Origin of the sequence: Paenibacillus massiliensis 2301065 = DSM 16942 (genome assembly GCF_000377505.1) — a bacterium.
Taxonomy (GTDB): Bacteria; Bacillota; Bacilli; order Paenibacillales; family Paenibacillaceae; genus Paenibacillus; species Paenibacillus massiliensis.
In genome coordinates, this window is sequence record NZ_KB898192.1 from 173,014 (window position 1) to 230,684 (window position 57,671).

Sequence of the window (57,671 nt, forward strand, 5' to 3'; positions counted from 1 at the left end):
GCCGATAGGCCACAATCGCTAGTGTCTCCAGCGCAGCCTGTGATAGTGACACACGAGCGGGAGAATACGCTAGCTTCTCAAAGAATGGCGCGTGCTCAGGCAAAGTCGCCAACTGATATCTTCCAGCAAGTGTAATCAATTGAATCCCCCTGCCGGACTGCTGCATATCGTTCCTCATATCCTCCAGACAATCCTTGACCAGCTCTGGACGCTGCTCCACAATCTCGGCGATCTGCTTCACGGCAAGCCCTTCTTCCCCTGCCAGAAAAAGCAGTCCCTCAATAATCGATTTCAGCTTCGGGTATTCCATCGCCCAGTAATTCCCCTCTCCACTCCATAACAATATCCTCAAACACATTTTCTTGGAAACACACAATTTGCTTCATTTTCATCAGCTCCAGAATCGCCAGAAAGGTCACGACGATCTCATGGCGCTGCATATCCTCATGCATCAGCTTGGAGAAGAGCACCTTTCCTCCCCGTCCAGCTCCTTGCAGCACTCCCATCACCTGCCGAATACGGTCCTTCACAGAAATCTCGTCGCGATGAATACGTGTGACGACAGAACGCCGTTCAGACTTACGTAGAGCCCGTTGAAAAGCTGCGATCAGGTCTGAGACATGCAGACCTTGCACAGGGTTAGCCGGAACAGAAGGCATGTATGAGCTGAGATCCTCCGGCTCCTTACTGAACATGAGGCTACGCTCCCATTCGCGTTCATTCAGATGCTGTGCGATTCCTTTATACTTGCGATACTCGATCAGTCTCCGTATCAGCTCCGCACGCGGATCTTCATCGTCCTCTTCATACATGAAGTAATCCTCTTCGAAATCTAGAACCGGAGGCTTCGGAAGAAGCAGCTTGCTCTTGATGGACAAGAGCGTGGCCGCCATTACCAGAAATTCGCTCGTGATTTCGAGCTCCAGCTCCTGCATGCTGTTCAGATAAGCCATATACTGGTCGGTTATTTCACTGATGGGTATGTCCTGTATATCAATCTCGGCTTTATCAATTAAATGCAGCAGCAGATCGAGCGGACCCTCGAACGTCTCTAGTTTATATGTTACCACTGTCAAAAGTGCTTCCTCCCGCCAAATTACTACTTCCGGCCTGTCCTAATTTACTGTAATGTCGCTTTTGGATTCGCAACAAGCCCATAAGGACGCTTGCCGTGAGTTGCCCCGATTGCTGACAAGTCCCCTGATTGCAGGAGCTTATTCAGTAGACAGCACAATGTCCGGCAAGCTATCCCATGCAGCCTTAGCAAGCCAGTAAGCTTCTATTGAAGCTGCTTGCTCAAATTTGCCATTTCAATGGCTGCGACAGCCGAATCCCAGCCTTTATTACCAGCCTTGGTTCCTGCACGTTCAACAGCCTGCTCTATATTCTCTGTAGTGACCAAACCGAAGATAACAGGCACACCTGTCTTCAGGTTGATGGCAGATACGCCCTTAGCCACTTCATTACATACATAATCATAATGTGTTGTAGAACCGCGAATGACCGTTCCCAAGGTGATGACTGCATCATACTTTCCACTCTCAGCCATCTTCTGCGCAATCAATGGAATCTCGAATGCACCTGGCACCCACGCAACGTCAACCTCTTCATCCATCACACCGTGACGGTTAAGCGCATCAAGTGCCCCACTCAGGAGCTTACTCGTAATGAATTCGTTGAACCTTCCTACTACAATACCATATTTTAAGCCTTTAGATACAAGATGACCTTCAAAATAATGTGCCACGCTTCATCAGCCTCTCTTTTTCATATTAATTTTAGATCTGCTCGTTCTGCTCTAATGCGTCAAAAGTCAACAGGTGCCCAAGCTTGGCCTGCTTGGTATGAAGATAGCCCGTATTGTTCTCATTCTCCGGAATTTGGATTGGAACACGCTCTACGACTTGCAAGCCATAGCCTTCCAGTCCTTTTATCTTGCGGGGATTGTTCGTCATGAGACGAATCTGCCGCACCCCCAAATCCCGAAGCATCTGTGCACCGATGCCATAATCGCGCAGATCAGCCGAGAAGCCCAGCTTCAGATTGGCGTCAACTGTATCCAGTCCTTCTTCCTGAAGTTTATAGGCTTTTAGCTTATTAATCAAGCCAATACCACGGCCCTCCTGACGCATATACAGCAGCACACCTGCACCCTCCGCTTGAATCTGTTGTAGAGCGGCAGCGAACTGCGGCCCGCAATCACATCTTAAGGAATGGAAGACATCTCCTGTCAGGCATTCAGAGTGCACTCGCACCAGCACAGGCTTGCTTGGATCAATTGTCCCTTTAACCAGTGCCAGATGCTCCTTGGAATCAAGCTCATTCGTATAGGCTACCGCATGAAATTCACCGAACTCGGTTGGCATCTTCACAGATACCTCCCGCTGAACCAACTGCTCTCTGCTGATTCTGTAGCTGATAAGGTCCTTGATGGTAATTAGCTTCAATCCATGCTTCGTAGCCAGCTCAGCCAGATCCGGTAGTCTTGCCATCGTGCCATCTTCCTTGATGACCTCGCAAATGACCCCTGCCTCTGCTCCGCCGCTAAGCCGCGCCAGATCAACAGCAGCCTCCGTATGTCCGGCTCGTCTTAATACGCCGCCATCCTTGGCAATCAACGGGAACATGTGCCCAGGCTTCCGGAAATCCTCCGCCCCTGTAGTATCATCAACCAACGCTCTTACCGTCATCGCCCGCTCGACAGCGGAGATGCCAGTCGTAGTAAGCTTGTGATCCACCGAAACGGTAAAGGCCGTCCCATGAAAATCCGTATTCTGAGCTACCATCGGCTTCAACTGAAGTTGATTCGCACGCTGCTGTGAAATAGCTACGCAGACGAGACCGCGACCTTCTGTAATCATGAAATTAATGGCTTCGGGCGTTACCTTATCAGCCAGAACTATGAAATCCCCCTCATTTTCACGATCCTCGTCATCCACGACAATGACAATTTTGCCTTGGCGCAGATCAGCGATCGCATCCTCAATGCGATCCAATTGAATGGTGTCATCCACAATAATCCCTCCTTCAGATTACTCTATCTGTTGTCAGTCTCCTGACTTTCCTGCTCTGGCCGACCCTTTTTAACAAAAGCCATGCTTGGACAGGTACTCCATGTCGATGCGGCTGCTTTCCTTCTTCGGTCCGCTCTCATATCTGGCATGTAGCAGATGCTCTACATATTTCCCCAGAATGTCGCACTCCAGATTCACAACGTCACCATTGTGCTTGCCCTGGAGCGCTGTAGCTGCCAGTGTATGCGGGATGATCGACACAGCGAATAGATCCTGCTGCGTGTAGGCCACCGTCAAGCTAATCCCGTCAATGGTCACAGAGCCCTTGGGAATCAAGTATTTGAATAATGCTGTATCCTCAGGCATGAGCTCGAAGACCACCGCATTCTGATCCTTATACACCCGGATAATCTTCCCTGTTGCATCTACATGCCCTTGCACAATATGTCCGCCAAAGCGTCCATTGGCCAGCATGGCCCGCTCCAGGTTCACACGGCTGCCAGACTCCAACAAGCGCAGACCTGTATGGCGGAACGTCTGCGGCATGACATCCGCCCCGAAGCTGCTGCCTGCAATCTGTGTGACGGTCAGACATACACCATTCACCGCCACACTGTCACCCAGCTTAAGATCATCCATAATGACAGCAGCCTGGATGTGCAGCACCATGGCTTCTCCGTTACGGGTGATCCGAGTCACCGTGCCGACCTCCTCCACCAAGCCAGTAAACATGCCTCTCCCTCCTTTCCAGCCACCGTACCGAGTGCACGGGACTTTGTACAAATGAACCGTAAAACACAACCGTAAAACACAACCGTAAAACACAGAAAACCCCTAACGGATGCTCCGCCAGGGGTTTGAGAGATATCAGATCATTTTCAATCATTCACATTATCCATAGGTCAACAGACCATCCCAGCAGGAATAGCGTTGCCTAAATAAGCCTTGCTCATTCGAAAATGAGTAGACTACATTGTGAAATGAAGCACATCGTAGCTTCTATAGGTATGTAAGTAACATGCCTGCGTACACGCACTGTCTCATACAGCAGATGTACAAAGAGCTATTCTGTGTCCGATCTCCTTCTCCCATCCAGACTATACTGTCGGTCCCGGAATTGCACCAGGTCCACCTTCTGCTGTCTTACAGACAGCATCCGGGTCACGGACTAAGGCTACTCACGCTTCGTAAGCATAAGAGCCATCACCGCCGGTAGGGAATTTCACCCAACCCCGAAGGAAACTTACATGTAGTTGTACAAGCGACTTACGGCAATTCTGTTGAACTGCCATCTCAGAACAAAATGAATTGTTCAAGAAATTATATCTAAACTAACACTAGACTGAAAAAAATGCAAGCCAGTCTTATAAATGTGTTCCTACACCACCGCGTGCTTGTTAGCTTTTTACACATTCCACTGCAAAAAGGCTACTCGTTGATCACAAGTAACCTTTCGCCATGCAGGCAGTCCTTTAACGCTGCATTTCCGTATATTTGTACATTAGCTCTTTGAACCAATGCTTATCATTCATCTGCAAAGCCAGGTCAATCAGAATTTCAAGATCCTGTATGTCCAGCTCAGCAGTATCATCAAAGGTAATGACAGCTGTTGCCGAAGGAGCCTGCTCCATCCCCTCACGCAAATCATAATCAAGCCGCAAATCTACGGTCCCATCCATGTACTCACATTTCAGAAAATAGATAATTTCACACATCAAAATAGGCCGAACCTCATGTTCCAGTACACAGTCCATTACCTTGGCCGAATAATGCTGGTTCGTCAGACTGAATTTCTGTGCAGCTGTCGGACGTTCTCGTCCAAAATCGTTTGTAAATTTCAACTCTATAGGAAATAGCCGCATGACCTTCGCCAGTTGCTTTCTTGTAATATCAATAATCTCAGCCTTGTTTAGCGTCAGCATTAATGCACCTCTCGTAATTCCAGTTTGTCCCATTTCAAGTGAATCATCGCTATACTTAAAGTAGCCCTTACCGCTATATCGGAATTTACATCACCATTGTTTAATTGTGCACGTGAAAAATATGTTCATTTTACCGCATAAAAAAGACCTTACTCCTGTCATTATCAGGACCAAGGTCTTCTGGTTTGAGATGGACTCACATAAGTCAAATCTCTTATTGTCATTTAGTAACGAACCTCATATTCACAGTGCTCATCGCCGTTAACATTGCATTTAATTTCGCGAACATGAACTCTCCGTTTCAGAATTTGAGTCAAGGCACCCTCCATGATCGCCCCTTCCAGGTCACACACCATGCTCTCTTCCATCTCGGGCAAGCCTGAGCAAAAGCAATCCTTCACTGCGACTACCATACGATGTTCTTCCTTTACGACAATCTGAGGGTCTCCGATCTTCAGCTCGCGAAATAAATCCAGCAATTCTGTCACCGATTGGACAGGGAGGCTTTCGCCTATTTTTCGACCCACTGTCACCGTTGTACCCTTGCCCTTCATAGGAAGTCCTTGATACATGCCAATCAGGCGGATCGCCCGATACAGCTCAATTGGAAGTGAATCGCCCATTCGGGTTCGCGAGATTTTCTTCAGGTCGGCAAATGTATATTCTTGTACTGTATTGGCTTTACTCATAACGCTCCCACCACCTAGTTTGAATTATGTACACCGCAAGTAATGCACACATGTACAGCTGATTTTTCATTTCTCAGAAACACTAAATTTTAAATATATGCACATTATAGGCCTGGGTGATAGAGTCACTTGTGATTGAAATCACGAGAATTTGGATAATACAAGGCAACAAAAAAAGTACAGATCAGAACCATTCTGACCTGTACTCTCCTATATGCCTAACGCACATGTATTCAAATTAAACCTCTACAACCTCAACTGTCTCCATGCGATCACGGCCTTGGAAAGCATCAACCAATTCCATACCTTTTGTCACTTTACCAAATACGGTATGTTGACCATCCAGGTGAGGCTGTGGCTGGTAACAGATGTAGAACTGGCTGCCACCTGTGTTGCGTCCAGCATGAGCCATTGCCAGTGTGCCGCGCTCATGTTTGTTCGGGTTGATTTCACAGTTAATGGTGTAACCAGGGCCGCCTGTTCCTGAACCGTTCGGGCAACCGCCTTGTGCTACAAAGCCAGGAATGACACGGTGGAATACCAATCCGTTGTAGAACCCGGAATTTGCCAGCTTCTCAAAGTTAGCTACCGTATTCGGTGCTTCATTGTCAAAAAGATCGATCAGCACTTCGCCGCCGTTCTCCAGCTTGATTTTTGCTTGTTTTGCCATCTATGTTCGTTCTCCTTTCGCTCTTCAGCGTCAATAAAGTCCAAGTACTAGTGTACTATGAAACCGCACAGTTAGCAAAATTTTCACATCTTTTTTACGATCTATGCATCATCGAGTATGTCGAATCCGTCACATCCAGTCTGTCGAGGTGATCATCTTTGCTCACAGTTAGTCTCTAGCATTGGGATAGCGCCTTCTTCGGCACCAGATCATTACGCACAATATCCTCAAAGGTCTCACGGCGTACGACCAGCTCTGCGTGACCATCCTTCACGAACACAACGGCCGGACGGCGCAGTCGGTTGTAATTGCTCGCCATCGAATAGTTATAGGCTCCTGTAGCCGCTACAGCCAGCAGGTCTCCAGATTGTACCTGTGGCAACTCCATATCCCAGATTAACATGTCACCACTCTCGCAGCATTTCCCGGCAATGGACACCGTCTCTTCATCCGAATCATTGGCCCGGTTGGCCAGCATAGCCTCATACTTAGCCTGATAAAGCGCAGGTCTTGGATTATCGGTCATCCCGCCGTCTACTGACACGTATTTTCTGATGTCCGGAATATCCTTGACACTCCCTATCGTGTACAGGGTGGTACCCGCATCCCCTACAATACTGCGACCTGGCTCAATCCAGATCTCAGGCAACTTCTTGCCAATCCCGGTAAAATGAGTGTGGACCGCTTGGCTAATGGCCTCCACATATTTGGCAACAGCGAGCGGCGTATCCTCTTCTGTATAACGAATACCGAAGCCTCCGCCCAGGTTAATGACCCTGAACTCCGCATGCAGCTGTTCGTACACCTCACGAGTAAAATGAGCCACCCGCTCTGCCGCAACCATAAATCCGTCTACCTCGAAAATTTGCGAGCCGATGTGTGAATGTACACCTAGCAGGCGCAGCTGGCTTTTTTGCAAGGCAAGCTTAACCGCCTCGTAAGCCGCCCCGTTACCGATGTCGAATCCGAACTTGGAATCCGTCTGTCCCGTAGAGATGTATTCATGGGTATGAGCCTCGACTCCCGGAGTTACACGGAGCAAAATATTCGCCTGTACGTTCTTCTCGCTTGCAATCGCCTGCAGCAGATGCAGCTCAGTCTCATTGTCTACGACAAAGCAGCCGATTCCGGCTTCCAGCGCCATCTCAATCTCTTCGGGAGTCTTGTTGTTGCCATGAAAGTGAATCCGCTCTACAGGGAAGCCCGCCTGCAATGCAGTGAACAATTCCCCGTCGGATACGACATCCAGCGACATGCCTTCCTCGGCAACCAGTGCACACATGGCCACCGTACAGAATGCCTTGCTCGCATAGGCTACCTGAAAGGACAGCCCTGTAGTGCGGAATGCACTCACGAACTCCCGGCAACGCTGACGAATCAATTGCTCGTCCATAATATATAATGGGGTGCCGAATTGTTCCTTCAACTGAACCGTATCGCAGCCCCCGATCTCCAAATGTCCCTGTGCATTAATTTGACTTGTACCATGTAAAAACATACCCTGGAGCCTCACTTTCTGGGAATCCTGTCTCATTCCATCGAAACATTTACACCAGTATAGCAAAAATCCGATGAATGGGTATGGATTTTTATGCAAATCGTTTGTACTTGCCGTCCTATTCTCTTCGACGCTCACGAGGCGGCATCCGCGAGCTATCCCGTGTCTTGTTGAAGGAAGGACGATCTCTGGAGGTCAGCATCGGCCTACGAAGTATAATTTCCGCCATAGCCTTCGCATTGAACGGAATGAACGGCCACATATAGGATGAATTATACGAACGGTGTGTGATCAGTAGGATCAGAATCAAGGTAACACCTACTACGAAGCCTTTAACCTTGAATACCGCCACCAGCACCAGCAATACGAGGCGAATCAGCCTGTTGGCTAGACCCAACTCATAGCTTGGCGTAGCGAACATCCCGATCGCAGCCACGGCCATATACAGTACCACTTCATTCACGAAGATGCCCGTCTTGACCGCAATGTCTCCGACCAGAATGGCAGCAATCAGACCCATCGCAGACGCCAGCGGTGTCGGGGTATGTACAGCAGCAAGACGCAGCAGGTCCACCCCGAACTCAATCATTAGAAACTGAGCAATCAGCGGAATGTGAGTATTGTTCTCGTTGGGTCCCAAAAATTCAAGACCTGGCATGCGGACCTCAGGGTATATAACCATCAGCATCCACAATGGCAGCAGGAACAAGGAGGCAAATATCCCCGCGAATCGCACCCAACGCAAATAGCTTCCCATGAATGGTGTCTGGCGGTTCTCCTCCGCATGCTGACATAGATCAAAAAATGTAGTGGGCATGATCATGGCACTCGGAGAAGTATCAACCAGAATGACTACACGCCCCTCCATAATATGCGAAGCTACCGCATCTGGTCTCTCCGAGTAACGCACTAGCGGATACGGATGCCAGCCTTTATTAATAATCAGCTCCTCCAGCTGCTTGTCTGCAAGTGGGATACCATCATTATCAATCTTTTTGATCTTCTCGCGGATCGAATCGACCATCACTTTATCAACAATATCGTCGATATACGCAATACACACGTCCGTCCGCGTCCTTCTCCCCACCTGCATCACCTCGAACTTCAGACCTGGATCACGCAAACGTCTACGGATCAAGGCTACATTCGTCAGCATCGTCTCCGTGAAGCCGTCTCTCGCACCGCGGACGACACGCTCCAATGACGGCTCCTCTGGCCCTCTGGCTGGATAGCTGCGTGTATCAAGCACGATGGCAGCCATTCCGCCTTCCACGAAGATCGCGCTCATCCCCGTCATGACACTGTTAATGACTGACGACAACTTGTGCTCCTTGGTGACCTGGATGTGAGGAATATAATATTCGAAATAGGAATGGAGCGCATGGGAGGATACCTGCTCCGGCGTCAGATAACTTAGTCTTTTCAGAATCTCGGTCAGGATGTTATCCTTGGCGAACCCGTTAATGAATAATATGCCAGTCGGTGTCCCGCCAAATGTCATCTCCCGAAATACGACATCAAACGTCTCTCCGAGTCCAAGGACCTTTGTTAGCGTCTCTTTGTTCTCCTTGAGGCTTCTGGATATATCATCTTGTCCCTGCCAGTAGATGACGGACTCCTCGACATTGGCCGAAGTCTCCTCCTCTTTCTTGCGTTCATCTTCTTTCTCATGCTGACGCTTGTGCTCGGCATAAGCAGCATCCAATACAGGCTCGTCGGTATGCTCCTCCTGTCCTCTTCGCTCCATTTTGCGCATCGTGATCATGCTCCTTTCCAAAATCAATCCATATGCCTGACCATTATCGGTAGTAGACGAACCAATCGAACAGCGAACCACATACCTTACCGAAGACCATAGCCATGTATAAACCAAAAATGTATGGCATCATATTCATACGCTTGGCCAAAATCGGTAGCACATTCAGGACCTCTGTCAAAGCAGCTGCCAGCATGCCGACAAATACCCCGCAGAACAGTCCCGGCAGCCATGTCACCCAGACGGGTGCATATCCTGTCAGATTCCAGAAATCCCCGATCGTACCGGCAACCGAGCCGAACACCATGACACCCTCGTACCAATGAGCCTTGTCATAGGATCTTGTGAGCTGGGCGAGACGCGGGATAATGTTCAGTACGATAAAGAGCGCCACCACTCCGCCGCCAATAGCTATACCAGAGGCTAGTCCAAGCAACAGCTGGAGTCCCCAGCTGACAAGCGTCATCATCATGACGTATCCGCATCCTGCTTATGAATGCGCTCATATTCCTCGGCTACGACATACTGATCCACGTTCTGCTGGTACAAAAACATTTCCACCTCCAGCGGCGTAGGCTCCTCGTTCCACTTTTTCTTGAACAAATGGTTGAAAAACACGATCATCCCTGCTCCAATGCCTATAGAATAGGCGATCTGGAATACATGCGGATTCGTATTCTTCTTCCCCGTAATCATTTCTACAATTCGAACATGTACAGCCTGCATGCTGACGTCCGCATGAAAATTCATGATGGTCAATGCCGAACCGAAAAATAGCAGCACCCAGACGATAACAAACAGTATTTTCGAAGGCTGACGGGGCTTCTCCACCAGCTCCACCAGAACATGCGACTTCCCCATGGATTCAATCACTGCGCCCGGCAGCTTTTGCCGAATAGCAGCAATAATCTGCAGGATGTCAATCAGGATGAGGTTGCCCTCATTCACTTGAGGACGCTTCAATGTCAATTGCAGTAAGGGCTTCTCCCATTGCGGGTCGGTTAATAGCTGCGCTACGTCCCCCAGCCGCAGCTGCTGTCCGGGTGATACCTGTACACGAGTACGTAAGCGCAAATAGACAGTTGGCGCGTTGTAATTCTCCATGCTGTCCCTCTCCCAACATTTTGAGATGTAGTCATAGTATGAATTGCTTCCCGTTTTTTATCCCGTTACGCAAAAAAAGACAAGGCACCCTAAGTGGCTATATCCTTGTCGACTCGACAGGGGTATACCCAAAGTGCACTTGTCTCAGCTATGCTTATTGTGCGATCTGCTCTTTGATGGACTGCAGAATCTTTTTTTCCAGACGGGAGACCTGCACCTGAGAGATGCCCAGACGCGCCGCCACCTCTGATTGGGTCTGATCCCTGTAGTATCGTAGATAGACGATAAGCCTCTCTCGCTCGGTAAGTCCGCCAATGGCCTCGTTGAGGGCCAGCTTCTCGAACCACTTCTCCTGAGAATCATCAGCAATCTGATCCATGAGGGTGATTGGATCACCATCATTCTCAAATACAGTCTCATGAATAGAGCTCGGCGGCTTGTTGGCTTCCTGGGCGAATACTACCTCTTCCGGCGATACGCCAAGGCCATCTGCGACCTCCTTGATCGTCGGTAGCCGATTCAGCTCCTTGGAGAGCTCGTCCCGCTTTTTACGGACTTTATTGGCCATTTCCTTCAACGAACGACTGACCTTCAAGGTCCCGTCATCCCGCAGGAAGCGTTGAATTTCCCCGATGATCATGGGTACCGCGTAGGTAGAGAACTTCACGTCATAGCTCAGATCGAACTTATCCACGGACTTGAGCAGTCCGATACAGCCGATCTGGAATAGATCCTCCGGCTCATAGCCGCGATTCATGAATCTTTGTACTACAGACCATACGAGACGGATGTTGCAATTGACGAGTGTATCTCGGGCCGTATGATCTCCTGCCTGACTGAGAGCAATCAGACGCTTGACTTCCGCATCATCCAGATAAGTTTGCGCACCACGCTTCATTTCAGCATCCATAGGTCCAACCCCTAATTATACAAGGCTTTCTTAGATTCAATCCTTTTCTTCATACGGATCGTGGTTCCTGTGCCTGGCTGACTGACGACCTCAAATTCATCCATGAAGTTCTCCATGATCGTGAACCCCATACCAGAACGCTCAAGCTCTGGCTTCGATGTGTAGAGTGGTTGCTGTGCTAGCTCCAGATCCTCAATGCCTAATCCCGAATCCTCAATGATGATGGTTACCACGTCGCTATCAATCGCTGCCTTGATCGTCACTATCCCTTCAGGATTGCTGTTGTAGCCATGGATAATGCTATTCGTCACGGCTTCCGATACGACGGTCTTCAGGTCGCTCAGCTCATCCATGGTCGGGTCCAACTGGGATACAAAAGCCGCCACCGTGACGCGGGCAAAGGCTTCATTCTCGGAGCGGGCAGCAAACTGCAGTGTCATGAAATTACTTCCCTGTGCCTCCCTCATGACACCACCTCCATTTCTGTAAGCGCATTGTCTTCCTTCTCATAGCAGGGCATGATTTTGAACAGTCCCGACATCTCCAGCAAGCGATACACCGCAGTATTCGCTTCACAGATGGCCATTTTGCCACCCTTCTGCTTGAGCAGCTTGTAACGGCCCAGAATGACACCCAGCCCGGAGCTGTCCATGAATTGAAGGTGCTGTAAATTCAACACGACATGCTCACACTGCTGCCGCATAATCGCTTCATCCATCTGAACACGTACCTGATCTGCCGTATGGTGATCGAGCTCACCTGATAAACGAACGATTAACACCCTGCGATGGTGCTCCATATGCAACTGCAAATCCATGCTTGTTCACTCTCCTCCCTGTCTTAGGACAAGGATTTCTCCACTTTAGAAGGGGAATCCTGCATGCCGACAAAACTAGAAGAAAACTCCGAGAAATCAACAACACTGCGGCGAAAATCTACACGGGACCGTAATGCTCCTCCCCCGTCACCCATCAATCGACGAATCCGCATAGAACAACAGCGATCTACAAGACATCCGTCGCAGCTGCTAAAGACACCTGACGATTCAATTCATATGAGACCGATTGTTCCGAAAGTCTCAAATGAGGATTACGAGAACAGCTCAGAAGTAGTGCGCTTGAATAGCTGCCACCAATTCGCCTTCTGAACATCCGTATCCGAATAGATCTCGAATTCCTTTAGTACTTTGTCCTTCTGATATACGACCAGCTTGCCGATCGTCTGACCTTTGTGAACAGGTGCTTTTAGATGTTCTTGAAGCTGCACCTCATGACGTAGTCCTTCCGCTGCCCCGTCTCGTTTGACGAGCACACTATACGGCTTGTCTGCACGGATCTGCAAGGAGGATTGCGTGCCCTTCTCAATCGGTAGTGTACCGATGACTTCACCACTCTTGACGATTGATTTCATTGTATATTGCGTGAAGGCGTAGTCGAACATGGATGAAACCTCACTGTTGCGTGTCTTCGTATTCGGTTCGCCCAGCACCACGGCAATGACACGCAGGCCATCCTTCACAGCTGTAGCCGAGAGGCAGAATTTTGCCTCCGAGGTGTAGCCCGTCTTCAGACCGTCTGCGCCCGTATAGAATCTCACGAGCTTATTCGTGTTGACGAGCCAGAAGGGCTTCTCGGACGTCTTGCGCAAATAGTCTTGATACGCTCCCGTGTATTTGGTAATCTGCGGATACTTCAGCAGCTCACGGCTCATGACGGCGATATCATGTGCAGAAGAATAATGCTCGGCAGAAGGAAGTCCATTACAATTCGCAAATTTAGTATCCTTCAGGCCCAATTGCTGCGCCTTCTCATTCATCTTCGCCACAAAGGCCTGCTCCGAGCCTGCGATCCTCTCGGCCATGGCCACAGATGCATCATTACCGGAAGCCATCGCAATGCCTTTCAGCATCTCATCGACAGTCATCTCCTCGCCAGGCTCCAGGAAGATTTGCGAGCCTCCCATTGAAGCAGCGTATTCGCTCGTCCGCACCTTATCCGTCAGCTTCAGGCGTCCATCGTGCAGCGCCTCCATCGTCAGCAGCATCGTCATGATCTTGGTAATGCTCGCCGGGGGTAGCTTGGCATGACTATTCTTCTCGTAGATGACAGTACCTGTGTCAGCATCCATCAGAATAGCTGAGCCTGCGCTAGGTGCCAGATCTACTGCTGAAGTCACATTTTCCCGGGAATCTACTGCAAGCACTGCCGGATTCAGCGTAGACAGACCAATGGCAGCGGACAACATGAGCGATATTCCTAACTTCTTCACTTCGGTTCCCTCCTCTGGACATAACCCGTGAGCTGCACAGAATTTGGTCTCTGTCTGCTCATACGGGTGCTGCTAACCATTGTCGGCAGAACTTGTGAAAATTATTCCAGTACCACCCACAAAAAAGAAAAGGTGCCCCGACAGGAACAAGCACCTGTAGGACACCTTCGTGTATCTATGTTCAACTATCGAATTAGGCTGCAATTACATCTTCGGGATAATTCCAAGTACCAGCTTCAGGAACTTCTCACGGACCCGATCAGCTGTCTCCATGACCTCGCTATGGTCCAGCGGCTGGTCGAGAATTCCCGCTGCCATATTAGTAATACAGGAGAAGCCCAGCACTTCCAGGCCAGCATGACGTGCCACGATTACCTCTGACACAGTGGACATCCCCACGGCATCAGAACCGAGCGTGCGCAGCATTACGATCTCTGCAGGCGTCTCATAGTTCGGCCCCAGTAGTCCTGCATATACACCCTCCTGCAGCTTTACACCTTGTTCCTGCGCTACTTCATGAGCTACCGCGCGCAATCTTTTGCTGTACGCTTCAGACATATCCGGGAAGCGTACACCCAGGGCATTATCATTTGGTCCCATCAGCGGATTGGTACCTGTCATGTTCAGATGGTCACTAATGACCATCAGGTCTCCAGCTTCATAGGACGTATTCACGCCGCCAGCAGCATTGGTGACAAGCATGCTCTTGACGCCCAATTCCTTCATGACGCGGACAGGGAAGGTCGTGAGCTCTGGCTTGTAGCCCTCATACAGATGGAATCTGCCCTTCATCATCATCACTTTGCGGCCCCCTACGGTGCCGAGCAGAAGCTCACCAGCATGTCCTTCTACTGTGGACACCGGGAAATGCGGAATGTCATGATAAGGAATGCTAATGCCATCCTCAATGAGATCTGCCAGAATTCCCAGACCTGAGCCAAGGATAAGGCCAATCTCAGGATTGATGTTGTTGCTGTGCTGACGAATATACGCCGCTGCTTCTTGGATTGCTGCTTGATTAATTGTAGACATATGTATCTCTCCTTATGCTGTTATTGTTAAATAGAACGAAGCACTTCAAAGGCTAGACGATCCTTTCGCGGAAGCGGAAACTGAACCTGTGACCAGCGCCTTGACCAGATCAGTGGGGTCCAATTCAACATGAAATCAGTTTCGAACCAAGATACTAAGAGCTTTACCTAGGTCTTGGAATCCCCAACATGCGCCGAATCTGGTAATGCCGTGGAGGATTTACTGGCCCGCGGATGAAATTTTTCATAGATGTCCTTCATGTTCCCCTTGGACGTATGAGCATACATCCGTGTCGTGGATACATCAGCATGACCCAGAAGATCCTGCACAGCTCGCAAATCTGCTCCGTTATGGACCAGATGCATCGCGAACGAATGACGCAGGGTATGCGGGGTAAGCTTGTCCTCCATCCCGAGTAGAGCTGCATGCTTCTTGAGTATTTTCCATAGACCCTGACGGCTTAAGCGTCCCCCGGCTGCGTTGATGAACAGGGGTCGGTGTGTATCGCGCCCACTTGTATCCAGCTCTGTGCCTAGATTATGCTTGTCCAGATAGCGTTCAAGCCATAAACAGGCCTCCCGGCTGATCGGAATGATTCGCTCATTCCCCTTGGAGTCGGTACAATGTACATAACGTAGCTCCACATGCACATCATTGACGTTCAACCCTACCAGTTCGGATACACGCATACCTGTAGCATACAATAACTCCAGCATAGCTCTGTCCCGTAGTCCTTGAGCTGAGGAAATGTCCGGCGTCTCCAGCAGTTTCTCCATATCCTCAGTCGTCAGGACGACCGGTACCTTCTTCTCCTTCTTGGGCGCCTCCAGCAGGACAGTAGGGTCTTGTAGAGTCACACCTTCCCTGATCAGAAAATGAAATAAGGCACGAATAGCGATTAGACTACGGGCCACAGTGGCAGACGCCTTGTCCTTCTTCAACCCATTCAAGTAGGCCGCCAGATGCAGACGCCGTACGTCGTCCGGCTCCTCAATTCCCTGCTCGTCTATATAGGACAGGAACGATTCCACATCATGCTGGTAAGCTTCCCGTGTAGCTGCAGATACTCCTTTTTCCTCCACCAGATAATGGATGAAAGGCTGTATATATTGCTTCATACTATCATTTAACGCTCCTTGCCCGAAAATTCATGCCGTAGCCAGTAGCTACTCCCCATACCAGTAAAAAAAGCGAAGTCGTTCCGATAATGGGGACGGCTCTTCCTTGGCTGGCAGTTCATCAATGAACACCTTGATCGCATTTCCTTCCGGAATTCTGTAATGATCGACTGGTGAAATCCAGTCGTTTACCCACTGCAGCGCCAAATATAGTACAAGCGTCAGACAGCAGAAAACACAGAGCAGTGCCAGCGTTCTGCAGGCCCTCCTAATAGACAATATCATTTTCACAGCCCCCTAGGCAATGGCTTCCTTCTTCACGGCATGCGCGAATACAGGCTATCACTACACTATATGATCAGTCAGATCAGGTTATGAAAGGGCGTGCCGCTTCTGGCAGGCAGTCCACATGGGCAGCAAAAAAGCTCTCCCGAAATATCGGTGAGAGCTTGGCTCTTCAGTTTCTTGAGTCTTAGTCAATCGAATCATTCATACAATTCTGTTGTCTACCTGAATAAGTCGGATTAGTCAGTTCCATCCTGCTTGTCATTCTTGCTTTTACAGCGATAGCAGATGCCATGGAAATCAAGTCGGTGATCCAGAACTGAGAAATTGAACTCACGCTCCAGACGCTCCTCCAACGGCCCCAGCCAATCTTCCCTGATCTCATCCATACTTCCACACTGTACACAAATCAAATGATGGTGATGATGCTTGGAGGTATCGCCACGCAAATCATAGCGCGCAACGCCGTCACCAAAATTGATCTTCTCAACTACATGCAGCTCGCTTAGTAGTTCAAGGGTACGGTATACGGTTGCCAGACCGATTTCAGGAGCTTTTTCTTTGACTAGCATGAATACATCTTCCGCACTCAGATGGTCTTCTTCATTCTCAAGCAATACTCTTACCGTGGCTTCCCGCTGAGGCGTTAACTTGTAGCCCTGCGATTGCAATTGTTGTTTAATCTTGTCGATCCGCGCTTCCATTGTCTCCCTCCCCCTCAGAGATTTTGTGCGCACTGCCCAATTTTCACTTCTACTATTATAGGGGGAAAATTCAAATAAAGTCAAACACTTTGCGCACACTCAAATCTTCAACAAAGCGGTCAGCATTGGCGTGGTCCACTGCATCATCACCGGGGTCACCCAGGTCTCGAAGCAGGCACTTCCGATGAGCAATACGATCATGGAGGCCGTTACCAGCGAATACGATGTGAAGGGGCGCAAAAATCCATTCGATCTGCCTGGCATAAACACGCTATCTTTAATCATCTGAATTGAAAAGTTCATAGCTGCTACGCTGCATACCAGCAATGCAGGAATGACCAGCAGATTATGTGGTGCTATAGATACCAAGGCAAACAGTAGTCCCTTCCATGAATACTGCCCGACCAGAAATCCGACAGAGAAGCCGATCAAAGCTCCCTTCAGAAAATTCAACACTAGAATACCCGGCAGCCCAATTACAGACAGACCGCATACCCATATGATCGCTACCCATTTCAAATGAAGAGCGGCGATATCCCAGAAGGAAGCAATCGTTGCTGCCGTGCCAGAGCCAGACATCTGATTCACCGTAATAAAGAAATTATTCAGATATCTCCCCAGATCCTGCTGCTGCTCCAGCGACAGGGCATTTACCATGAGTGCCCCAAATACGACTCCTACCAAAAATAAGACGGCAAAGAAGATATAGAACGTCATTCGTTCCCGGAAAGATTGGATCATCCGTTGCATCGGCTACCTGGCCCCTTTCGTCTGCTTATTCTAAAATATGAACAAGCATGGTAGCCTATGACTCTTGTTATTTAATCCATGAACTCTTTCATTTACCAGGGCCAGCAGCGATCTTGCCGTAGGTACCTCCACCACCGTCTACGACCTGAAGCCGTCCCTCGCGAGCCTTCACGATCTTCTCGGCTACATCCGATCCCGCAACGTCAGCCATTGAGGCTTCGTCTGCGGCATGCAGTATATTCATTTCTGTTCCGAACGCTGTCAGGAGCTTTGCAAGCTTCGCCTTTCCAAGACCTGGAATGAATTCTAGCGGCACCTGGTACCTATAAGGAGGACGGGCGAAGAACTCCTGATTCTGTGGTTGCTCCTGGTCCGCAATGCTCACAATGCGGTCCCAGACACCCCGGACGAGCTTCTTCTTGCCGCATGTCGTACAGCAAGAGCTCAAGTCACCCGTATGCTCTACCATCGTCCCACAAGCGGTGCAGCAGGTCCTGTGATATTTTCCGAGTCGCGGATTCAGCCCGTAATTGGCCACAATCGCTCTTCCTTCATACCCTTGCAAGGCCAGGCGAAATTCCTCGAAGCTCGGCTCACGAAGCAGCAGCTCATTGTATTCACGACCGATTTTCCCAAGCGAATGAGCGTCCGAGTTCGTGAGAAATGCATAACGGTCCAGCTCCGAAATCATCCCGGCCATAGCCGTATCCGCGGACAGTCCCAGTTCTACGGCATGGATCTGCTCCAGATCCAGAATCTCAGCCATTCGCTCAGCAGAACTGCCATATATCCCCTTATGAGGGGTAAAAATATGGGCTGGAATGAACAGCCCTCCGCGTCCGATGACCTCCTGCTGAATCTCCTTTGGCGGAGCGTAGATGCGTTGAGAGCTGAGATTTACATTTTTCATATGGCGGCTCATCCAGTCAGTGAAGTCCTCCATGATCGCAAGGGTAGGAAAATAAGCAAGCACATGTGCCTCTGGACGTCCGGCCTCTCGAATCTCCATCTCAGTGCCCAGCAGGATAACTGTATTCCTATAAGCAATCCCCCCACCAGGTAGCTCAGACATGTCCCCTTTATCCAGGCTATCGTGTATATCCATCTGTACAGCCGGAGAGTGGCAGTCAATGACGCCAGTGAGCTGGATGCCTTTTCGCTCAGAAGCTTCGTGTGCGATGTTGGCAAAAGTAAGGTCTCGACTGCCGCTAATCTTGACCGGAATGCCCCGTTCGGTACGACCGATATGAATGTGAAGATCGGCATAGATCGTCTGCAGCCCAGTTGCGGTTACTTTATTATTCTTGTTCATTACTTATTCGCCTCTTCCTGTAGTTAAGAGAAGCTCCCTGTCAGCATGCGCAACTGCCAAGCATACACCGCCATGATGGTCTTGGCATCACTGATACGCCCTTCCTTAATCCACGTCAAAGCTTCCTCCAACGTAATCTCGGATACCTCCAGGAACTCATCCTCATCTGGTGACATCTGTCCTGGCTGAAGATCCTCTGTGACATAGAGATGGATAATCTCATCAGCAAAGCCTGGTGAGGTATAGAACGACTGGAGCAGTCGCAGGCTGGTGGACGTATAGCCCGTCTCCTCACGCAGCTCCCTTCCTGCGGCTTCAATCGGGTCCTCGCCGGGATCGAGCTTGCCAGCAGGAATCTCTACCTCGCAGCGCCCCAACGGCTGTCTATATTGATCGACGACCAGCAGCTTCCCTTGATGCAGGGCGAGTACAGCAACAGCTCCTGGATGCTTCACCACTTCACGTGTAGCCGAGCTACCATTCGGTAGCCTAACAGTATCCACCTGTAGTGATATGATTTTGCCTTGAAATACAGGCTCAGTGGATATAAAGCTCTCTTCCAGCTTCGGATTCGAGTACACTACGCTGGCGTGGGCTGGAGTGAGACTGTCCAAATTCTCGTTGGATACGGTCACGTTGGATATGATTGAGCTGGAGCTTGAATTGTCGGGATTAGTTGGGTGATTGGGGCTTGGCTGTTGGGACTTCATTGGGATACTATGCCTCCTTAATAATTAAGCTAGGCTCTTGGAAGAGCCTTTATTGTTAACAAACCTTAAATAACAAAAAAATAACAAAAAAAATCTAACATTTAGCTATTATTAGCCGCTAATCGAATTTGTAGATTACATGTATATCATTCTCTCAACCTACATATGATCTCATTATAGCAGATCATAGAGCGAAGGAGTTGAGGGGCATGACAACACACCGGGCCACACAAGCCTTGTTCATTGTAGGTAAAGGCTGGGAAATTCGAGCGACGCTTCGGCAGTGGCAACGTGCGGCTGGAAGCGACATGACACTCATCGAATGGCAAAACTGTCAGGCAGCGCGAAGCAGCTCTGGACATATGGATAATAATGTATTAGAATACACAAGGAACACACGTTCCTGTAAAATGACTTTGGAATGATGATAAGAAGGAGCTTTCAGCATGGAACATTTGAACATTCGTAGCTACATCAAGCAAGGACTTGAAGCCTACTACGAGCGCTACAATTATATAATAGAGGATGACTTTTGCCGCTGGATGCACCCTGATGTTCCAGACGAGATGAAGGTCGAGAATGCTACCATTTCTTCTGATCAGGACTGGGCGAGATGGAGGATGATATCTTCCATGGTTACCCGGGAGGATATTGCAGAATTGGAGCAAGAGTTTGGCTTGACTTTTCCTGAGTGGTATCAGGCGTTTATTTCCACTTATCATCATTACTTTGACATCGTTCCCTCTCAAGGCCTTGATGATCCGATAGGTGACATTAGAAATATGTACAATCCTGTCCTCTGCAAGCTTGGGTATCTACCATTCGCCTGGGATGCCGAATATGGCAAGATTCGCTGTATAGATCTGAGCGCAGCTCCGAATGAAGATGAGTGTGCGATCTATGAGATTGAGCATGAAATTCTGTTCGATCTGGACGAGCTTGTGGCTGAGCGCAGTAGTCTGCAAGACCACCTTGTGCAGCTATATCCGAATTTCAAGGCATACTTTGATCATACATTCCTTGAAGATCGTCACTGAGAGCTGATTATACCATTGCCATGTAGTACAAATGTACAACAATGATTCGTATTCGCAGTCGATACATAGAAGATATGGCCTGAATCGGGATGCTCCCAATCCAGGCCATTTTTATGTTCTAGAGCCAGTGTCTCATTTACCTGCAGTCTCACGGATAATGGCGACCACAATCTCCGCTGCCTTGACGATATCATCTGCCTTAATTTTTTCTTGAGTCGTATGAATATATTCATAACCTAACGCAAGATTAACTGTAGGAATACCCAAGCCATTAAAGACATTAGCATCAGACCCGCCACCTGAGACAAAGGTTTCTGAATTCAGCCCAATGCCGCGAATCGCCCGTTGTGCAAGCTGCACCAGTTCATCATCCTCCTTGAACTTATACGCAGGATAGGCAATCTCACTGCGGAATTCAGACTGTGCCCCGTACTCCCGACAGGTCGTCTCCAGCGCGTCCCGCATTTGCTGAATCTGCTGGCTCATCTTCTCCTGCACATTGCTACGTGCTTCAGCGTATAACGTCACCAGTTCACATACAACATTAGTTGCTCCGCCACCTTCGAATTTGCCGATATTGGCGGTCGTATCCTTATCAATCCGGCCGAGCTTCATGGCACTGATAGCCTTGGAAGCAACCTGAATAGCGCTGATTCCATCCTCAGGATTTACCCCAGCATGAGCAGACTTGCCAGTAATCGTCATCTCAATGTTCGCTCTGGTAGGGGCACCGATGCAGATTGATCCTACTTCTCCATTCGAGTCCAACGCGAATCCGAATTCCGCATCGAGATCCTCAGGCTTCATCGCACTTGCACCAATCAGACCAGATTCCTCGCCCACCGTAATCACAAATTGAATCTGACCATGTGGAAGCTTCTTCTCCTCTGCGACGCGAATGGCTTCGAATAGTGCAGCTATTCCCGCTTTATCATCGGCTCCCAGAATCGTCGCACCCTTGCTGCGAATCCATCCATCTTCACCCAGCTCTGGTTGTATCCCTACACCTGGAGCAACCGTATCCATATGACAGGTAAACAGAATTTTCGGTGCTTGTTCCGTGCCTGTTGCCTTCCAGGTCGCAATCAGATTGCCTGCACCGTGCCCGGTACGTTCCTTGGAATCGTCTTCCTTCACCTCTAGACCCAACGCCATAAATTTATCCTTCAGCACCTTCGCAATTTCCTGCTCGTGCCTAGTTTCACTATCTACCTGTACAAGTTCCATAAATTCACCAATCAATCGATCTTTAACAACCATACTAACTTTCCTCCCTACTCGGATTGCGTTACAATAGTATTAACTTCAACATTCCATCTTCATTATAAAGGAGTTACACATGCAGCACAAAAAATGGTTCAAAGTATTTGTATACGTCATGCTAATCGCTATGGTCGGCTCGACCCTACTGGCAGTGCTGGAGCCTCTTATATTTAGATAACCAGCAATAAGGATGACAACACAACAATACTAATAACAGCAAATAAGAGCGAATGCTACACACAAATAGGCAAGCTGCATTTAGAAGCAGACTGCCTATTTTGTGATGGTATTTATTCACAACCGATCTTCTCCATCTCAACTTAAGATCATTCTGCCAGTGCATGCAGAGCCTCAGGCTCCTGAACAATCAGACTAACATACTGACTAAGCGTGCAGTAGGCCTCCAGCAATTGTGGACCTGCATCACCACCCAGTACAGCAGCTCGTCCAGTATAGATCACCTGCTCCAGCAATTGCTGGAGGAATAGGAGATTGAGTCGGGCAGCCTCTGCCGACCGCTGTTCTAGTAGAGCCAGATCATCCAATGTGAGCTGAGACAAGCCTCGAAGCAGTAGCTCCTGACACCAGCTATGTATCTTATCACTGAGCGAATGCATTCCCTGCACGACTTCACCTCACGCCTCTTCTTCATTTATTTTCTGAGCGTAGTCCTGCTTTGCTAGTCTTAGTATTGAGACTGGATAATCACTAAAGATTGCTCTTCTATCCAGTTCAGTAGATCCGAAGCTACAGATCGAGCTTGAGATTGACCACCTGCGTTCCCTTCAAAAAACTGATCGGATAGAGCTTCTGTCCCTGTATTCTTACGAGCGTATAAAAATGGTCCAGCTCCTGGGTGCGATTATCCTTCTCCAATGCTTTGATTGCCGTCTTCCATTCCTGATCATAGGGAATCGTCATAGTCACCCTGAGCTGGTCCATATCTTCCCCAATCAGAATCAGCTCTTGTGCCAACTGATCAAAATAACGATCCACGATGCGTTCAAGCTTCAGCACAACCATTTGCTCCGTTCGGGCAGCAAATAGTCTTGGCTGCCGTGAGGCTCCTTCCAACTGTAAAATACTTTTGAACAAGTACCCCTCTAGCGGAATCTCCTCAATTCGATTTCGTGGCAGCAATTCAAGCACTGCAGATTCCGACGAGGATATCCTGTGGTCGCGATTTACTTTCACTTGCCTGAACTCCAATTGCTCTCTGGATAGACGATCCATCGTTAACCCTGGCAACCATGGGGCAAAGGATGCATAATGCACTCCGAACGCGAACTCGTTCTTTTCATAGAACACCGGTCGAGCATCGGTGTAAGTATATACACCTTGATCATCCGGGCAATAGAAATAGTAAGTAATTCCCCGATAGCCGGAACGAGTCTCCCAGGGCTCCGCTCCCAGTCCATACAGCTGCAGACGAGGCACAGTATGGTAACGGGAGCGATACTCCCCTGCCAGATCGGATAGTTGAGGTAATGACAGCTGCTGTTCCTCCAATAGCTTGAGGCTCAGTTCCAATCGGGTTATGCGGTCCAGGAGTACCCCCATGGAGCTCCGGATATGTCTGTTGAAGAATAGCTCCAGATCCCCCTTCAATCCACGCAACTGCCGTTCTACTTCAGGAAGCTCCCCGCTATGTGCTGTCACCGCGGCAATCTCAAGCCTGGCCAGCATACTCTCTGGCAATCTGGCTAGCCCTGTCAACAGCAGCTCCTGAAGGAGTCTACGGCATTCACGAACTGCCTGCATAGAATAGCGGACAGAATACAACGAGAAATTCAAGGCTTCAATATCCTTCAGACCATGCATTCTACGATAGCGCAGCAACGCCTCTAGTCGAAGCAGGTCTCCCTCCTTACCCTTAGCTGAGCATAGGGCCTTCGCCGGTTCAGGCTTTCCTGTGAAGGATACCTCTACTTCTCGTCTGGCTAATCGTACTGTCAACAAGGAGTCATGCTTGACCTCCAGCGGCTCCTCATACTTCAATCGGAATACCACTTCTTCCAGGATTGCCGGCTTAAAACCTGCTATCAGGGATTCGCTGTCCGTAGTAAGCAGCCAACTAAAATCGACCTTAGGTTGAACAACTTGAGCGGTCGAGGCTGTGTTGGTTGGCCTGGAAGTCTGGGTGACTGTATTCGTGTCTGTCTCCATTGGACCCTGTTCTGAGACTTGCGCATCCACCGTGCTACTATCCACCTGCGAAGCCGTTCCCTCCGGTTCCTCTCGGCTCTCCATGAGCTGCTGCTGATAATATAACACGGAGATTAGAATGTGCTTGCATATAGCTTCAGATGGGCAACTGCATTCCCACTTCTCTAGCGTGTCATACAGCTTACATGTCGTTCCATCATCAAGCTGGCAGCTCACCGACGCAGGCAGAAAGGTATAATCAGCACGGGTACCCTTGGCTATTTCCTTAAGAGCGCGGTTGTACAACCCTTTATTGGCATAACGGATCAAATAATCCTCTGTGCATAAGTCGATAAATTGATTAAATTGCAACCTATAGCCAGCATCATCCATGCGCCGTCCTCCTCCTGTTCGCCGCAGCTACACCGCTACCTTGATGCGCTTCCTATACTGCTCTCACCGAGCAGTTGCTCTTACCGTCCTGTAGCACGCAAAATATCATAGATGGTCTCACTGTACACACGAGCGGGTACACGCTCTAGCTCCATAGCCTCATCCCTGTAGTAGGAATGGTATTTATTGTGCCGATTGCGATAGAACTCCAGCGAGGTAAGTGTAATATCCTCCAGGCCCTCATAGTACACAACACTGGTTCCACTGAATTGCAGCTCGACAACCAATTCGCCGTACGCCTTGTACATCTCGTGGTAGAAGCCACCATCTGCAGGCGCACCTTTATACCAGCCATATTTCTCAAGCGTCTTGGGAAGCGCTGTCGGAGAATACTCTTCTGCAGGCAAATGAGCATACTCACGCGCCTTCCTCTCATCCTCTGCGACAATATATACGGTACGCTCCAACTGCTCGAAGGGCTGTTCAATTTCATAATCCTGAAGTTGAGTCTTCCAGGCCTCAAGCTGCTCCTGATCAAGCTCCAACGGGTGCACGAGTCCAATCCGGACATCTGCCTTCAGCTCGTATTCCTCTTCATCAACCGTGTTGAAGGTTCCGTCGTCCATGTATCGGAAAGTATCCTTGAGTTGTTCGTTCTCATAGACACCCCACACGAGTCCTACGGCAAAGTGATGCATAATCACATTGTTAACGAACAAATCCGTCCATTCTTGGGTAGACCAGAGTCGCTGTTTGGACAAGGATTCTTCCAGCCGCTGTGACTGCAAAGTAACCATCGTCTTCAGGTCCTTCTTGAGCTGAGTGAAGCGGGTCTTTGCTTCCTTAGCCTGCTCGGCATCATCCTTCTCACCTGGTACAGGCAGACTCTTGACCACCTTACCTGTCTCTTCATTCACTAAGCTCAATTGATAATCACGGTTCACCTTGACGAGGAAGGATCGGGCTCCATAGCTGAGACGCTGTGTACCTTTACTATCAAAACCAAGCGCTGTAATGAGTCGATCCTCCAGCTGCTCCTGTGTCAAGCCGGCATTCTCTGCTGCCATCTGCAGTGCTTCCGCCGCCGCCGTCTTTACCTGACGATTCTTAATGGTACGCCCTAGCTTGTCGATGGTCATCAGGGCAGATAGATCCTTGACGTAGGACATCACCTTGACAGACTCGGCTGCAATAGCCCCTCGTCCGCTCTCAGACCAGCCTTTGATTTCCCTACTTAGCAAATCCACCAGCCTGCGGTCTCCGAACATTGCCCCCAGATACAATACCCACTTCTCTTTCGCAGGAGCCCCCATCCGAAGCCATTGCTGTATAAGCTCACTGCTGAAGTCTGCCAGGGAGGCAGCTTGCACGTAAACATTCATCTCCTCCAGCATTTCATTCGGCCCTGAGTTGTATTCCAAGGATTGCAGTAGCACATATACCTGAATGTCCTGACTCAGCGGCTGACCATCAGTATCCTTGAGCAGCGGTAGATCCGCCAGCGAGAGCCAGCTCAGGCGGGACTTCTTCTTCTCATCCGCCTGTCTTGCCAGAGCAGCATGTGCATGTGCCGGACCTTGCCCTGCCGTATCCAGTAGCACCTGAATAAGCTCGCGCAGAGCGCTATTTTTCTCTCTCGACAGCAGTTCGGTGTACGCATCCTTGGCCTCAGGAAGTCGACGTATCAGATTCAGCACCTGCTCCTTGATGCCTGATTTTTTACTGGCAAGATACACATCCTTATACAACTGAAGATCTACTCGATCTGTGAAGGCCCCAGTGATCTGTTTGCGGAGTTTTTTGGACGAATCATTCAACCCCTTCAGGAACACCTTTGTCATTAATTCAGCTGGCTGCTGCTCCCATGATGACAGCATGGTGCTCAGGAACAACTCTCGTGCATCCGTAGAGAGCTCATCATATTTTCCAAGCACAGCCTCTGGATACGTGTGGAGCAGACGCTGATAAGCCTCTTCCCCCATAAAGTTATAGTCATACGTATCGCCCGTTACTCCGTTCAGCCAGACAAGCGCTTCAAGCAGCTTCTGGTGATCTACCTCGGAATGATCTGCGTAGGTCTCCAGTAACTTCTGTCCGTCAAAAGCATAGGATCGGTATAGCTCCGAGACACATTCCAGTGTATTGACGCCCTTGTACGAGATTAGGCTCGCAAGACGACGAGCTGCCTCGGACTCCAGCGGCAGGAAGGACAGTGCAATGACGAGTTGCTTGCGGTTCATATCCTTGTTCAGTCTGTTGAATAGTCCATGGTTCTGCTGGTCGCCCCAATATTCCTCAAGAGTAAGCTCACCTTCGAGATAACGAGCCAGCATCAATCCAAAGCGTCCGCTGAATGCCTTATTTCGCAGATTAGCTATAATAGCCTGCTCTACGGTTCCAGCACCTTTTGGAAGTGGTTCCCCCTGGTCGGCAAGCACGGTATGGATAATCAGCTTCAAAAAAGGATTCTCCAAAATCTCGTAGGCCCGATGACTCTCCTCCAAATGTCCCGGGATCATGTCTAGCAGCTTTCGCCAAGTAATCATGTTGTATTTGAACGAGTCTGCCAACTGCTCGATAAATGAAAAGGGTTCATCCGTAGGCAGCAGCCCCTCAAGCAACTCATCTGGCTTGGAGAAGTTATAATCCATCCTCAGTAGATGGCTGCGAACCTCCAATGGGCATACCTCATGCAACAGTCGTACTGCTTCCAGCAGTACCTGATCGATCTCCTCTTGACTAGCCAGTATCCTGTCCTTTCCACCATGGAGGTTGCAGCGATACAGGAGAGCAGCAGTTATCAGGTACAACGTATCCATCAGTGTAGTCCTTGGCAGCAATTCTTTGGCACTCACGCTGCTGTCAGGGAAATGAGTAGCAACTACTTGTGTACGACGCTCTGAAACCCACTCTGCATTCAGATCCGCAGTGGTCGCATTATGTCTATCCCGGTAATCTGCCCGCCGTAGAATTATTGGCTCCATCGCCGTATGTAACTGCTTGCGTAATTCGTCTGCATCCTCAGTCACTACCAACCGCAGCCATTCCGGAATTCTCTTCAGACCCTCCTGCGCCTGATCCGCATTAGCTTGATAGTAAAGTCTCAGCAGGAGCAAGGCTTGTATCAATTGATGTGGAGTGACCGCACTACGAGCACGCATCTCACTTTGTCCCAATTGTTTTTCAATCAGCCTGTTCATCTCGGCTTCTCCAAGGTAAGACGAGAGCTTGTCCATAATGGGCTGCATTCGTTCCATACGTTCTGCTCCATTCTTACTCGTCTTGCCCAGACCAACTGGATAGATCTGATTACGGAAGATGACAGGAATCAGATATTCTCCCCAGCTGAGACCTTTATTCGTCAGGATCACTGCGGATAAGCGAAGAGCTTCATCGCTGGTCCCCTGCTTGAATAGCTTCTCCAGGTAATCTATTGTGCTGAAAGAAAAATTGGAGATTGAGCTGAGCCTTGGAACTGTACTTTCTTTGCCAAATACATAATTTCGAATCTGCTCGATGTCCTGCTTGGTCAGGCGATTATCCTTCCCATACAGCTCCAGTGTCTTGTCTACTAATGATTGCTCCGTTAAAGTTTCCTTTAGCATAATTTAGCCCTCCCATTCCAATGATGATTCATGTAGCACAAGTAACCTCGTGTAATCTAACGAATGACGCCAGCAACCCACTCTGCCAGCTCGTTCGGTGTAATAGCTGCAACCTCGGCTCCGATATTGCTCAAGGTCTGGGCGGCATTCCGGTTGTATACTGCTTCACCACTGAAATCCAACGCTGTCAACACGAGTAGCTTTGCTCCCGCGTCTACAATATCCTTGCAGGCCTTATACATATATGGAAGCGGGTAACCTTCCTCCAGATCACTTACCAATACAAAAATCGTCTTGCCCGGGTTATCCATAAGACGTTCCGCATAACGAAGTGCCTTGGTAATATGCGTCCCGCCACCAAGCTGGACACTCATCAGCAGATCAACCGGGTCCTCCAGCCGATCACTGAGATCCACCACCTCGGTATCAAAAATAATCAGATGCGTACGCAACGCATTCAGACTATGGAAGATACTCGCCATGACAGCACTATAAATAACAGAATCCAGCATGCTCCCGCTTTCATCAACAGCAATGACGATGTTCCATTTATTGTAGGTTTGGACACTTCCATCAAAATAAAGACGATCAATGACGAATCTGCCGCGTTTTTTATCATAGTTTTTGAGATTTCGGGTTATGGTCTTCTTCATATTCAGATTACGCAGCGACTTTACGGGACTGCTCACATAGCGACTCTTCTTGCCCAAAATGCTGGAACGCACCTCAAGCTCCAACCGGCGGCGCAAATCCTCTACGACTGTACGCACGATGTCCTTGGCGCTACGTAGCACCTCACCCTTCATGCGACCTTTGAACTGCATAATATTTTTGAGCAGATTCATATTGGGCTCCAGTGATTCCAGAAGCTTCCGATCCGTCAGTAGCTCTGACAGGCCGTAGCGCTCCAGCGCTTGCTTCTCCAATACCTCTACCGTTGTCTTGGGAAAAAGTGTTCTGATCTTGTGCAACCAATCCGGCACCGTCAATTGAGGAGCTCCTTGTCCCCCTTCACGACGGAAGCCCTGCTCCTCGCTATATTCACGATCATACAGGTAGCCCAGTACCTCATCCAACTCCGTATAAGAGTAATCGTCATAGCTATATTCTGAATTCTGCGACAGACTCTCCTCTGCCGAGGCTCCTAATAATAGCCGCCATCGATTCAGTAGTTCTGTCGACCCTGACTTGGCGTTTGTCGCTGTAGAAGTATGCTGTATTACTCCATCATCTACTTCGTGTTGATCAGCATCCATGCGGTGAACTCCTTTCGCAATGCGTCATCAAGGGCCTGAGCACGTAGCAGCGCTTGCTCCTCCAGACCCGCTTCCTCCAGCAAGGCATCCTGTGAATTCAGCATATGTGCCACACGGTCTGCAATCAGTGAGGTCTCCATAGGAGTGAAGTAGGTAAACGCAAGCCTTAATTCCGCTACCATAGCAATGAACTCCTCATGCGGAAGCTCCTCCAGAAGACAATTGACCTCGATCAGCAGCTCATCATCATACAAGAACACATCACGTCCAGCCGTGAACAGTCCTTGTAGATAGAGCGCAGACTTCTGGACCTGTTCTGGCGTACCACGAACATATCCTCTCGTTCGTTGTGCGATCTCCGCGCGGCTACGATCCCCTGCAGACACAGCTAGCGCCATACATACGCCCTCAAGCAATGGAGGCAGCTCCTCCTCCAGTAGCGTTGTCAACTGTTCTCTGAACCTACTATCGAAAAGCTCATCGGGCGCAGAGGACAGCATCGCAAGCAGCTTCAGCCCCTCAACGATGTCGTTGTGCTCATCGGGTGCTGTCCCTATAATGGCAGGCAACCTGTCCACCGCTAAACGATATGCCTCAACAAGCAGCTGCGGAAGCTGCTCATCATCACGAAGACCCAGCAGTACCCCATGCTGTTGAAGGCGGTATAGGACACGCAGTGTCTGGCATAACGACAGTAGACTGCCATCCATGCGCAGTGCAGCGCGTACGAGTCCATAGAGACTGCTCGCGAGCTCCTGCAGCCCCATGAGAAGAGCATGCAGAAGCAGATCTGCCAGCCGTCCACTATGATGCCCCGGTATCTCCGTCGCCGCTTCTTCCAGCTTGCGTACAGCTGCGGCCTGAAGTGTACCGCCAAATATCGAATTCTCAATTAATCTTGCCTCAATCAATGCTGAGTAGGAATATGTCCATGTCTCGCGCACAAGGTTCATGTTCCGATTGCCCAGCCAATCTGGGCCTGCCTTCTTCTCGGCGAACTCCGGCACCAGAAAGCTCACACAATGCAGCAATTGGCTAATCCGTCGATGGTCAGGTCGCGCGTACAAATCCAGTGTTTTCTTATGTCTGGCTGTCGTTTTAATCTGTAGCTTACCCGCAGCAGCATGACGCTTGAAGTCCTCCACAATGGGAACAAGCCAATCATTGGGCGCAATCTGACCAATCCTGTCTCCCGTTAGCAGCTCCTTCAGCCTCGTAACGGGTTCAGACGTGGCGATCGAATACTCACCCTTGACGAAGGCGGATAGCACTGCATCCAGCAGCTCATAGACTCCTCCCTCGTGTTTGCTGCGCAGGTGAGCTAATCCCTGTAACATCGCATAAGCCTCAATAGCATCACTGGTAGATACATGCTGCTTCTGTTCACGTAGCCTGTGTGTCAATGCTGTCAGCAGCTGCAGCGATGTACGTGTGTAGGGCTCTTGTCTCTCCCGCTCAATATGGGCCCATGCCAGCTCATAATAGTTCACATATGGCATACCACTAGCGTAGCCATTCAGTCGATCGGCTTCGGCAAAGGTATAGATCATGGGGTACATCTGCTTCGTATACTCAACTGAGCTCACAGCGCCAGAATCATGAGTCGCCAGGGCTGCTTCAGAATTACCAGCTGTGGATTCAGATGAAGATGTAGTAGCGGTTGTCTCGACCTCCTCAGACACATCCTTAGCCAGATCCTTAAACACATCTTTTGACGCTTCCTTAGACGCAGTCTTACCCAGCTCTTCCTCATCTTCTTCCGCTTGCCTTTCCAGACCTCCGCTCTCCTTCAGTCCTCGATCCAGTAGACCATACGTATGAAAGCCACCCGTTACCACCAGGACCCGCTCATAATTCTGAACAGCCTGACTGATGTGACGCCTCATGTTCAGCTCCCGCTCTAGCTCCCCTTCCTCCTGAAGGCGCTGTATCGTATAGCACATACGCGATAAGGTGCAATAGGTGAATACTTCACGGGCAAAATCAGTCGTACTGAGCTGTAGACCACGAATCTCGAACAATCTCTCCCACAACTCATCGAAGCTGCGACAATTCAGACTCTCGCACAGCTTGTCCATGAATGCCGAGGAGGTGAGTAGCGTCTCATCCTGCAAGGATGACCTGTCTCTGCCTTGTTCTTGTTCTTGTCTCTCCTTCTTAGCGAGAATATCAGCTTCAGACTGAGCTTGCAGGAAATGCGGGCGAACATCCAGATCAATGAAATGGACAGGAATGTTCTGACGCACAGCCTCCCTCATCGCCACATATTCAGGAGAATAGCTCAATAGCGGATAGTAGAAGGCCGCCTTTTCCACATTTGTCTCGTACGTGCAATACAGACTTACAGGCGGTACAGTTGCCTCATCCGTCAATACTTGAATTAACGGGTCTGCACTCTCAGGTCCTTCAATTAATATAATTTGGGGCATATAGGCTTCTATTGCTTGCAATAAATGAAACGAGCAAGCCGGGCTATGATGACGTACCGGAAAATACACTACGTTAGCTGACAAATTAAATACCTGCTCACGGTATAGCAGATCTAGCTGTTCCATAGATACACCCGACTCCTCAGAGGCTAGCGCAGAGAAATCGTCCATTGTGGAATGGTGCGACATAGTCATGGAAATATTCGAATCCGTAGAATGCTTGTCCGTCCTGCTATCCGCCTTCGCGACAGACATCAGCGAATCCATGTTCTCGCCTCATAGTAAGCCTTCCATAGCTCGTCCTCTCTGGCACGTTCCTTCACGACCTTGCTGAAATAACCCTTGAGCACTGACAAATCCTTGTCGCTCTCCTTAGCCACCGTTCCCAGCATATTCTGCACAAGTCGATCCATGGTAACAGGTCGATCCTCATAATAGTAGGAGGTCATGGCGCTCTGCACATAGACAGATACAGCTTCTGCCGTACTCAGTGTCGCCTGTGGCATATCCAGCTTGTAACCCTCGCGGCTTTGGCCCTTTCTCAGCTCCATGAAGGTCGTAGCCAGCAGCTCCACAACATCCTGCTCAATCTCTACTTCAACACCATTATGCTGAAGCAGATTTTTGGCCTGGGATTCGATAATGTATGCTTCCATCTTGACATTGCCTATTGGATGGATCGTCTCAAAGTTGAATCTCCGCTTGAGTGCTCCGCTCATCTCGTTGACACCTTTGTCACGAATGTTTGCCGTAGCAATGACATTAAAGCCAGGCTTCGCGAACAATACGCCACTTTCCAGCTCCGGTATGCTGAGCACTTTGTCACTTAGAATGCTTATGAGACTATCCTGTACCTCGGAGGGACAGCGTGTAATCTCCTCAAAACGAGTAATCATCCCCTGCTTCATTCCCTGGTATAAAGGTGACGGCACAAGCGCAACCTCAGACGGTCCCTGATCGAGCAGCATGGCATAGTTCCAGGAATACTTGATCATATCCTCCGTCGTTCCCGCCGTACCCTGTACTGTATTCAGACTGGTGCCCGAGATGGCCGCAGATAACAGCTCACTCAGCATCGTCTTGGCCGTCCCTGGCTCTCCGACCAGCATCAGTCCCCGATTCCCGGCCAGCGTTACAATAGCCCGCTCAATCAATACATCGTTACCGTAAAATTTGCGTGTTATCCGAACCTCTTGTCCATCCAATATCACAGGCTTGTCTCTGCCTATAATGAAGTCTCTCACATACATAGGTGACAGCAGCCAATTCGGCGGTCTTCTACCTGTATCCTCCTCGCGCAGAGCCCTCAGCTCCTGCTCGTATAGTGTCTCAGCCGGAGGCTTGATCATCTCTAGCATGGTTGTTCTCCCTTCCGCGAAACAGATCGTATGTTCTCATGTTTTCATCATAGCATAGCGCCCTAAGTCCAAGCGACACTACCCGCCAAAAATGGTTGATTCGTCCCCTTCTGTTGCCATTTTGTATGAGTCATTAGACTTACATGGGAAGCTGGTAGGTATAAATGTGAACACCTATTTTTGAATATCTGGAATTGTAGCAATCTATACTGAGCTCCAGTGAACTGTAGTGATTTGAAGCAATCTTTGTTACTCCTTCCTGAGTCTATGTATGATTTAGAAATCTAGTCCGTTTCAACAAAAAAGGAAGCCCACATACGCTGTGGACTTCCTCACAATCTGATCTATGAATACATATTGGGTCTGTCTATGAATGAATTCTCTGAATATCGTAGGGAAAATTGCGCACAAAGTGCGGCAAAATGTCCTTTGCCACCTGTTCTACGCTGATGCTCTGACCCAGAGCACCTTCCAGCGAGGTTACTCCATAATCCTGAATACCGCACGGAACAATCCCGCTGAAGCCATCCTGCTCCACACCTTCCTCCACATTGAACGCGAAGCCGTGGCTGGTAATGAAGCCTCTGCGGTGCTTACAGCGGTTGAACTTGACCCCGATCGCGGCGATCTTGCGATCTCCGATCCATACGCCTGTGTAGCTTGCCTTGCGTGTCCCTTCCAGACCATACTCACCAAGCAGGTCGATAATGACCTGCTCCAGCGATCGCAAATATCCGTGCAAGTCCAGGTCTTGTCCATAGCCGAGCATCAACAGTGGATAGCCGACCAGTTGTCCCGGACCATGATACGTAATATCGCCGCCGCGGTCAATCTCAAATACCGAGATTCCCTTTGCCTCTAACTGCTCTGTGCTCAGCAGCAGGTGCTCAGGATGACGCTGCGAGCCGATAGTGTATGTTGGAGGATGCTGCAGCAGCAACAGCGCTTCCTGTCTTGAGCCTTGGTCAAGCGCCTGCACAATATCCTTTTGCAATTCCCATGCTTCTCCATACGGCATGGTCGGTATATAGCTGACTTCAAGCGGACGTCTGTTCACAGCCTGTACCCTTCTCTCTTCAGCGACACGAAGAAGCCGCGCGCCTTGTTCATCCGAATACTGCCCAATTGAATAAGACTGACTACATACAGATTTTTTTTAATACAGCTTGGTTTCCAAAGAATAGCTCTCCAGGTTCTCTTTCACACGCTGCAGGAATCGTCCACAGATGACGCCATCCAGAATACGATGATCCAGAGACAGACAGAGGTTGGCCATCGAGCGAACCGCAATCATGTCATTTATAACCACAGGCTTCTTAACGATGGATTCAAAAGTCAGAATCGCAGCCTGTGGATAGTTGATAATGGGATACGACAGGATGGAGCCAAAGGAGCCTGTGTTGTTCACCGTAAATGTCCCGCCCTGCATATCGTCCAGCTTCAGCTTGCCCTCGCGGGTCTTGCGCGCCAGATCATCAATTTCACGGGCTAACCCTGCAATGTTCTTCTGATCTGCTTTCTGGATAACCGGAGTCAATACGGAGTCCTCCGTGCCGACTGCCAGCGAGATATTGATATCCCGCTTCACGATAATTTTATCCACGGCCCAGAAAGAATTCATGATTGGATAATCCTTGATCGCATTCACCACGGCCTTCAGCAGGAAGGCCAGATAAGTAATATTAATGCCTTCCTTGCGCTTGAATTCATCCTTAATGCGATTGCGCAGCATAACCAGATTCGTCACGTCAACCTCGATCATGGTCCAGGCATGCGGAATTTCTGACACACTCTGGCGCATATTACGGGCGATTGCATTGCGAATCGGCGTCACATCAATATAATATTCACTTCTGCCTGTAGGATCGTCCTCAACCTCAATCGTAGGAATCTTCGGCATCTCCGTCAAATGAATTCCGCTGTTACGAACAGGTATTGCAGCATCACCGAGCGTAGCAGTTGCCTGTTCGCTTGGGACGGAGGCAGGACTGTTGACATTGGTTCTTGGTGCTTCCACAGCTATGCCCGCTGGGGCTGATTTACTCGCTTGCGGAGCAACTGTATCCTTGCGCTGCACATACGCCAGTACATCCTTGCGGGTAATACGCCCACCAATCCCTGTGCCTGTGACGTTGCTCAACTGAATTCCGTGCTGAGCCGCCAGCGATTGAACTACCGGAGAATAGCGATGACGCATTGATTGATCAGCACCGTTCTCAGCTTCCAGCTCAGCAATGACTGGGCTATGCTCAGGCTGCTGCGCAGACTGGGCTGCTCCGTCTCCCTCTGAAGTCTGGATACGACAGATGATCTCATCAACTGCGATCACTTGCCCCTCCACAGCCAGATGCTCGCCCATGATTCCATCTACCGTAGAAGGAATCTCCGCGTTTACTTTATCGGTAATGACCTCACAAATCGGATCATATTGTTCCACTTTCTCACCAGGCTGCTTGAGCCATTTGGCAATGGTAGCAGAGACGAGTGATTCCGCTAGCTGCGGCATGACTACATCAGTCCACTGCTTGTTGTCAGACATGTTCTTCAACTCCTTGATTTACATCCATCAGCTCTCGACTACACGGCTTCACGCCGCACATTCGTGCTAATTGTGATGTCACTTAAGGGCCTCTCTCGTACTAGCCTAGTACAGAGCAAGCTCCTGCATGGCTTCCTTCACCTTGTCCTTGTTCAATAAAAAGAACTTCTCCATCGGCGGGCTAATCGGCATTGCAGGTACATCTGGCCCGCACAGGCGAGCGATTGGCGCATCCAGATCAAAGAGACATTCCTCACTGATAATCGCCGAGACCTCTGCGCCAACTCCGCCCGTCTTGTTGTCCTCATGGACGATCAGTACCTTACCTGTATGACGAGCAGCTTCAATGATGGCATTGCGATCAAGTGGCTGTAGGGTGCGCAGATCAAGTACATGAGAAGTAATGCCCTGCTCCTTCTCCAGCTCCGCAGCTGCTTCCATCACGAATTGCAGCGTACGACTGTAGCTGATGACCGTAATGTCATCCCCTTCTCGCAGCAGATTCGCTTCCCCGATCGGAACGATATAATCGCTCTCAGGCACCTCACCCTTAAGCAGCTTGTAGCTCTTCTTGTTCTCAAAATACAACACAGGGTCAGGATCACGAATGGCTGCCTTCAGCAGTCCCTTGGCATCATAAGGCGAATACGGCGCTACAATCTTCAGACCTGGTGTTCCGAAGAAGATGGATTCAGGGCACTGCGAATGATAGAGTCCACCGAAGATACCGCCACCAATCGGCGCACGGACCACGATCGGGCAATTCCAGTCATTGTTCGAGCGGTAGCGGATTTTGGCCGCCTCACTGATGATTTGGTTCGTTGCTGGCAGCATAAAATCGGAATACTGCATCTCTGCAACAGGCTTCATACCGTACATGGCCGCCCCGATCGCTACGCCAGCAATTGCGGATTCAGCCAGAGGGGTATCCATAACCCGCATCTCCCCGAATTGCTCCATCAATCCCTTGGTGGTCGTAAAGACGCCACCCTTGACGCCAACATCCTCACCGAGCACGAACACTGTCTCGTCCTGCTCCATCTCTTCCTTCATTGCCAACCGAATGGCATCGATATATTCCATTACTGCCATGTGCTATTGCCCCTCTCCGCTGCTGTCCGCATACACGTGCAGAAGTGTATCCTCAGGCTGAGGAAACGGCGCCTTATCCGCATATTCGATAGCATCCTTCATTACCTGAAGCAGCTCTGTCTTCAGCTCCTGATCCCGCTGTTCATCCCAGATGCCAGCATCAATCAGATACGTCTTCATTCGCAGCAGTCCATCCTTCTTCCAATTCTCGTCCACTTCTTCCTTGGTCCGGTAAGCCAGATCATTGTCTGAAGTGGAGTGCGGGGACAGACGGTACATCATGGCCTCGATCAGCGTCGGACCTTCGCCACGAACGGCTCGCTCACGTGCTTCTTTGACTGCCTCATAGATTGCAAAGGCATCATTGCCGTCCACGCGAATACCTGGGAAGCCGTATCCAAGCGCACGATCGCTAACCTTGCCGCTGAGCTGCTTGTGCACAGGCACAGATATCGCATACTGGTTGTTCTCACACATAATAATGACTGGCAGCTTGTGGACACCAGCAAAGTTACAGCCCTCATGAAAATCTCCCTGGTTACTGGAGCCCTCACCGAAGGTCACGAAAGATACAATGTCCTTCTTCTGCATCTTCGCAGCAAGAGCAATCCCCACGGCATGAGGAACCTGCGTCGTTACCGGGCTCGAACCCGTGACGATCCGCAACCTTTTGCTTCCGAAGTGCCCTGGCATCTGTCTGCCGCCACTGTTCGGGTCCTCTGCCTTCGCAAAGGCAGATAGCATTAGTTCACGAGCGGTCATACCTACCGATAGGACGAACCCATAGTCACGGTAGTAGGGTAGAAAATAATCGTGCTCCCTGTCCAGAGCAAAAGCCGCCGCTACTTGTGCAGCCTCCTGCCCGATCCCGGATACGTGAAAATTGATCTTGCCTGCACGCTGCAGCAGCAGATTACGCTCGTCGAACGTACGCGCCAGCAGCATGAATCTATACATTTCAATAGCTTGCTCATCTGTCAATCCTAACTGCTCATGCCTTTGCTTGCTGTGCACAGCACTTTTTGCATTCATGGAGACACCTCCCGAGTTATACAGCCTGCATTCAAGTACTCATACCGTCTTGTCTTAAAACCTGGTACTAAGACTTGGCTTAACCCTATTATAATCGTTTTCTTCCGAAAAAGAAAACACCTGCTTCAGCAATTTGCATCATCCGATTTCAAGGCTAGATTCCAATCGCTTTCCCATCTACTGCATGCATCGCTTCTCCCAGAATTTCGGAGAGCGTCGGATGCGGATATGCGAGCTGGCCGACCTCCCATGGTGTAGCATCAAGCAGCTGTGCAAGTGCAGCCTCGCTGATCAGGTCCGTTACGTGGGTACCGATCATATGCACACCAAGAATATCATTGCTCTCACGGTCAGCGATCACCTTCACGAAGCCATCTTTGCTGCCGTATACAAGTGATTTGCCAATCGCTTGAAATGGGAATTTGCCCACCTTGATCTCACGTCCAGCCTGCTTGGCCTGTTCCTCCGTCAGCCCCACACTGGCCGTCTCAGGACGGGTATACACACAACGTGGAATCATGTGGTCAGGTGTGTGGTGAGCTTGTTCTCCGGACAGGTGATGAACCGCAGCAATCCCTTCATGGCTGGCAGCATGGGCAAGCTGTACCCCTCCAATGCAATCCCCGATCGCATAAATATGAGGCTCGTGCGTCTGATAATCCGCATTAACGGCTATGAAGCCATTCACGACGCGGATATCTGTATTTTCCAATCCGATATTTTCTACATTGGCTTGTCTGCCGACAGACACCAGTAGCTTCACCGCGCTCAACGTCTGCGTCTCCTCGCCCTGTCTGATGTCAATCTGAACGCCTTCCTCGTCCTTGCCGTAGCTATCTGTCAGAAGCTCACAGCTCGTCAGAATCTTAATCCCACGGGCGCTTAGCAGGCGCTGCAGCTCCTTGGACACATCCGGATCCTCAGCAGGCAGCAAGCGCGGAGCAGCCTCTACAATGGTAACCTCCACCCCAAAGTCATTCAGCATCGAAGCCCATTCCACACCTATGACGCCGCCGCCGACAATAATAATGGAAGCTGGTAGGGCATCCATCGTCAACGCTTCATCACTGCTCATGATATACTGTCCATCGGGTTCAAGTCCTGGGAGCTGACGTGGTCGGGAGCCCGTGGCAATGATCAGATTGCCTGACACGACGGTCTCCATCTCTCCATCCTCCAGCTCCACGGCAATGGAACCGCTCTTCGGCGAAAAGATCGAAGGCCCAATGACGCGCCCTGTTCCCTTCAGTACCGTGATCTTGTTCTTGCGCATCAGATATTGCACCCCTTGGTGCAGTTGCTGAACTACCTGTTCCTTGCGTTCCTGCACTTTGGGGAACACAAGCGTAGCACCCGCAGTCTCCACGCCGAAGGCAGCACTTTCCTTGACAGTCGCATACACCTCTGCACTGCGCAGCAACGCCTTGCTCGGAATGCATCCACGGTGCAGACAGGTCCCTCCAAGCTTGTCCTGTTCGATGATGACGACCTCCTTGCCCAATTGGGCTGCGCGAATCGCCGCCACATAACCACCAGTTCCTCCACCAAGCACCGCCACATCACAATTAATCGTCATAGCTTCCTCCGTTAATTACATATTTGAATGCATTGATATCCATTATTCCATTCGGTATTTATGAAAATTTTAACCATTTACAAATCTGCGCAAACGAAAGAGACACGTATGATTGCTGCTCATGACAGCGGAGCGCTGGGCAATCGTCGTGTACAGTAGCTTCTATCCGTTCTTATTATCCTTACGCTTCCTATGTAACATGGACTATTCATAAAGGGCATCCTTGAGCTTACTCGACATGCGCGGCGTCCCGGACTGTGCGCGTACTGCCTTCCGTAAACGCTCATTACGTTGCTCCAGCTCCTGAATCTTGGCAGCCATTTGAGCAATCAGCTCTCCTGCCTGTGGACTTAGCTGACCGTTCTGCCGAAGCTCCTCTATTCGAGCCGTGTAATCCTTAGCTTGATCTGCCATGACACATCACCTTTTCTGTTGTTCGTATCACCTTACCTTACCATGTGGCAAAGTGTCATAGCAATGAGCAATCCATATATGGAGTCTCTTGACCATAAGCACCAGAAGAACGAAAGCAGAACCCCCCTGGGACTTTCGAATACAATACAGGATAGGTTAGGCGTATAGCAACAGCACTGGGATCGATCACCATTGTATGATTTTATCTGGAACGTGAGCTTGCGGTATGGTAATCTATAATGGCGTTTTCTTCGGATAGAGGTTCGCAGGTTGCATATTAAGCCTTGTATGTCTTGTTGTTAGGAAAGAGAGGAGAATCGTATTGTCTAGAGGACGTATTACCGTAATTACGGGTCCCATGTTCAGTGAGAAATCCGGAGAACTGATCCGCCGCTGCCAGAAGCTTATGAAGTATGGGCGTCGCAAGGTAGTAGCGTACAAGCCGGCAGAGGATAACCGGTATGCCGAGGATGAGATCGTGAGCCGCATTGGCTACAGGCTCCCTGCTATATCTATTCCTCGTAAGCTGACTGAGGAGACGGTACAGCAGATTCTGGTCGAAACGAAGGATGCGGATGTGGTTGCCTTTGACGAGGTGCAGTTCTTTAGTCGTCCAATCATGCAGCTTGTGCAGGAATTGGCCTATTGCGGAAAGCATGTCATTGTCGATGGTCTGAATATGGATTACAGAGGTAAAGAGTTCGGCTACATTGGTGGCTTGCTCGCCATGGCCGATGACATTGAGAAGCTAAGCTCATTCTGCGCAGTGTGCGGCAGTGCTGAGGCGAACTTCACACAGCGTATTGTGAACGGTGAACCTGCAAAGGTAGGTCCGATCGTCATGATTGGCGATTCCGAGGCTTATGAGCCACGTTGCCGGGAATGCTTTGTTCCACCCCACAAGGTGGATTGCAACTAACAGACACCGACGGAACTGTGGCGATACGTTATACATAGCCCGGAGATGCCAGGGACAGCCACCTGCATCTCTGAGCGGTATATACGAATCGAAGCCCATCACCAGACTATTAAAAATCAGCTTGCAACTACAAGGGTAGCATATCCCGACGCTCTGCCTGAGGCTTGCAGTTCTTGCATACGCCCCATATTTGACCGTTATCCCCAGCATAGAAGGTAAGCTTCTCTTCCTTTTTGCAAAAGCTGCATTTCTGCGTCTTCGGTGCCTTCTCAGGCTTACGCTGGAATTTCACCACGTTAGCTCCACGCGCACCCTGATCACGGTGACTATCCTGCGGATTTCTGGTCCGCTGCAGAAACACCACAATAGCAGATATCATGATAACTCCGATTAGTACATACCATATGAAGTTCCACATGGCCACGCTCTCCTTTGGCAGATTGTTGTTCTCAACACCATTACCTTCCATAAATTGTGACATTGCACAATCTCATGTAAGCGCCTACCTCCAAAGTAAACCATTTGAACCATCGGTGTCAAATCGCCCGTTATCTTCCCTTATACGACGCCTAACCAATAGCCAACGCGAATGGCCCGAGGCCAATATCGGTCCTCGGGTAACATAAGCAGTCCATCTCTTAAATTATGTCAGCAATCAGACCTACGCACATTCAGGCACCCTGTTCCTCCTGACGCGCTACATGAGTCAAGGCACGCAGTGCCGCCTCCATCTCCAATTCAACAGCTGCAGCCACGGCATTCGTATGCGGGTCATACTCGGCTGCCAGATCGCTATCCGCGAAGCCATCAATAGCTACGATCGCACCTGCTCGTGCTCCACGCAGCGTACTGACGATGTATAGTGCTGCTATCTCCATCTCTGCTGCCAGCGCACCAGCCAGCTTGAATTTACGATGCGGTATGTCTTCCACTCCGGTAAAGAAAGCATCCAGCGTCACCGTAATGCCTTTCCCCACCTTACACGCTGTAAATTCAGCTGAGCCGACTGCCTGGTCAGGCTCTGCATTTCCAGCAGCCGAATGAGCAGCAGATCCGGCAAGCGCTGCAGCGTACAGAGCCTCCGTCACCCCGCTATCCGCTACAGCCGGAAATCCTTCGGGTACGAGCTGTCGTGTCAGTCCATCTGTTCGTACTGCTGCCGTGCTGACAATAACACTGCCCGCAGGGTATTCCGCCGTGTAGGAGCCTGCTGTGCCAACGCGGATGAGCGTCTTCACGCCAGCGCGGATAAGCTCCTCGAAGCATACCGCGGCTCCTGGTGATCCGACACCATGACTGACGACGGCAATCTTCACCCCTTCATATGCACCGACAAAAGTTCTGTATTCACGACTGAATGCCAGCTCACGTGCATTGTCCAGCTTGCGGGAGATTTTCTCCGCACGTGCAGGATCACCACATACAATGGCGTATGGTGGAACATCCTCGGAGTGAATTTGCAAAATAGGCATTAACATAGCTCAATCAAACTCCTTTTTCGTCCATTCATCCTCTGGGATCGGCAGGTCCTCCCCCGAGAAGCGCTGTTCCTTGAACGGATCGGCAAAATGATGGAAGCCATTATTCTCCCAGAATCCGTTGCGATCCTCCTTCATGAACTCCAGCCCTCGCACCCACTTGGCACTCTTCCAGAAGTACAGCTGAGGTACAACCAAACGCAACGGATAACCATGCTTGGGGGTCAGAGGTTCACCGTTATACTTGAAGGCCAGCAGCACATCATCGTGCAGTAGCTCCTCTAGGGGAACATTCGTCTCATAGTCATGGTCCGCATGAATCATGACATACTTGGCATCAGGCTTAATCCGCAGCTCCTTCAGAAAGTCAGAGAAACGAATACCCTCCCACGGGGTATCGAACTTTGACCAGCGCGTCACGCAATGAATGTCGCTTACGATGCTCACCTGTGGCATGGCCAGCAGGTCTGTGAAGGAGAAGCTGCGTTCTTCCTCTACTTCCCCGAACACTTTCAGATCCCAAGTGGTCATGTCGTATTCTGGCACTTCCCCTTCGTGCAGAATCGGAAATTTCTCTGTCAGCACCTGTCCTGGAGGCAGGCGGTCACCATGCTCTTGGGTCGCACCCGATAAGGGTGCTTTGGTCTTCTTCAATCTCTCAGCCTTGTTATGCAAGCTACTCCCTCCATAATCCGTAGATTTGTTGATTGCTCATGTGTACCTGCACATCTTTAACCCTTGATCCTCATCCCTTGGTGCTTAACTGTAATCCGCTCATCCCAATCTCCGTCAAGCTTAGCGCGAGCTGCCGCCTGCTTTCAGGGCATCCTGTGCATAGGTCTTGTCCTTGAAGAAGAACATCGCCAGCAAGGTCACGATATATGGCAGCATCATCGTAAAATGTGTTGGCAGCGAGAAGCCCTGCAATCGAATACCGAGTGCATCCATGAAGCCAAACAGCAGACTGGAGGCCATAACACCCAATGGATTGGATTGTCCAAGCATCGTTGCTACAAGGGCAATGAAGCCCCGGCCAGCGGTCATCCCCTCCGTGAACATCGTCACCTGACCCAAGGACAGCTGTGCTCCGGCCAGCGCACAGAGTACACCGCACATCAGGATGGCACCATACTGAATACGGCGCACCTTAATCCCGATGCTTTGCGCAGCGACCGGATTCTCGCCAACAGAGCGCAGACGGAAGCCGGATACGCTTTTGAACAGATACCATTGAAGCACAATGGCAAGAATGATGCCTAAGTACACTAGTGGGCTATGCCCGGAAAATACAGTGCCAACCCAAGGAATATCTTGAATGAGCGGAATATCCCATTTCGGCAGACCCACCATGTTCTTGTCATAATAGGCACCCTTTACATCGAAAATCGCGCGAAGTGCGAACGTAGTCAGTCCTGCTGCCAGAAAATTAAGCGAGATCCCGACAACAATCGCATTCGCCTTGAGATTAAGGCTAATAAACGCGAACATCGCCGAGAAGAGAACTACTATTATAATAGAAAAGATTACAGCAAGCAGCACATGACCAAATAGATAGTTGCCCAGTATAGCGGAGAAGGCGCCGATCAGAATAAGTCCTTCCAGGCCTACATTGAATACGCCAACCCGGGAGCACAACGCTCCGCCGAGCGCTGCCAGCAGGATCGGTGTGACCATCCGCAGCGTCGAGTTGAACAAGGAGGCATCAAACAGTTGTTCCATTGGACTTCTTCTCCTTTCTCCGTTTCAGGAATGCGTACCCGATCTGGGCCGATACGAACAGTGTCAATACCGCCTGAATTACACTTCCTACCTCTAGCGGCACATCCGTGTTCCGCTCCATTCCCATTGAGCCCGTCTGTAGTGCGGCCAACAGAATGGCTGCGATAGCCGTACCAAGCGGGTGGGATCGGGCCAGAAGTGTAGCCATAATCCCACTCCACGCATAGCTCGCCGAGGAGAAGGAGCCGTCAATGAAGCGATATTGGGTCCCCAGCACTTCCCCAGCCCCGGCCAATCCGGCCAGTCCTCCGCTCACAATCATGGTGAGAATCATCATGCGAATCCGACGGACGCCTCCATAGGCTGCAAAGGAGGGATTACTGCCTAACATGCGGATTTCATAGCCGATCACGGTTCTCTGCGTGAACCAATAGACCAGCAGCGCAGCAACGATTGCTATAACGAATCCGGCATGAAGTCCCATCCCTTGGAACAACTTTGGCAGCCATGTCGCCTGCTCCAGCATGGGCGTCTGCGCCATGGCCGCCGAGCCAGTCTGATCCTTGAACGGATAGGCTACCATATAACCGCTGAACCATAAGGCGATATAGTTGAGCAGCAATGTCGTGATGAGCAGATGCATGCCGAAGCGGGCATCCAGCCAGCCGGCCAGCAGGGAGTACAGTCCGCCAGCGATCATGCCTGCTGCTACTGCTGCAATGCAGACAAGCCAGCCCGGTCCCGGCACATATAATGCGGTCAAGGCAGCGCTAAGACCACCAAGAATCATTTGTCCCTCTGCCCCCATGTTGAAGAAGCCGGCGCGGAACGCCAGAGCTACTCCAAGTCCAGCTAATATAATCGGTGTGGACCGGGCGAGAGTATTCGTGAAGAAGTAGAAGTTACCGAAGGCACCCTTCCACATTTCTGCATACGTTTCAATTACAGAGCCTCCAACCAGAAGGATGGCCAATGCTCCAGCCAAGAGGCCGATGAGCACAGCCAGGAGCGGCTGTACCAGCCCGCGAAGACTGTCTTTCACACGATTCATATCCGTTCTTTCCCTCCTGCCATCCACAAGCTGATCTGTTCCTCCGTAGCAGCCTCTGCCGTCAGCTCACCAGCAATCTCACCTTCGTACATAACCAGAATCCGGTCGGAAAGCTGTAAGATCTCCGATAGCTCCGACGAGACGAGCAGAATACCTGCTCCCTCATTCCGCTTGCGCAGCAACTCGGCATGTATGGCTTCCATCGCGCCAATATCGACACCACGCGTAGGCTCAGCTGCAATCAGAAATGGAGTGTCCTGCGCGAATTCGCGAGCTGCAATCAGCTTCTGCAGATTACCTCCCGATAGAAACTGTACCTTCGTGTCCACTGATCCTGTCTTGATGCCAAATTGCTTGATCCAGCGCTCGACCATCTCGCGAGCCTGTCGCGTTCTTACGATTCCCTTCGATTGCAGCCGATGATGATGCCCCATGAGACCATTCTCGCGAACAGTGGCATCCTTTGCTGCCCCCCACATATAACGATCCTCCGGGATATGCGCCAGACCCTGCTCCCGAATGCGGCGGACCGGCCAATTCGTCGTATCCTGACCTGACAATCGGATCTGTCCTTGCTTCGGCTTGCGCAGTCCTGCGATCACCTGAATCAGCTCGGATTGTCCGTTGCCAGAGATACCTGCAATACCGACAATCTCACCCTGTCGAACCTCCATTTGAATATCCTTCAGGGCCGACTGATCCTTGCTGCCTTCCAGTGTCAGGTCCTTCACCTGCAGGACGGGCTCACCCACGGTAACTGGCGGCTTCACGATACGAATCAATTCTCGGCCTACCATCAGCCGTGAGAGCTGCTCCACATCCGTCTCACTCGCATTCATCGTTCCCGTCACCTGCCCGTCTCGCAGCACGGTAATCCGATCCGCTACCTCCATGACCTCCTGTAGCTTGTGCGTGATCAGGATGAAGCTCTTCCCGAGCTGTGCGAGCGACTTCATATTAGCAAGCAGCTCCTTCACCTCCAGCGGGGTAAGTACGGCTGATGGCTCATCCAGAATGATGACATCTGCACCTTGGTACAGCACCTTCAGGATTTCCACACGCTGCTGCATGCCAAGCGGGCATTCGCCTACTCTTTTCCACGGGTCCACAGGCATGCTGTATTGTTGCCCAAGTTCTTGCACAAGCTGCGCAGCAGCTTTTCTATCAAAGGCCCCAGCCTTGGCTGGCTCGCGACCAATCACGATATTCTCGGCTACCGTGAAGGAAGGAAACAGCATAAAATGCTGATGCACCATCCCGATTCCATGCGCCATTGCCTGAGACGGGCTGGAAATGCTGACCTCACGGCCCCGGACTCGAATCGTTCCGGAGGTAGGCTGCTCCATCCCGTACAGCATGCGCATCAGCGTTGTTTTGCCAGCACCGTTCTCGCCAACGAGAGCATGAATCTCACCTTCACGTAGTTGAAAGTCGATGCTCCGGTTCGCAGTGAATCCACCGTACATCTTTGTAATTTTGTCCATCTCCAGCAGCATTTCTGGGATTCGCTCCTCTCGTACTCAGGCTTGAAATAGCAGCAAAACCGGCTGCCTCATCGGGCAGCCGGCGAATCACTCTATGGCTGAAGCTTATGGCTGCAGCGGATCTTTCACGACGATTTTACCAGATACGATATCATCCTTGATCGCTTTAACCTTGTCTACAACTTCTTGTCCAACAAAAGCGTTCAGTGGAGTCTGGCTATCACGTGTTACATAAGTAAGACCCACTCCATCTTCTTGCAGACCGTAGTTCACAGCACCATATTGAAAGTCACCCTCGACAAAATCCTTCACGGTCTCATATGCAACGGTATCTGTAGATTTCAATTGTGAAAGGACAATATGCTCTGGATCTTCAACGGTGCGGTCCGTGTCCTGACCAGAGGTGTAGAAGCCCTTCTCCTTGGCCGCCTCGAACACTCCAAGATCGCCTACAGCAGACGCTCCAGCGATGAAGTCAGCTCCTTTGCCGAATTGCACCAGCGCCAGTTCCTTCGCTTTTGCCGGATCATTGAAGCCACCCACATAATTCACCAGAAACTCAGCGTTCGGATTCACAGATTCCAGGCCTGCCTTAAAGCCCTCCGTATATTTCTTGATCAGGGGAACGTCCATCGCCGCAATCATGCCGACTACGTTAGACTTGGTGGACAATCCAGCCGCTGCGCCGAGCAGATAGGCTCCTTCGTATTCGCGGAAGCCGACACTACGGACATTCGGCAGATCAATGGTCGTGTCAATGATCGCGAATGGCTTGTCCGGATTCTCAGCAGCTACCTTCTTAAGAGCATCCTCCGCCTGGAACGTAGCTGTGATGATCAGATCATAATTCTCAGCTACTGCTGCACGCAGATTTTGCTCAAATGCTGCTGGGTCTGTAGACTCGATCGTTTTGGCATCCACCTTGAAGTCTGTACCAGCTTTTTTGAAGCCCTCATCCATTTGGACGAAGAATGGGTTGACCCCGATTTTCTCAGGAAGAACGAGTGCAACTCTCAGAGCTTTGCCGCTATCGTTTCCACCTTCAGCCCCTTGAGTGGATTGTTCGTTTTTTGTAGCAGATGTGCCACATGCCGAGAGCAAAATGGCCAATATAAGGATAGATAATACGAACGAAAAGCCACGCTTCATTTTTTATAATTCCCCTTTTCGATATTCTTTGTTATCATCCTAGCGGAAAATGTCGAGCCTTGTCAATAAATCTTTGAAGGTTTACACTTCATTCGTAGATTTTTATGATTTTGATCATAGACAACTTCCAATTCCGTGCAATTTCTTCCTGATTTCCTCATTGACAGCGTATCAGGTTCATGCTAAATTCAGTGCAATTCTGATTCCTAAATACGATATATCCAATCCGTTTAGTAGGATTATATCGCAAATGTTCTCTTCGGGCTATCCCCACTTGGGTGCCAGCATACATAATTCATAATATTTTATAGGAGGAATCACGCTTGAGAACCTTATCTCGCTTCACCCTGGCAGCCTTGGCTGCTGCACCGCTTGCTCTTGGCAGCTTCAGCCTGCCCGCTTATACCCCTTATGCTTCTGCACAGGCGGCTACTGTCGTCTCGAACCCACAGGCTACTATCCACAGCGATAGCGCTGCTGATTTTGCCCAGTTTCTGAAAGTAAAGCTCAATATCGAACTGCCTGCTCAGCCAACCCAAGGGGATTTTCTGCTGGCATTGGCAGCAGTTGCTCTGGATGGAAAGGTTACCGCAGTAGATGGCACGGCTCCCGAATTCAGTGATCTTACAACGGGTAGTGCACTATATGATGCGGCTGCATCACTATACAATGCAGGTGTGCTGACAGATACTGAGGTGAAGGCTGCTGACCGTCTGAGCGCTCTGGATGCAGCTCTGATCGCCTTCAAGGCCTCCGGCTTGAAGGAGCTAGCTTACACCTATCCCGATGCTAAAATCGCACGGACTTTGAGTCATGCCGGCATCAGCAGTAGCCTGGTAACAGGTGAAGCCGCCCAAGAGCTGGCAGCCGCCATCGACACTGGACTTGTGCCCGAAAGTCTCTATCCTGCACTTCGTGAAGGTGGAGCGGCTAGCCGGGATTACACCAATACCCTGCTAGGACGAATCCTCGTGAGTCAGGGAAAATACAAGCACAGCATTGGCCGTACGAACGATGCGGATATTTATTCGAAGCTGTACGCCGCCTACCGCTCAACTGGATTGGTTGAGGTACCAGAGCTGAGATCCATTCTGGATCAAGCACTACTGACAGATCTCGTCACAGGCTACAACCTGAAGGACAGTCGCTTTGATTCCAATTTCATTGATGAATTGACGCTGACCTACGGTCACGACGATATCAAGCATGCTGTCCAGCTTGTTGGCCTGCTGCGCAGTGAAGGCATTGATGCGGCCGTTCAGCTCCAGCCGAAGACATCCGCCTTCATCTATCTGAAGGAATGGGGCGAGCCGAAGGAGACACCGGATTATAAGGTAGTACAGATCGAGAATGGTAACTATATTGCGTATGCGAAGGAATACGACATTCAGTTCGAATTCAAGAATACGGCAGACAAAGCCCGCTTCGATCAGATCATTGCCCAATATGCCAAAAAGAATAGCGATTCCACTGCGAAGCTGATCTATGGTTCTTGGTGGCAACCACTGTATTATACCAATACTGCATTGAACGGCTATCCGGTCATTGCTAACAACAAAATTTCACTTGGCAACTATTACGGCCAGTCCTTCTCACTCAAGGAACAGACCGGAGCGATCGCAGATGGTCTGCGCAAGCTTGCACCTGATGCGACCGTATCGAGCTACACTTTCTGGGTGGACCAGCCATTCTTCAATTACCTGAACGGTGAATCCGAATAACACGAGTAGCACAGCAGGGCTGCACATCCGTAACAATCTACTTAACGGATGCTGCAGCCCTTTCTTTACCTGAACATCTTTCTTAAACATTCGATATCAACTCAACCTACTCACAACTAATTCAGTATTTTCATGCTCAACTATGAATATAGCTGCTGGCTGATTGTCGTTTGCTTCTCATTGGTACAGATAATGCTGCCCGATACAGACTTGCATATCTTTTTGATGCGGGTGGCCTCATCCACAATCTGGTCCACACTGTCATACTTGCACTCGCTGTTCGTCACTACGGCAATGGACATGGATACCAACGGAATTGGCCGATGCTGGCCGGACCGACCTTCGCCGAGTACGTAATTATTCTGCAGATCCTCCCGGTTATAGAATGCTCTCTTCATCTGTTCAAAATCAGCTATGACGTCCTCTGATACTTGCCGATAATGATGATGGTTCAGCATGGCTATGAAGTCATCTCCCCCAATATGACCAAGAAATGCTTCGGGAAGCACACAATGCCGACGTAATAAGTTGGCGGTCTCCTGAATCAGCTGATCCCCCATTTTGAAGCCATAGCTGTCATTATATGATTTGAAGAAATCCAGATCTATGTACAGAACGCTATAGGAATCACATTGGTGGGTCTGATGCAGACGGTCATCAATGATACGATTTCCAGGCAGGCCCGTCAGCGGATTCATGAAGATCGCCATTTCAGCCCGTACATCAGCAACAGCCAGCAACAGACGGCGGATACTCACCGCTCCGCTTAGACTTCCTTTCGAGGTCACCAGCACCAAATCGTACAATTCCTCCTCTGTGCGATTCATAGCCTGAATACTTACTTCTGTAATCTGCTCGGCATAATCTACGACAAGCGGTCGTACGTTCATGACCAGGCTGACCGGACGGCCCATGTAGAGGGTATATCCATACTGTGAGCCGATCTGTTGAAAGAAGCGAGCTCGCATCATCAATGATGGAACACCATCCTCTCCCATGATCGCAATTCCTTCCAGATTAGGTTTCATCTTAAATAGACGATATACAATATCGCATTTCGTATCTGGCGCTACTACAGGAATGGTTTCTGCTATATCTCCAATTTGCGTAAATATACCGTTCACCTTCTCTTTGTCATAGCTAATTAGTTACTCTTATCTGTATTTCTTAACCCCGCTTGGCCAAATTCAAGCTTTGGGAACTTTAATTGAGGATCTGGTCGTCCCAGTGCGTACCCTTGTCCATAATCAATGCCTTCACTTCGCAAAAATTCAATCTCCTCATCTCGTTCGATCCCTTCAGCTACGATATAGGTGCCCGAGCCAGCAGCGAACTCCTTCAATAACCTGACAAGGTGCTGCTGATCTGAGTGGACATCGGCGTATCGAATCAGAGCTCTGTCCAATTTGATGAAGTCCGGCTTCAAGCTAATAATGGCTTTGAGACTGCTATAACCAGAACCGACATCATCAATTGCAATTCGGAAGCCTTGTGCCCGATAGTTGGACAGAATCCGTTCAAATTCAAGATAATCATGGACCGCCTGCTTTTCGGTGAGCTCAAGGACAACCTGCTCTGGTGACAGACCATGTACGTGAAGGAGATTGACCGTCTCTCCACTCCGATAATGGGAATCAGCCAGCACCTGGGGATGTACATTCAGAAATACGACGGCCTCCTTCGGGTCTCTGTCTACCGGAAAGGAGGCTCTGAAGCGTTCGATAGAAATTTCACGACAAAACCGTTCGAAGGCAAAGACCTGATCGGTATGACCGATGAATTCATAGAAGGATTCTGTGCTGGGAAAACTGCTTGACAGAGGTGGTCGATTTAATATCTCGTAGCCGAGGCAGCTTCCATCCTGCAGATTCATGATGGGCTGAAAAAATGTCGTGAGCCGATTGTGACTCATAATCTTATGGAGCTCAGAGAACTGTCGATATGTAATCATTGTCTTCCGGGCATTATTATGAACATAGGTAAGAAAATTGGTGAACTGATTCGTATGTGGGTATATAGAAACCCTTTTTTTCATGAAAATGCATCCTTTATGCCTATAGTGAGAGCGGATATATAGCCCTATAGTATCATTTGGTTGCACGAAAATCATCAACTACACGTAAAATCTTGTTAATCTTATGCCTTAATAGAGTCACATAAAGCTTACTTTCCGCAATCTTACCCCACCCTTCATCATGTGAAAGCCCTAGGTGGAATAAGCTTCCCCTCTGACAGAATAGAAGAGACTATATGATTTTCTGTATCACTTGTTTGCCTATGACAGCTCATCTTCTTCATCAATCTAGATAGCTTTCAAGTCCGTAATTAAGAAAGTTACTAATAGATTTCTGTGAAAGAGGATGCTATTCTAAAAACCAATTCGATAAAATAATGCATAAATCGACAAGCGTTGAGGAGGGACGTCTATGCGCATACACTGGTTCAAAATACGAAAACTTCAGCCAACATTGTTAATTATGCTAAGTCTGCTTGTTTTGATTCTAATGACACTAATTAGCATTGTTGTCTATTACTCAACTTCTAGACTGATTTCTTCAAAACTAAGCGAGTATTCACTGTCTGAGTTGGAACAAATGAATTACCAAGTGAACCAACGCATGACCTCAATTCGGTCAGCTGCACTATCTATTGTTATCAATCCAGAAGTGATCTCAATCCTTCAGCATTCCAAGGGATCGGATATATATCAGCAGATTCGCAACAATGAGATCGCCACTCGTATTCTATCCAATGCAGCTTATTCGAGAAACGATATTAGCGAAATCATGATTGTAACCGACAGAATGGATATTTATAACTACTCTAATCCGAATGGCTTTTATGAGCTAAGCCGCGCCGTAGAAAAAAACTTTTGGTCCTATGTGGAGTCACGTAAAGAAGGATTTATCCCCCCTCGCAGCAATGATATGCGCAGCGATGGAACAGGCACAAAAATTATAACCTACTTCCATGAAATCACTAAAGGAGAAACTCGATTAGGCTATGTCTTCATCAATCTGCATTTCAGCAGCTTAAATGATCTATCGGGGTTACGTTCATCGAATGGAGACCTAATTTATTTTGCCGATGAAAACAATGAGATCTATGATACTTCCGGAGCTAAGCTGTCTGATAGAGCTACTCATGATATCGTAACTTCTTTTGCGGATCAAAAAAAAGGATATACACTCACTTATCTTGGCAATCACAAATATTTAAGCGTTTTCAGTTCACCGAACGACTTCAATTGGCGAATTATTCGCTTTAAACCCTATGGTGACGTAGTTGAAGGTATGCCCGCCCTCTTCACACGATTATTGCTTGTTGCTGCTTGTTGCTTCGTACTCGCGGTAACTGGTGCGGTATTATTCTCACAGTCAGTTACTCAGCCTCTAAAACGGTTGATTCGACAAATGAATAAGGTAGGCCATGGCAACTTCAATATTGAATTAGATTCAGAATATACTAACGAAATTGGACAACTGAATGAAAAATTCTTAATCATGTCTTCAAAAATTCGAGAATTAATGGCAGACAGTGAGCGTGAGCAAAAGCAACTCAGGGAAATGGAACTTCGGGCACTTCAATCCCAAATCAATCCTCACTTTCTTTACAACACGTTAGACGCCATTAATTGGATGGCGATCCGACATCAAGCACCGGAGATTAGCAAGATGACTGCAAACCTCGGAAAAATATTCCGATTGAGCCTTAATAAAGGCAGAGAGTTGACATCGGTGTCCGCTGAACTTGCTCACTTGGATGCTTACATTCATATTATGCGTCACAAATACCAAGACCGCTTCCATTACGTCCAGCATGTCGATCCCAGCATGCTTACTTGTGAGACCATCAAAATTATATTGCAGCCCTTAGTCGAAAACTGCTTTGTTCACGGCCTCTCAAGCAACAAGGGAGCAGGCCTGATCGAACTCAAAGGTATCTACTGCGGGGATGACCTGATTTTTCATATCAAAGACGATGGAGTTGGGGTGAACCCTGAGATGTTAAACGAGGCGCTGAAACAGGGTTTGGGGTCGGTTGGATACGGTATTCATAACGTAAACGAGCGGATTGGACTTCATTATGGTCAGTCTTATGGCCTAAGCTATCTAGACGTAGAACGGGGAACACTTGCACAGATCAGACTACCTCGGCGATTGTTTCAACAAATGGAGGAGGACACACATTGAGCGAATTACGAGTGCTACTTGTAGATGATGAAGACTTTGTTCTGGAGGGATTAAGAGATGCCGTTGAATGGAGTGACTACGGTATGCAGGTCATGGGGTATGCCAATAACGGAAAAGAAGCAATAGATATACTTTCAGACTCCGCAACTCCGATTGATATTGTCTTTACGGATATAAAAATGCCGATCATGGACGGCTTCCAATTAACCGAGTTCATCAAAACGATGAAATATTCGTGTAAAATTGTGGTGCTCACAGGACATGACGAATTCGAGTTTGCCAAAAAGGCAATTTCTTACGGAATATTTGAGTATCTTCTAAAACCCATTGAACTAGATGCGATCCTAGAAGTGCTCGAAAGGCTGTCTGAGACTATCAGCTCAGAAAAGGAACGAATGGATGAGACCGCATGGGTAGAGAACAAGTTGCAAGAAAGCTTGCCTCTTTTGCAAGAACAACTACTGTTCAGCATGTTAAAGGGCGACTATGAGCCAGAACTGATGGAATTTATAGGCCTGCCCATGGAGGCTCCATATTACCAGGCAGTGATTGGCTATGTGTTGCCTACTCTTACAGCGGTGCCTAATTTGGATTTGATTCGACAGAATGTGTGCACTGCGGCAGAATCGTGCGGTGATCCTGTCGCACTACTCTATAATGTCAGAGGCATTATTCTTCTTATGTCTTTTACAACGCCTGAAGATGCAGTGCAACTTCAACTAGTTTTGAACGAAGCTTCCCAGGGAATTCAGGCTAGACATCATGTATCTTTTCAGTTTGCTTACGGCAAGCTATGTGCTGTTCCCTACCACCTACCCAAATCGTTCCAGGAGGCTCGTGAAGCAATGAAGCTAAGGCTATTCTCCGTTGAGGAGCCTACGGCCGGATGGGAAGAATCCTTTGTGAACGATCAGACTTTATTCCCGGACAAAGAACGTCAGAAGCTGTTAAATGCAGTATACGTCCGTAACGAAGAATTAGTCGAGCAGCAACTGAATCGTCTTCAACAAGAGTACAAAAAGTCAGAGACCTTATATCCGGCTGGTTATATCCATAAACTAAGCAGCGAATTAATCATGCTGCTTTCCCTGATTCTCTATGAGCTTAATGAGACATCCAGTTCGCTGGCCTCTGAATACGTCAGTGCTTTTCAAAATATCCGAAAGCATAGTCATCCTGACGAAGTTTTCCCACTAATCAAAGCTCTGTATAAACGTTTGATAGATTACCTTCCCGAAACTACGGACAAAAAGAATCGTCAGACTATTCGCGTGTGCCTAGATTTTATTGAAAGTCATCTAGATTCGGAATTACGACTAGAAGAACTTGCTCAAATGGTATTTCTTACGCCAAATTATTTAGGTACCTTGTTCAAAGAGGCTGTAGGGATAGGGTTTACTGAGTACGTTACTCAACAACGGATGGAACGGGCTAAAAAACTGCTGCTGTCACCAGGTAGCCGGGTATACGAAGTGTCACAAAAGGTCGGATACAAAAACGCACATTATTTCAGTAAACTTTTCAAAGAATACACCGGAGTCAAACCATCACAATTCAAGTGATGTTCTAAGGAAGTCATTTCTCCGTTGAAATGTGTTCGTTTTCGTAGTTCTATTATCTACTTAATGAAAGCGCTTTATAATAGAATCTAAATTGTAAGCGAGAACATTATACAAAAGGAGATCAATCTTATGAAATGGAAAACTTGGTCAATCGCCGTTCTTTCCGTAGCCTTACTTATGCTCTCAGCTTGTTCGAACAGCGGGAATGGAACTGCTGATACAGGTAACGGAAAGGAAACCGTGGAACTGCGCTTCGCCTGGTGGGGGTCGGAAGATCGCCACACCGCTACTCTTGAGGCGATCAAGATTTTTGAAGAAAAAAATCCGGGTATTAAAATCCTCCCAGAATATTCGGGTTTTGACGGATACGAGTCCAAGCTACAGGCTCAGGTCGCAGGCAACAGCGCTCCCGATCTGTTCCAATCGACCGGAGATATCAACAACCGGCTTGGCATCGACGCCCTTCTGCCTCTGGACGATACATTGGACAAGACAGGTATGAACACAGCCGTCATGGAATCCGTAGCCATGGATGGGAAGACAGTCGGTGCTTACATCGGCCTTGCCACAGATGCTTACCTATACGACAAGACATTACTTGACAGTCTCGGAATTGAACCTCCGACGCCCCCCTACACCTGGGATGACCTAGCAGCCAAGTTTAAGGAAGTCTACGATAAGTCAGGCGGCAAAGTCTATGGTGCTGTCGATTCATCTGTTGCCTTTGACGTATTTAAAACATTTGGTGTTACTGCACTGGATGCACCCGAACCGTTCCCGAACGACGCAATAGCCTACACGTTCACTGAGGATCAAATTAAATCCTATTACCAATACTGGGCTGATCTTCGCACTTTAAACGCGGTAGCACCTCCTGATCTGTCGGCAACTTCCGATGATTCTGCCAATTCGTTGATCGTAAAGGGAAAAGTCGCCTTCGTTCCCATTGCATCCAGTTCGTTCAGCCGCTTCCAGAGTCAGACTAAAAATACATTAGATATGGTCATGATGCCTCAGAGTGCCACGACCCAACGAACCGTGTTGCCGGGTACAAGCCAGTTAATCTCCATCAGCACGACCACGAAGCATCCTGAAGAAGCCGCAAAATTTCTCAACTTCTTCGTTCATGATACCGATGCAGCCAAAGTCCTGAAGACAACCCGTGGTGTTCTGCCTACCGAAGAGCAGCAAGAAGCGCTACTGTCGACCTCGGATCTGTCCGAAGGAGACAAGAAGAACATCGCATTAATCCAGTCAATTAACAAGCTTGAAGGCGTAACCATAGCTTTTCCTCCGAATGGCCCACAAGTTCTGAACTGGAAGGGTCTGATTGAGAAAGTCGGTCAGGAAATTGCGTTCGGTAAAGTCAGCGTCGATGAAGGCGCAAAAAAACTAATGAATGAAGTGAACACCGCATTTGGCGGCAAGTAATAGCAGGATCACTGGAGCGGGCACAGCTCGCTTCAGATTTCACTGCTTTTCCACGTCAGAAAGGAGTAGGAGCCCATGGAAACCATACGAACCTCATCGGCCCTTATCGACCAAACTAAGAAAAAGTCAAATCGCTTCAAAAAGCAAGCTTGGGTTGCCTATTTGTTCTTGCTGCCATGGCTCATCGGATTCTTTGGATTGACACTTTGGCCATTCCTTAATTCGCTGTATTTGTCTTTAACCGAAACCACACTGCGAAGCTCGACCTTTGTCGGACTGCAAAACTATATCCAGATGTTCCAAGATCCGCGCTTCCTGAAATCCATGGAAGTGACGCTGACATATGTCCTTCTTTCTGTTCCATTGAAGCTTGCTATGGCACTGTTTGTCGCTATTCTGCTGTATAAGGCTTCACTCGGCATGACAATATACAGAACCCTCTTTTACCTGCCTTCCCTGATCGGCGGAAGCGTCGCTGTTGCGGTCATGTGGCGCAATATTTTCGGAATGGACGGTTTGCTTAACAGCTTTCTGAGCCTGCTTGGTATTGCCGGAAAGGAATGGCTCGGGCAGCCTGATTATGCTCTTTATGTTCTGATCATGCTTGTTGTATGGCAGTTCGGATCTTCAATGGTTATTTTTCTAGCAGGTCTAAAAAATGTCCCAGGAGAACTATACGAAGCGGCCCAGATAGACGGTGCAAGTTCATTATCCCGATTTTTAAAAATCACACTTCCGATGATCTCGCCCATTCTTCTGTTCAATTTGATTCTACAGACGATTAGTTCTTTTCAAGTGTTTACTCAAGGTTATATCATCACTAAGGGCGGCCCTATGGACGAAACTTTGTTCTCCGTATTGTATATTTACGACCTTGCTTTCAAGCAACAGCGTATGGGTTATGCTTCTGCTGTTTCCTGGAGTCTGCTTATGCTGATCGCGGCCGTGACAGCCATCATATTCCTGACCTCCAAGCGCTGGGTGTATTATGAAAATGACGCGAAAGGAAGTGGGAAATGATGCAGTTGAAGCCCGCCATTATCGGCAAAAATCTCCTACTGATTCTCATGTCTTTTACGATGG

The 57,671-nt window shown here is 49.2% G+C and carries 55 protein-coding genes and 1 riboswitch (2 of these 56 only partly in view); of the genes, 10 read left to right on the plus strand and 45 right to left on the minus strand.

Annotation, left to right across the window (positions count from 1 at the left end):
• The 23 genes from scpB to D328_RS0117370 all read right to left on the minus strand — a co-directional run.
• A protein-coding gene (gene scpB, locus D328_RS0117260) for an SMC-Scp complex subunit ScpB (protein WP_018886282.1) crosses the window boundary here: on the minus strand, positions 1-310 show its 5' portion. It extends 302 nt beyond the left edge of the window; the window shows 310 of its 612 coding nt (coding positions 1-310); its start codon is at positions 308-310; its stop codon lies beyond the left edge, outside the window.
• On the minus strand, positions 279-1,076 hold the full coding sequence (locus tag D328_RS0117265) for a segregation and condensation protein A (protein ID WP_018886283.1): 798 nt from the start codon (positions 1,074-1,076) through the stop codon (positions 279-281). Before D328_RS0117265 ends, scpB begins: the two co-directional genes overlap by 32 nt.
• A gap of 203 nt (positions 1,077-1,279) precedes the next feature.
• Positions 1,280-1,747, minus strand: coding sequence for a 6,7-dimethyl-8-ribityllumazine synthase (gene ribH / locus D328_RS0117270; RefSeq protein ID WP_018886284.1), 468 nt, complete (start codon positions 1,745-1,747; stop codon positions 1,280-1,282).
• A gap of 31 nt (positions 1,748-1,778) precedes the next feature.
• A complete protein-coding gene (locus D328_RS0117275; RefSeq protein WP_018886285.1) occupies positions 1,779-3,014 on the minus strand; it encodes a bifunctional 3,4-dihydroxy-2-butanone-4-phosphate synthase/GTP cyclohydrolase II in 1,236 nt (411 codons plus the stop codon).
• A gap of 69 nt (positions 3,015-3,083) precedes the next feature.
• Positions 3,084-3,746 (minus strand): riboflavin synthase, encoded by a 663-nt coding sequence (ribE, locus tag D328_RS0117280; RefSeq protein ID WP_018886286.1) that lies wholly within the window; start codon positions 3,744-3,746, stop codon positions 3,084-3,086.
• A 344-nt stretch (positions 3,747-4,090) separates the two neighbouring features.
• A riboswitch (FMN riboswitch) is annotated at positions 4,091-4,258 on the minus strand.
• Between the two features lie 228 nt (positions 4,259-4,486).
• Complete coding sequence (locus D328_RS0117285; protein ID WP_018886287.1) at positions 4,487-4,936, minus strand: IDEAL domain-containing protein; 450 nt, start codon at positions 4,934-4,936, stop codon at positions 4,487-4,489.
• Between the two features lie 224 nt (positions 4,937-5,160).
• Positions 5,161-5,625 (minus strand): V4R domain-containing protein, encoded by a 465-nt coding sequence (locus tag D328_RS0117290; RefSeq protein ID WP_018886288.1) that lies wholly within the window; start codon positions 5,623-5,625, stop codon positions 5,161-5,163.
• 238 nt (positions 5,626-5,863) lie between these two features.
• Entirely contained in the window at positions 5,864-6,295 is a 432-nt protein-coding gene (locus D328_RS0117295) for a peptidylprolyl isomerase (RefSeq protein ID WP_018886289.1), read from the minus strand.
• Between the two features lie 175 nt (positions 6,296-6,470).
• Positions 6,471-7,793, minus strand: coding sequence for a diaminopimelate decarboxylase (gene lysA, locus D328_RS0117300; RefSeq protein WP_018886290.1), 1,323 nt, complete (start codon positions 7,791-7,793; stop codon positions 6,471-6,473).
• 118 nt (positions 7,794-7,911) lie between these two features.
• On the minus strand, positions 7,912-9,549 hold the full coding sequence (locus tag D328_RS0117305; protein WP_018886291.1) for a spore germination protein: 1,638 nt from the start codon (positions 9,547-9,549) through the stop codon (positions 7,912-7,914).
• Between the two features lie 43 nt (positions 9,550-9,592).
• The gene (locus D328_RS0117310) at positions 9,593-10,015 is read right to left on the minus strand and encodes a stage V sporulation protein AB (RefSeq protein WP_026281239.1); all 423 of its coding nucleotides are present in this window, start codon (positions 10,013-10,015) and stop codon (positions 9,593-9,595) included.
• Between the two features lie 2 nt (positions 10,016-10,017).
• Entirely contained in the window at positions 10,018-10,653 is a 636-nt protein-coding gene (locus tag D328_RS0117315; RefSeq protein WP_018886293.1) for a stage V sporulation protein AA, read from the minus strand.
• Positions 10,654-10,807: 154 nt separating this feature from the next.
• Positions 10,808-11,563 carry an RNA polymerase sporulation sigma factor SigF gene (sigF, locus tag D328_RS0117320; RefSeq protein ID WP_018886294.1) on the minus strand — a complete coding sequence of 252 codons (756 nt, stop codon included), beginning with the start codon at positions 11,561-11,563 and terminating at the stop codon, positions 10,808-10,810.
• 11 nt (positions 11,564-11,574) lie between these two features.
• Positions 11,575-12,030: an anti-sigma F factor gene (spoIIAB, locus tag D328_RS0117325; RefSeq protein WP_018886295.1), complete on the minus strand. Its 456-nt coding sequence runs from the start codon at positions 12,028-12,030 to the stop codon at positions 11,575-11,577.
• Entirely contained in the window at positions 12,027-12,380 is a 354-nt protein-coding gene (spoIIAA, locus tag D328_RS0117330) for an anti-sigma F factor antagonist (RefSeq protein WP_018886296.1), read from the minus strand. The genes spoIIAB and spoIIAA overlap by 4 nt, the downstream gene beginning before the upstream one ends.
• 272 nt (positions 12,381-12,652) lie before the next feature.
• Positions 12,653-13,831 carry a D-alanyl-D-alanine carboxypeptidase family protein gene (locus D328_RS0117335; RefSeq protein WP_018886297.1) on the minus strand — a complete coding sequence of 393 codons (1,179 nt, stop codon included), beginning with the start codon at positions 13,829-13,831 and terminating at the stop codon, positions 12,653-12,655.
• 204 nt (positions 13,832-14,035) lie between these two features.
• The gene (locus D328_RS0117340) at positions 14,036-14,863 is read right to left on the minus strand and encodes a purine-nucleoside phosphorylase (protein ID WP_018886298.1); all 828 of its coding nucleotides are present in this window, start codon (positions 14,861-14,863) and stop codon (positions 14,036-14,038) included.
• Between the two features lie 167 nt (positions 14,864-15,030).
• Positions 15,031-15,981 carry a site-specific tyrosine recombinase XerD gene (gene xerD, locus D328_RS0117345; protein ID WP_018886299.1) on the minus strand — a complete coding sequence of 317 codons (951 nt, stop codon included), beginning with the start codon at positions 15,979-15,981 and terminating at the stop codon, positions 15,031-15,033.
• 48 nt (positions 15,982-16,029) lie between these two features.
• Entirely contained in the window at positions 16,030-16,266 is a 237-nt protein-coding gene (locus D328_RS0117350; protein WP_018886300.1) for a DUF4227 family protein, read from the minus strand.
• Between the two features lie 239 nt (positions 16,267-16,505).
• On the minus strand, positions 16,506-16,970 hold the full coding sequence (gene fur / locus D328_RS0117355) for a ferric iron uptake transcriptional regulator (protein ID WP_018886301.1): 465 nt from the start codon (positions 16,968-16,970) through the stop codon (positions 16,506-16,508).
• A 99-nt stretch (positions 16,971-17,069) separates the two neighbouring features.
• Positions 17,070-17,720: a stage II sporulation protein M gene (spoIIM, locus tag D328_RS0117360; protein WP_018886302.1), complete on the minus strand. Its 651-nt coding sequence runs from the start codon at positions 17,718-17,720 to the stop codon at positions 17,070-17,072.
• 88 nt (positions 17,721-17,808) lie between these two features.
• A complete protein-coding gene (locus D328_RS0117365) occupies positions 17,809-19,032 on the minus strand; it encodes an endonuclease Q family protein (protein ID WP_018886303.1) in 1,224 nt (407 codons plus the stop codon).
• 23 nt (positions 19,033-19,055) lie between these two features.
• Positions 19,056-19,742, minus strand: coding sequence for an NUDIX domain-containing protein (locus D328_RS0117370; protein ID WP_018886304.1), 687 nt, complete (start codon positions 19,740-19,742; stop codon positions 19,056-19,058).
• A gap of 209 nt (positions 19,743-19,951) precedes the next feature.
• Between D328_RS0117370 and D328_RS0117375 the strand changes: the two genes are divergently transcribed.
• Both D328_RS0117375 and D328_RS0117380 read left to right on the plus strand, forming a co-directional pair.
• A complete protein-coding gene (locus D328_RS0117375; RefSeq protein WP_018886305.1) occupies positions 19,952-20,167 on the plus strand; it encodes a Z-ring formation inhibitor MciZ in 216 nt (71 codons plus the stop codon).
• A gap of 21 nt (positions 20,168-20,188) precedes the next feature.
• Positions 20,189-20,779, plus strand: coding sequence for an SMI1/KNR4 family protein (locus tag D328_RS0117380; protein ID WP_018886306.1), 591 nt, complete (start codon positions 20,189-20,191; stop codon positions 20,777-20,779).
• Positions 20,780-20,911: 132 nt separating this feature from the next.
• Here D328_RS0117380 and D328_RS0117385 read toward each other — a convergent pair whose 3' ends face one another.
• Positions 20,912-22,039, minus strand: coding sequence for a M20/M25/M40 family metallo-hydrolase (locus tag D328_RS0117385; protein ID WP_018886307.1), 1,128 nt, complete (start codon positions 22,037-22,039; stop codon positions 20,912-20,914).
• A gap of 79 nt (positions 22,040-22,118) precedes the next feature.
• Here D328_RS0117385 and prli42 point away from each other — a divergent pair, with 79 nt between their 5' ends.
• Positions 22,119-22,220, plus strand: a complete 102-nt coding sequence (prli42, locus tag D328_RS30725) for a stressosome-associated protein Prli42 (RefSeq protein ID WP_018886308.1) — start codon at positions 22,119-22,121, stop codon at positions 22,218-22,220.
• A gap of 148 nt (positions 22,221-22,368) precedes the next feature.
• Here prli42 and D328_RS0117395 read toward each other — a convergent pair whose 3' ends face one another.
• From D328_RS0117395 to D328_RS0117450, 12 genes are all read right to left on the minus strand, one after another.
• Positions 22,369-22,668: a hypothetical protein gene (locus D328_RS0117395; RefSeq protein ID WP_018886309.1), complete on the minus strand. Its 300-nt coding sequence runs from the start codon at positions 22,666-22,668 to the stop codon at positions 22,369-22,371.
• A gap of 121 nt (positions 22,669-22,789) precedes the next feature.
• On the minus strand, positions 22,790-24,580 hold the full coding sequence (locus D328_RS29345) for a hypothetical protein (RefSeq protein ID WP_018886310.1): 1,791 nt from the start codon (positions 24,578-24,580) through the stop codon (positions 22,790-22,792).
• Between the two features lie 80 nt (positions 24,581-24,660).
• Positions 24,661-28,185 carry a DUF4132 domain-containing protein gene (locus D328_RS0117405; RefSeq protein WP_018886311.1) on the minus strand — a complete coding sequence of 1,175 codons (3,525 nt, stop codon included), beginning with the start codon at positions 28,183-28,185 and terminating at the stop codon, positions 24,661-24,663.
• A gap of 56 nt (positions 28,186-28,241) precedes the next feature.
• A complete protein-coding gene (locus tag D328_RS0117410) occupies positions 28,242-29,441 on the minus strand; it encodes a VWA domain-containing protein (RefSeq protein WP_018886312.1) in 1,200 nt (399 codons plus the stop codon).
• The gene (locus tag D328_RS0117415) at positions 29,417-32,137 is read right to left on the minus strand and encodes a DUF5682 family protein (RefSeq protein WP_018886313.1); all 2,721 of its coding nucleotides are present in this window, start codon (positions 32,135-32,137) and stop codon (positions 29,417-29,419) included. The genes D328_RS0117410 and D328_RS0117415 overlap by 25 nt, the downstream gene beginning before the upstream one ends.
• Positions 32,125-33,228: an ATP-binding protein gene (locus D328_RS0117420; protein WP_018886314.1), complete on the minus strand. Its 1,104-nt coding sequence runs from the start codon at positions 33,226-33,228 to the stop codon at positions 32,125-32,127. The genes D328_RS0117415 and D328_RS0117420 overlap by 13 nt, the downstream gene beginning before the upstream one ends.
• Before the next feature lie 367 nt (positions 33,229-33,595).
• The gene (gene lipB, locus D328_RS0117425; protein WP_018886315.1) at positions 33,596-34,285 is read right to left on the minus strand and encodes a lipoyl(octanoyl) transferase LipB; all 690 of its coding nucleotides are present in this window, start codon (positions 34,283-34,285) and stop codon (positions 33,596-33,598) included.
• Positions 34,286-34,384: 99 nt separating this feature from the next.
• Entirely contained in the window at positions 34,385-35,767 is a 1,383-nt protein-coding gene (locus D328_RS0117430; RefSeq protein ID WP_018886316.1) for a dihydrolipoamide acetyltransferase family protein, read from the minus strand.
• 105 nt (positions 35,768-35,872) lie between these two features.
• On the minus strand, positions 35,873-36,859 hold the full coding sequence (locus tag D328_RS0117435; protein WP_018886317.1) for an alpha-ketoacid dehydrogenase subunit beta: 987 nt from the start codon (positions 36,857-36,859) through the stop codon (positions 35,873-35,875).
• A gap of 3 nt (positions 36,860-36,862) precedes the next feature.
• Complete coding sequence (locus D328_RS0117440; RefSeq protein ID WP_018886318.1) at positions 36,863-37,891, minus strand: thiamine pyrophosphate-dependent dehydrogenase E1 component subunit alpha; 1,029 nt, start codon at positions 37,889-37,891, stop codon at positions 36,863-36,865.
• Between the two features lie 154 nt (positions 37,892-38,045).
• Positions 38,046-39,467, minus strand: coding sequence for a dihydrolipoyl dehydrogenase (gene lpdA, locus D328_RS0117445; protein WP_018886319.1), 1,422 nt, complete (start codon positions 39,465-39,467; stop codon positions 38,046-38,048).
• Between the two features lie 204 nt (positions 39,468-39,671).
• Positions 39,672-39,881: a hypothetical protein gene (locus D328_RS0117450; protein WP_018886320.1), complete on the minus strand. Its 210-nt coding sequence runs from the start codon at positions 39,879-39,881 to the stop codon at positions 39,672-39,674.
• Positions 39,882-40,203: 322 nt separating this feature from the next.
• Here D328_RS0117450 and D328_RS0117455 point away from each other — a divergent pair, with 322 nt between their 5' ends.
• Entirely contained in the window at positions 40,204-40,800 is a 597-nt protein-coding gene (locus D328_RS0117455; RefSeq protein ID WP_018886321.1) for a thymidine kinase, read from the plus strand.
• 127 nt (positions 40,801-40,927) lie between these two features.
• Here D328_RS0117455 and D328_RS0117460 read toward each other — a convergent pair whose 3' ends face one another.
• From D328_RS0117460 to D328_RS0117490, 7 genes are all read right to left on the minus strand, one after another.
• Positions 40,928-41,281 carry a hypothetical protein gene (locus D328_RS0117460; protein WP_018886322.1) on the minus strand — a complete coding sequence of 118 codons (354 nt, stop codon included), beginning with the start codon at positions 41,279-41,281 and terminating at the stop codon, positions 40,928-40,930.
• Between the two features lie 190 nt (positions 41,282-41,471).
• A complete protein-coding gene (locus D328_RS0117465; RefSeq protein WP_018886323.1) occupies positions 41,472-42,278 on the minus strand; it encodes a nucleoside phosphorylase in 807 nt (268 codons plus the stop codon).
• Between the two features lie 3 nt (positions 42,279-42,281).
• Positions 42,282-42,953, minus strand: coding sequence for a sulfite oxidase-like oxidoreductase (locus tag D328_RS0117470; protein ID WP_018886324.1), 672 nt, complete (start codon positions 42,951-42,953; stop codon positions 42,282-42,284).
• 120 nt (positions 42,954-43,073) lie between these two features.
• Entirely contained in the window at positions 43,074-43,997 is a 924-nt protein-coding gene (locus tag D328_RS0117475) for an ABC transporter permease (protein ID WP_018886325.1), read from the minus strand.
• Positions 43,981-45,048, minus strand: a complete 1,068-nt coding sequence (locus D328_RS0117480) for an ABC transporter permease (protein WP_018886326.1) — start codon at positions 45,046-45,048, stop codon at positions 43,981-43,983. Before D328_RS0117480 ends, D328_RS0117475 begins: the two co-directional genes overlap by 17 nt.
• A complete protein-coding gene (locus D328_RS0117485) occupies positions 45,045-46,544 on the minus strand; it encodes an ABC transporter ATP-binding protein (protein WP_018886327.1) in 1,500 nt (499 codons plus the stop codon). The genes D328_RS0117480 and D328_RS0117485 overlap by 4 nt, the downstream gene beginning before the upstream one ends.
• A 93-nt stretch (positions 46,545-46,637) precedes the next feature.
• Positions 46,638-47,681, minus strand: coding sequence for a BMP family lipoprotein (locus D328_RS0117490; protein ID WP_018886328.1), 1,044 nt, complete (start codon positions 47,679-47,681; stop codon positions 46,638-46,640).
• A 323-nt stretch (positions 47,682-48,004) separates the two neighbouring features.
• On the opposite strand from D328_RS0117490, the gene D328_RS0117495 reads away from it, so the two are divergent.
• A complete protein-coding gene (locus tag D328_RS0117495; RefSeq protein ID WP_018886329.1) occupies positions 48,005-49,402 on the plus strand; it encodes a hypothetical protein in 1,398 nt (465 codons plus the stop codon).
• Positions 49,403-49,542: 140 nt separating this feature from the next.
• Here the strand turns inward: D328_RS0117495 and D328_RS0117500 are convergent, their stop codons facing one another.
• Both D328_RS0117500 and D328_RS0117505 read right to left on the minus strand, forming a co-directional pair.
• Entirely contained in the window at positions 49,543-50,400 is an 858-nt protein-coding gene (locus tag D328_RS0117500) for a GGDEF domain-containing protein (RefSeq protein ID WP_233426217.1), read from the minus strand.
• A 146-nt stretch (positions 50,401-50,546) separates the two neighbouring features.
• A complete protein-coding gene (locus D328_RS0117505) occupies positions 50,547-51,437 on the minus strand; it encodes an EAL domain-containing protein (protein WP_018886331.1) in 891 nt (296 codons plus the stop codon).
• A 391-nt stretch (positions 51,438-51,828) separates the two neighbouring features.
• Here D328_RS0117505 and D328_RS30355 point away from each other — a divergent pair, with 391 nt between their 5' ends.
• The 5 genes from D328_RS30355 to D328_RS0117530 form a co-directional block, all read left to right on the plus strand.
• On the plus strand, positions 51,829-53,595 hold the full coding sequence (locus tag D328_RS30355) for a sensor histidine kinase (RefSeq protein WP_018886332.1): 1,767 nt from the start codon (positions 51,829-51,831) through the stop codon (positions 53,593-53,595).
• On the plus strand, positions 53,592-55,157 hold the full coding sequence (locus tag D328_RS0117515; protein ID WP_018886333.1) for a response regulator: 1,566 nt from the start codon (positions 53,592-53,594) through the stop codon (positions 55,155-55,157). Before D328_RS30355 ends, D328_RS0117515 begins: the two co-directional genes overlap by 4 nt.
• Before the next feature lie 177 nt (positions 55,158-55,334).
• Positions 55,335-56,588: an ABC transporter substrate-binding protein gene (locus D328_RS0117520; protein ID WP_205622133.1), complete on the plus strand. Its 1,254-nt coding sequence runs from the start codon at positions 55,335-55,337 to the stop codon at positions 56,586-56,588.
• Between the two features lie 75 nt (positions 56,589-56,663).
• On the plus strand, positions 56,664-57,608 hold the full coding sequence (locus tag D328_RS0117525) for a carbohydrate ABC transporter permease (RefSeq protein ID WP_018886335.1): 945 nt from the start codon (positions 56,664-56,666) through the stop codon (positions 57,606-57,608).
• Positions 57,605-57,671, plus strand: partial view of a carbohydrate ABC transporter permease gene (locus D328_RS0117530; protein WP_018886336.1) — the 5' end (the start) only. Its footprint extends 770 nt past the window's final position; 67 of the gene's 837 nt are visible here — the first part of the coding sequence; it begins with the start codon at positions 57,605-57,607; its stop codon lies off the right edge, out of view. The genes D328_RS0117525 and D328_RS0117530 overlap by 4 nt, the downstream gene beginning before the upstream one ends.

Excerpts from the sequence above, each read along its gene's own strand:
- ribE (WP_018886286.1), bottom strand. The coding sequence starts at position 3,746 with ATGTTTACTGGCTTGGTGGAGGAGGTCGGCACGGTGACTCGGATCACC.
- D328_RS0117285 (WP_018886287.1), bottom strand. The coding sequence starts at position 4,936 with ATGCTGACGCTAAACAAGGCTGAGATTATTGATATTACAAGAAAGCAA.
- D328_RS0117290 (WP_018886288.1), bottom strand. The coding sequence starts at position 5,625 with ATGAGTAAAGCCAATACAGTACAAGAATATACATTTGCCGACCTGAAG.
- D328_RS0117295 (WP_018886289.1), bottom strand. The coding sequence starts at position 6,295 with ATGGCAAAACAAGCAAAAATCAAGCTGGAGAACGGCGGCGAAGTGCTG.
- lysA (WP_018886290.1), bottom strand. The coding sequence starts at position 7,793 with ATGTTTTTACATGGTACAAGTCAAATTAATGCACAGGGACATTTGGAG.
- D328_RS0117305 (WP_018886291.1), bottom strand. The coding sequence starts at position 9,549 with ATGCGCAAAATGGAGCGAAGAGGACAGGAGGAGCATACCGACGAGCCT.
- D328_RS0117310 (WP_026281239.1), bottom strand. The coding sequence starts at position 10,015 with ATGACGCTTGTCAGCTGGGGACTCCAGCTGTTGCTTGGACTAGCCTCT.
- D328_RS0117315 (WP_018886293.1), bottom strand. The coding sequence starts at position 10,653 with ATGGAGAATTACAACGCGCCAACTGTCTATTTGCGCTTACGTACTCGT.
- sigF (WP_018886294.1), bottom strand. The coding sequence starts at position 11,563 with ATGGATGCTGAAATGAAGCGTGGTGCGCAAACTTATCTGGATGATGCG.
- spoIIAB (WP_018886295.1), bottom strand. The coding sequence starts at position 12,030 with ATGAGGGAGGCACAGGGAAGTAATTTCATGACACTGCAGTTTGCTGCC.
- spoIIAA (WP_018886296.1), bottom strand. The coding sequence starts at position 12,380 with ATGGATTTGCAGTTGCATATGGAGCACCATCGCAGGGTGTTAATCGTT.
- D328_RS0117340 (WP_018886298.1), bottom strand. The coding sequence starts at position 14,863 with ATGTCTACAATTAATCAAGCAGCAATCCAAGAAGCAGCGGCGTATATT.
- xerD (WP_018886299.1), bottom strand. The coding sequence starts at position 15,981 with ATGAAGCAATATATACAGCCTTTCATCCATTATCTGGTGGAGGAAAAA.
- D328_RS0117350 (WP_018886300.1), bottom strand. The coding sequence starts at position 16,266 with ATGATATTGTCTATTAGGAGGGCCTGCAGAACGCTGGCACTGCTCTGT.
- fur (WP_018886301.1), bottom strand. The coding sequence starts at position 16,970 with ATGGAAGCGCGGATCGACAAGATTAAACAACAATTGCAATCGCAGGGC.
- spoIIM (WP_018886302.1), bottom strand. The coding sequence starts at position 17,720 with ATGCAACGGATGATCCAATCTTTCCGGGAACGAATGACGTTCTATATC.
- D328_RS0117365 (WP_018886303.1), bottom strand. The coding sequence starts at position 19,032 with ATGAACAAGAATAATAAAGTAACCGCAACTGGGCTGCAGACGATCTAT.
- D328_RS0117370 (WP_018886304.1), bottom strand. The coding sequence starts at position 19,742 with ATGAAGTCCCAACAGCCAAGCCCCAATCACCCAACTAATCCCGACAAT.
- D328_RS0117375 (WP_018886305.1), top strand. The coding sequence starts at position 19,952 with ATGACAACACACCGGGCCACACAAGCCTTGTTCATTGTAGGTAAAGGC.
- D328_RS0117380 (WP_018886306.1), top strand. The coding sequence starts at position 20,189 with ATGGAACATTTGAACATTCGTAGCTACATCAAGCAAGGACTTGAAGCC.
- D328_RS0117385 (WP_018886307.1), bottom strand. The coding sequence starts at position 22,039 with ATGGTTGTTAAAGATCGATTGATTGGTGAATTTATGGAACTTGTACAG.
- prli42 (WP_018886308.1), top strand. The coding sequence starts at position 22,119 with ATGCAGCACAAAAAATGGTTCAAAGTATTTGTATACGTCATGCTAATC.
- D328_RS29345 (WP_018886310.1), bottom strand. The coding sequence starts at position 24,580 with ATGGATGATGCTGGCTATAGGTTGCAATTTAATCAATTTATCGACTTA.
- D328_RS0117405 (WP_018886311.1), bottom strand. The coding sequence starts at position 28,185 with ATGCTAAAGGAAACTTTAACGGAGCAATCATTAGTAGACAAGACACTG.
- D328_RS0117410 (WP_018886312.1), bottom strand. The coding sequence starts at position 29,441 with ATGGATGCTGATCAACACGAAGTAGATGATGGAGTAATACAGCATACT.
- D328_RS0117415 (WP_018886313.1), bottom strand. The coding sequence starts at position 32,137 with ATGGATTCGCTGATGTCTGTCGCGAAGGCGGATAGCAGGACGGACAAG.
- D328_RS0117420 (WP_018886314.1), bottom strand. The coding sequence starts at position 33,228 with ATGCTAGAGATGATCAAGCCTCCGGCTGAGACACTATACGAGCAGGAG.
- D328_RS0117430 (WP_018886316.1), bottom strand. The coding sequence starts at position 35,767 with ATGTCTGACAACAAGCAGTGGACTGATGTAGTCATGCCGCAGCTAGCG.
- D328_RS0117435 (WP_018886317.1), bottom strand. The coding sequence starts at position 36,859 with ATGGCAGTAATGGAATATATCGATGCCATTCGGTTGGCAATGAAGGAA.
- D328_RS0117440 (WP_018886318.1), bottom strand. The coding sequence starts at position 37,891 with ATGAATGCAAAAAGTGCTGTGCACAGCAAGCAAAGGCATGAGCAGTTA.
- lpdA (WP_018886319.1), bottom strand. The coding sequence starts at position 39,467 with ATGACGATTAATTGTGATGTGGCGGTGCTTGGTGGAGGAACTGGTGGT.
- D328_RS0117450 (WP_018886320.1), bottom strand. The coding sequence starts at position 39,881 with ATGGCAGATCAAGCTAAGGATTACACGGCTCGAATAGAGGAGCTTCGG.
- D328_RS0117460 (WP_018886322.1), bottom strand. The coding sequence starts at position 41,281 with ATGTCACAATTTATGGAAGGTAATGGTGTTGAGAACAACAATCTGCCA.
- D328_RS0117465 (WP_018886323.1), bottom strand. The coding sequence starts at position 42,278 with ATGTTAATGCCTATTTTGCAAATTCACTCCGAGGATGTTCCACCATAC.
- D328_RS0117475 (WP_018886325.1), bottom strand. The coding sequence starts at position 43,997 with ATGGAACAACTGTTTGATGCCTCCTTGTTCAACTCGACGCTGCGGATG.
- D328_RS0117480 (WP_018886326.1), bottom strand. The coding sequence starts at position 45,048 with ATGAATCGTGTGAAAGACAGTCTTCGCGGGCTGGTACAGCCGCTCCTG.
- D328_RS0117485 (WP_018886327.1), bottom strand. The coding sequence starts at position 46,544 with ATGCTGCTGGAGATGGACAAAATTACAAAGATGTACGGTGGATTCACT.
- D328_RS0117490 (WP_018886328.1), bottom strand. The coding sequence starts at position 47,681 with ATGAAGCGTGGCTTTTCGTTCGTATTATCTATCCTTATATTGGCCATT.
- D328_RS0117500 (WP_233426217.1), bottom strand. The coding sequence starts at position 50,400 with ATGGGAGAGGATGGTGTTCCATCATTGATGATGCGAGCTCGCTTCTTT.
- D328_RS0117505 (WP_018886331.1), bottom strand. The coding sequence starts at position 51,437 with ATGAAAAAAAGGGTTTCTATATACCCACATACGAATCAGTTCACCAAT.
- D328_RS30355 (WP_018886332.1), top strand. The coding sequence starts at position 51,829 with ATGCGCATACACTGGTTCAAAATACGAAAACTTCAGCCAACATTGTTA.
- D328_RS0117520 (WP_205622133.1), top strand. The coding sequence starts at position 55,335 with ATGCTCTCAGCTTGTTCGAACAGCGGGAATGGAACTGCTGATACAGGT.
- D328_RS0117525 (WP_018886335.1), top strand. The coding sequence starts at position 56,664 with ATGGAAACCATACGAACCTCATCGGCCCTTATCGACCAAACTAAGAAA.